The following is a 57671-nucleotide window of genomic DNA, read 5'->3' on the forward strand; positions in this document are numbered from 1 at the left end:
TGATCAGCACTCCAAACTTCAGAAATATTAAAGTATTTACGAAGTTTTTCTTTAGATTCAAGCTCACTCAAGATGAATGGAATATCTAAACCAAATAACATGCTGATAAATATAATTTTAAAAGTAAATACTTGTTTATTCAAGTTTTTAAAGCCAAATGAAGCTAAAATTTCAGAAGTTTCTGGGACTGTCAATTTGTTAGGTCTTAAGTGATTATTTTGTGTTTATTTTTTATTTTTTCTATTTTTTGATGGTTTTTTTGTTTTTTTTTGGCGATATATTTAAATATTTTGTGGGATTTCATTTTTTTATTTTTTGTTTTTTGGGAGTTTTTGGATTGTTTATTTTTTGTTAATTCTTTTTGATTCTTATTTTAATAACTGTATGTTATTTAATTATTCAATATTAATTTATTCTTTTTTTATTTTAAATTTTAAGGATAATAAACTATAAATAGGGTGGGAGACAAATTATTAATTATGTACAAGCAAAATAATTGTCTCCCATTTCTTATATTGGAAGATAAGACATATAATTTTGTCGGTGATTTTGTTGATCCGATTCGACATGAAAATAAATGTGAAATTTTAGATAATTCTGTTCAGATTATCCTGCCAATTCAAAGTATTCTCGATAATAACTTCTTTGTTAACTCAGATGGTGTTATTGAATACCGTGAACGCCATTGTTGTAAATGTGGATCATGAAATGTTATTAAAAAAGATTTTAATTGGAGAACATTATGTTTTAGAAGAAGGATTTCCAATTAGAGTAAAAATTAAACGATATTTTTGCCACGATTGCGGAAAAAAAATCTCAAGCAGAGTTTACAGGATTCTTTGATAAATTCTATAATTTATCCAATGATTTCAAAAATAAAATAATTAATGCCCGTGAAAACAGTTGGGTATCTCTAATAAATATTAAAAGACTCATTAAAGACTGGTTTGGAATTAAAGTGTCTCATGAAACCATAAGAAAAGTTTTATTGGTCGAAGGTGAATTTTATTATTTCAACGATGAGTTGAAATTGTCTGGATATTACGGATATGACGAACAGTGGGAGAGAGTTAACGGAAACTGGGTTTACTACATTGTCCTCTCTGATTTAGTCAATAACGTACCGGTGGCATCGATGTTAACAGAAATATTAAATGAGAATGTAATTGAAAATTTTATTGATATGAGCATTCCTTTTAAAGACCGTGTTGCAATTGTTACGGATTTAAAACCGGAATATGATAAAATAATGAGCAAATTAGGATTTGTTCACCAACATTGTACTTTTCACTTGGAAAAAAACATTAAAAGTAATATGGAAAAGAAAATAAACAAAAAAATGACTAATTATCGCTTTGAATTAAAAAATACTCATCCTCAATACTCTGATGACAATCTTGATGAAATTATAAAAAAGAAAAAAGAAGAAGTAAAAAAAGAAATATGGGAATATATTGCTGAATTTATGGAATTATTTAAACAATCAACCTTTGATGAAGCAGTTGAGTATATAGAATTTTTAAAAGATGAAATAAAATATTATTCAGAACATTTGGCCAAGTATCTAAAAAAGAATTTTTTCCCAGAATACAGAAAATTCCTAAGATTCCTTGAAGATGATTATAAAAGACATTTAGAACCAATAAATAATAAATTAGAAAATTTCAATGGCAATACAATGCCAAAATACGAAAAAAGAAGTTATAGAACTATGCAAGGATTATGGAGTGCATTAATGCATAAAAAAGATGGTTGGATAAAAAGAAGAAATGAAGACCTAACAAATTGACAGTCCCAAGTTTCTCGGGAATCCATAATTTTAAATATTTCTTTCAACAAAATGTAATTTGGGTCTTTAATATCTAAATTTAATCTGTGTTTCATTTTTATCACTAAATAAACTTATGTAACACATAATATTTAAATTTATCGATATTAAGACCCTTTTTATTAAAATTAACGCTAACAAAAATGTATTTTTACAAACCATACGAAATAAATGAAAAAAATACGAAAAATAGAACAAATTAAGCCGAATTTTAATCAAAAAAATTCAGGCTCCTAAATTTATTTTATAGAAAAGCAGTTAAGAAATTTCCTAATGATTCTAATTTAAAAACAATAAATGAATCTGGATAAGGGTTTAGAGGATATTTGGCACATGGTGATAATGTTTAATTTAGTTGATTGATGCAGATGAAAGGGATTAATATTTAAAAGAGTGATATAAAATTGTTTATTAAACATAATAACTACTTGAAGATTATATATTTCTTTTAAACGTGTTACTATATTAGATTTCACCCATATATTATCTTGATTACTTTTGAATTAAAAATAAGGAAAAATAAGAAAAGAAAAAAGTCAAATCAAATCACTTAAGTTTTTAAAAGTGCCTTTTAGATATTATCAAAAAGTGCAGTACGATTAAAATTCACCACTATTGAAGTATAGGTTTTTGCCTTTGATGCAATGTTGATTGTCTGTTAAAACTCAAGATAGGTCATGAATTTTTTTTAAAAAGACAATAACCACTTCACCTTTAAAATCTGGAATTTTACAAAATGGAATCTATGTTTATCACTTTTTACAACTGTTATTATATTTATCATTATTTAATTAATAATTGTTTTGACGACTTTAATTGGTATTGGTCTAATATAATGTTTCTTTTTTCTTGTTTTCTATAAACGAAAAATAAAAAATCACACAATTTTTTGAAAATGTCCTTTTAAACATTCATATTTATTAATGTGAAAAAGTATAGTTAATAATATAATATTTTTTTTAAAATTATTTTTAAAAATCTTAGGATAATAAATTTACATGGTTGTTATAAATTATAAGTTATAGGGGTGAAATTGTTGTATTCAATAAAATCAGTAAAAGAAATTCAAGATTTAAATCCATTCATAGTAGTAGGTTGTGGTGGAGGAGGTGAAAAATTCTCCAATCTTGAAGGGGTAGAAACTGTTGGATTCATAGATGATAATGTTAAAAAACAAGGAAAAGAATTCTGTGGCTATATTGTAGCAGGTAGCTTGGATGAAAGTCTTAAACATGCAAAAAACGCAAAGTCATTAGTTATTATGCTTCCTATTGGTGCAGAGGGTTCAGCTTTAAAATATGCAGTTCAGGCTATTGATGCAGGATTAAATGTTATCACTTCATTTAGATCATTATCCATAACTGAAAACATTTCTTTAAAAAAATTTGCTGATGCAAAAGGTGTTGTAATCAAAGACATTGGTCCTAGATTGGACGTTGTTAAAACAATTGCAGGTGTTGCTCCTAAAAAGTCTTGTGAGGTATTACCAAAAATTTCATATGAATCAAAAGCACCAGTAATCTTCGTTGGAGGGACTTCCCAGGAATGCGGGAAAAGAACCACTACAAAAAAATTAGGTATTGCAAGCATGAAAAGAGGATTGACTCCTGCCATTATATCTACTGATGAGATGGGATTGGAAGAACCTACTGATTTTAACTTTAGGGCTGGAAGTTTATCTGCAATGGATGTTCCAGCAGCAGTATTATCTGCAATTAAATACGCAGAAGAAACAAAACAACCGGATATTATTTTCATTGAAGGTCAATCCAGTTTGACTGAAAAAGGAAATCCTCACCCAAGAGGATTGTCTGCAGCCATATTAATTGGTGCAGCTCCTGATGCCGTTATTGTTGGACACAGACCAAACCACCCATACAGAGAACCTAGAGGTATTGAAGAAGAAATCAGAGCTATTGAAGCTGTTGAACCTACTAAGGTTGTTGGTTTGTCCATCAACCTTAAAAATGCTGACCTGGATTTATGTCCTGAATTCTTCGAATCCAAATACAATTTACCTGCTGAGGATGTTTATAACAATGGTGCTGATAAATTATTAGATGCGATATTCGAATATTTAGGGGAGTAATTTAAATGAGCTTTATGGATAATTTAAAAAGAAGTTTAGGCTATGAAGAAACAGAAGATAGTGAAAAAAAAGAAGGTGGAAGTTTTAACTTTTCTGAATTTGTAAATGATTTTACTAAATCTGTTAAAAATTCAAGAGAACAGTATAAACAATCAAAACAACAGGAAACTGCACAACAACAATACAGGCCGGCTCCTGAACCACAACAAGCTCATAGAACAGCTCCAGTTTACGATGATTTTGATGATGATTTTGTGATTACTCCAGAACAATCTTTTTATGAAATCGTACTGATTAGGCCAAAAACTCTTGATGACATCAATTATATGGTTGACCAAATCCTCGAAGAGAAAAATCCCATCATTGTTGATTTATCCTTTTTGGAAAAAGAAAGTGAAGCCAACTTTAAATTAGCAGGAGATAAAATTAGACAAATGAGAACAAAATATGGTGCTCAGGCATTATTACTTACACGCTCTGAAGATAAGAATTTAATTATTCTTTCTCCTAGAAAAGTAAAATTGGTCAATAAAGGATGAGTAGATTAATTTCTACTTTTTTTGCTATTTTTTAAAAATTCGCAGTATTCAAATAATACATAGAATACTACAATTACTGCTATCAATGTTTCAACTGTTTGTACTGAAGATAATAGTGTATTTGAACCTACTATTTTTACGATGTCTTTTGTTGCAAGTGCACTTATTACAAACGGAAATGTAAATGCTGCAAAACTCGGATAAAACTTTAAAGTTCTGTATTCAACTAATTTGTAGAATGAAAATATGTAGAATAAGCATGCAATACAATATAAGCAGATTATAAATGCCGTTGAAATTGCCGGTGCTGAATTTATATATCCAACAAGCAGTATGCTCATAAGTGCTGTGAAAATACATGTTGTTGGTTTATTGGCATCAGGCATTTCTGAATATTTGACATATCTATAAATCATTAAAGGCAATGTTATTAGCATTGAAATAAAACTTATGACTAAAAATATGAATCCTATTTCTTTATGGCCATGAAGTGGTGCGGTAATTGCAGCCATTGAGACTCCAACATAAACAATCCAGTAACTTGGATAAACATCAGTTATATTAAAATTTCGTATGATGAAATGATATGTAAAGTAAATCATTAACAAAATATGTAAGCTGATTCCAATAATCCATACAATATATGAAATATTTGGCATAAATTCCAGAGCATATGTAGATGAAAGCATTAAACTCATTGAAAAAGTCCCGGAACTGCTTGCAATTACAGGATTTTTAAAATCATCTTTAACATCTTCCGGATAAAAAATAGCTTTAAGAATTGTTAAAACAATGATAATTGCACCCATAGCTCCAAATAAATACTTGACATTAGGATTCATGTCTTGCAATAGATTGCCTAATGATAATAAAGCAAGGGCTAAACCTGCAATTGGAATTGGTATCTTTTTAATGAGCATGTTATCTAAATTTTAAAATAATCTGAAGCATTTCTGTGGGATATTTTATCTATGCTGCTTTTTTTATAGCCAAGTCTGGATAACTCACGAATAGTTTTAGCAACAGAAAGGTGGTCTGATGGTTTGTTGCTCATATCACTATTTAAAAGAAAATTATCAAATCCGAAATTATCCAAAATATCGATAGCTCCATCAACATCAAGTTTTTGGGGTTGTACTGTTATTCCAAGCATATAATTTCTATCAATAACTTCTCCGATAACTTCTTGATTGACATGATCAATTACTGCTTGTGATTCATCTAAATGCTGCGGCACAATATCCAAGATTACTTTTAGAACTTCTAATTTTTTTTTCCTTGGTGTATGGATGATGACCTTTGAATTTGTCTCATCAGCAATATCTAACTGTTTTTTGAATATGTCTATTTCTGTTTCAGTTAAATCTTCAAGACCAATTTCTCCAATAGCTACAATCTGTTTATTTTCAATCCAATTATACATTTCATCAAAAATCATCTGAGGATTCTCAATACTGTTTGTCGGATGAATCCCTAAAGCTACTTTTAAATCTAAACCGTATTGTGATGCTCTTAGAGTATCATATTCTAAAATTCTATTTAAATGATTCAATAAGATGTTTTCAGCATCAATTTTGTACGGATAATAGCTGCAAGTTATTGCACAATCAATTCCGGATAAATACATTTCTTTAAAGTCTTCACTGCTTCTTGCATCAGCATGAATATGCGTATCAATCATTATATCACTTTAAATATCAGTTGATTATACTGATTCTCCCATAACTTTTCTATAATATTCTTTTTACGGGATGCTTAATTAAATTTGGGATGGGGTTCCAGATTCATGAAATTAAAAGTTGGTTAAACATTAATTATAAACTATTGTGTGTTGTAAAAAAATTTAATGATTTCTAAATATTAACTTTCATATTTATTATTTTCAGAATTTTTATTTAGATAATGTTCGACAAGAATCATATTTATTTTTTCATCAACAAATTTAGGGTTCTTTCAAAAACCTGTGTGATTTTTTTGTTTTGATCTTTTATCTTCCAATAGTTTAGTTTTAGCATGAATCGGCTTAAAAGACCTGATTTTATTTTTATTGTTTTTCATGTGTTTTAGGAATACTTTTTGGAGGGTGTTTTATCTAAAAAAGAAATATATTCAGTTTTTAAATTTTATGGATGTTAGTTTTTTTTAAAATCCTCTTCAGGGTTTTGTGGATGGGTGTTATATTGAATGAATGAGTTTTCCATAGTTTAAATTTAATTTTTGTCTTGTAATGGCCCAAACTTGTTTTTCACTATATGTTATTCCGTATTTTTCTTCAATTAGTTTGCCTACATCTTTTAAATTATATTTTTCTTAATTTCCTGTAATGATTTCTTTTAATTCTTCTAGTTGTTGGTCAGTTAGGTATGATTTTCGGCCGCAATTTGAATAATCTAAAAAGAATCCATCAACACCATTTTCATTATATTGTTTGACCCATCGTTCGCCAGTTTTTCTGGATATGTTAATGTTTTTTGAGGCTTTATTAATACTTTCACCGTTTGCAACCATGTGAATTACTAAAAGATGTTTATAAACATTGTAATATTTCTTGTACTCTTTCAACATATCTGCAATTTCAGAAAGCTCCAAATGTTTCTCAATTTTATTATTGAATTTTTCCATGAACATATATCATTAGGTATAAACTTTTGGTAAGAAACTATAATTCAACATTGAGGTTTTGTTTCTGATTGTAGGTAGTTTATATGCAGTTTCACTTTTTCACATTTTCTCACTTCAAGAGATTTTATATTTTTTAGTAATAAAAAATAATGATGTAAGTAATACTCGATTGGTGATTAATTTGGAAAATAATGAAAACTATTTAAAAAGCTATGATTTGATTTCAGAAGAAGTAAAATATCTTACTAATTCAATAATTAGATTAAAAATATTGGCAACATTATTTAAGTGTCCTTTAAATATGAAAGATATAAACGGCATCACTTCCCTAAGTTACAGTTCAATATCCAGCAATCTGCATAATTTAGAGTTGAAAGGTCATGTTTACAGAGAACACAATAAGTATTTTTTATCAAACTCTACTAAATTGGAAGTGGAGCAAGTTTTAAAGTTAGGTAACTTAATAAATCTATTAAATGATTTCTTTAATATTTTGGATAAACATCTTGTTGACATGATTCCTAATCAGTCAGTTGCTGAATTATACTTGCTTGGCAATGCATGTCTTATGGAATCCGATGGTGTTGATGTATATAGGATTTATAAATATATTGAAGATGCACTAAATGCTGCAGAAGAAGTTAAATGTGTTTTGCCTTTTTACTATGAAACATTCAATGATAAACTAAATGATTTGGTTAAAAATGACAAAAAAGTTGAGGCAATGGTTCCACTTAGTCTTTTTGAGGTCTTTGATGAAAAATCGGAAATTGGAAAGTTATCTTTTTTCAGTAATGATAAAACCTTTTTGTTGATTATTACTCATGAATTAATGATTTTAGGTCTTTTTAAAGAAGATGGTTATTTTGATCAAAATAGATTATTGACTTCTAAAAATAGTGATTCAATAAAATGGGCTAACAATCTGTATGAAAATTTTAAAATTAAAAATAAATGAGCTTTAAACTCATTTATAATATTTTTCCACGTAATCTGCTAATTCTGCTATTGGGATTCTTTCTTGAGCTTCGCTGTCCCTGTCTCTGACAGTTACCTGATTATCATCTAATGTATCAAAGTCAACAGTAACTGCAATAGGAATACCAATTTCGTCAGCTCTGGCATATCTTTTACCAATAGTTCCGGTAGCATCATATTCTACTTTAAATCCGTTCATTCTGAATTGTTCAGTTAATTCTTGGGCAATTTCACGAGGTCCTTCTTTGTTAACAAGAGGAAAAATTCCAAGTTGAACTGGAGCAACACTTTTGTCAAATCTGAAGTAATCTTTTCCTTCAGTTTCTGTAAATGAATGTAATAAGACGGAATATGTAATACGATCAATACCAAATGATGGTTCAATAACGTGAGGAATGATTTTTTCACCGGTTATCTCTTCTTCAACATCTTCAAAGATGAGTAAGTCTTCTGGCACTTCATATACTTTATCTAATTCTACTGTAAATTTACCTTCAGATTTAATTGCTGATTTAATATCTTCAACATTTGCATCTTCAATAGCCTGTTTTACTTTAGGTGAATCCCCTTTAAATATAGGTCCGAATTTAGATAAATTTGGCTTAACAATGGTTTTTTGAACTTTTTTAGGTTTATCGTATTCAATAAACACGTTTAGTTCATCATTACTGTATTTGGAGTGTGAACTTAAGTCATAATCCCCTCTATCAGCTATTCCTATAATTTCAACCCAACCATATTTGTCGGTTTTAACTTCAACGTCCCAACAGTCAAGTGCATAGTGGGCCATTTCCCCTTTTAAGTGTTGTCTGAATCTTAAAACATCTTCAGGAATTCCAATTTCAGTTAAAAATTTACGAGCTAAGTATAACTGGTAGATTAACATTTCGTTAGCTACAATTCCTTTGTCAAGTGCTTCACGAGCAGTGATTTCCAATGGTTCTAAATTTTTTTCCTGAACTTCTTGTGAGTTTAGGCGCAATATGACATTTTCTATTTGTGAGAATTTTGGATGTGTCTTTTCTTTAGGGTTTAAAAAGATTTCTGCTTCTGCTTGTGTGAATTCTCTAAGTCTAATAACTCCTTGTCTTGGGGAAATTTCATTTCTGTATGCTTTACCAAGTTGAACCGCTCCAAATGGGAGTTTTCCTCTGAAAAATCTTTCCAAACGTTTGAATAAAATGAAGATTCCTTGTGCAGTTTCAGGTCTCATGTAACCTATTTTATCTCCTTTAGCTCCAATTTCTGTTTTAAACATTAAATTGTAATTCCAAATGTTTGATAAGTTACCGCCGCATTCCGGACATTTAATGTTATTGTCAATAACTATCTGGTCAAGTTCTTCATTCTCAAGGCTTTCCACATCTTCACCAATAACTTCTTCAATAATGTGATCCGCTCTGAATACTTCTCCACAGTCTTCACATTTACACATCGGATCGGTAAAGTTATCAACATGCCCTGATGCTTTTAAAACTTCTTTTGGCATTACGGTCGGACCTTCAATTTCGTAAAATCCTTCACCGGATACATATTGCTTTCTCCATTTCTGCATGATATTATTTTTTAGACTAGCTCCAAGAGGTCCATAATCTGTAAAACCAGACACACCAGAGTAAATTTCAAATGAAGGCCATAAGAATCCTCTTTTTGAACTTATATTTGACATTTTATCATGATTCATAAATATTATCTCCAATTTATTTTTTTAATTCGTAATCTAATTTAACTCTACTACTTTCAGGACTAGTTTGCCCCATATATTTGCTTTGCCTATCTGGATGTCCGTAAGGAACTTCTGAAGGTGTGGTCATGGTTTCAAATACAATTTGACATACTCTCTGGCCGGGGTATAAAGCAACCGGCATCGCACCAATATTTGATATTTCTAATGTGATTTTACCTTCAAAACCGGGATCAATAAAACCTGCTGTAACATGCATTGTAACACCAAGCCTTCCCATACTTGAACGGCCTTCAACTCTTGCAACTAAATCATCAGGTACTTTAACATATTCTAATGTAGTGGCAAGGGCAAATTCATTAGGATGAATAATAAATGCTTCACCTTCATTAACAGTAGTTGATTCCATATACGATGCAATGTCTTCTTCATCTTTTGGATCAATGTAGGGTTTTCTAATAACTTTAAATACTTTAAATTCATCTCCTAATCTCATATCAACTGAAGATGGTTGTATCTGTTTTTCATCTAAAAGAGGTTCAATACCGATTTTACCTTCTTCTAAATATTTTTTTATGTCTTTATCACTTAAAATAGCCATTTTCTCACACAAACAAGTTTTTTATAATTCTTTAATTTCAATTAAATCATCAATTCTATTAACTATGTTGTCAATAGTTTTAGCAGTATAATCTATTGTAATTGCATCAAATTTACAAGCATTAACACAAAGGCCACAGCCTTTACAAGTATCATAATCAATAGTTATTTTATTATTCTCTAAACTGATGGAGCCATACATGCAAATGTCATCTAAACATTTCATACAATGTTTGCAGTTATCTTCATGAAGCTTTATTTCAACACCATTAAGTTTTTCTATTTTATCACTTATATCCTCATCTAAATTCGGATAAACTTTCCATAAACAACAACAAGGACAGCAATGGCATATTGTTAAAAGTCCTTTTCCAGGTCGTATATTCATCCAAATAGTATCAATTTTATTTCTTCCAATAATATGGGTTAATCCCGCCTCATCAGCTTTGTCAATTTGAGCTAACGCTTCGTCAACAGTAGCTTTCTTACCAATATGATTCGGAATCTTTCTAGTGGTTGGACCAAGAAATATACATCCGATATCGTGAGGATAATCCTGACAGTCATTTGATTCTCTACAAAGGCATGTGTTCATAATTACAATGTCTTCGCTGCGTTTAACAACTTCTTTAATAATGTCTGTTGGTAAAAATTCAGAGCCTTCAGACTCAATTTTTTTATTTATATTAACAGTATTGGGCACAACAACAATTTCATCTTCTTCAAAAAGCATTTTATCGATGAATTTTTTGTATATTTTAGATTTTTTGGTAATCTCCGCAATCCAAAATCTCCAGTTAAAAATATATTTAAGGACGAATATGCTGATGTCTACAAATCTTATTCTTCTCATTGTTCACCAAATTTATTTTTCATTCGCCTTAATATGCCTTTAAAAGTATGTGCTTCTCTTGATGTAATGAAAGCTCTTGAAATTATGTTGTTAAAAGTTTTAAGACCATTTCTTTTTTTATGGTCTGGAATATCCAAACTGTTGATTATCTCTTTCATATCCATTAATAAAAATTCTTTTTCCAAATCACTACTTTCATCAAGTCCTTCAGCACCATAGTCATGTTTATTTCTAAATAATTCATAAAATATGATTGCCGCTGCATGGGAAATATTCATAATAGGATAAGTTGGATCGGTCGGAATTGAAACACAAATGTCACAATCCTCAATTTCTTTATTTGTAAGTCCATTTCCTTCTCTTCCAAATAATATTGCTATTTTATTTGAAACATTCATTGACCTGCCAAGTTCTTCGGGTCTAATTGGAATTCTTGATAAATTATAACTTCCACCGGCCATCCCTGTTGAAGCAACTTTAAAATCAATTCTTTGGGATTGATAAAAATCATCCAGGGTAGGGTATATTTTTGCATTCTCAACAATATATTTGCCATGGGTCGCCTGATAATATGCTTCATTTGTTAATGTGGGTGGATTAATTAATACTAAATTCTTCAATCCGAAATTTGCCATAGTTCTTGCAAGAAAACCAATATTTCCGGGAGTTTCACATTCAACAAAAACAATGTAAATATTTTCTTTAAAAAGACTAATTTCTTTTTTTTCCTGCTTTTTTATTAATTTTGCTCTTGCAGTTCCTCTAGACTGGCTTGTAGACTTAGCTTTTTTAGTTGAAGTTGATTTTTTCTCATCATCTGATTTTTCTTTTTCTTTAGGTGAGTTTAGAGAGGTAGTTTCAACTACTTTTTCCTCACTAACTGCAGTATCTCCTATTTTAATCAACTCCTAACAAGATTATTCATAAGCTTTATCTAATAACTCTAAAATATGTATACATTTGATGTTGTCATATCCTATTTCATTTAAACCGTCTTGAATATTCAATTCGCAAAAAGGACATATTGTAACAACTGCATCAGCACCGGTATCTTTAACCATTTCTGCTTTTGATTTTGCCAATTCCATTGCAATTTCCGGTTTTCCGGATTTGATTCCTCCACCTGCACCACAACATTGACAAGGATATAACATTTCTTTAAATTCAACACCGGGTATTTTCTCAATAATCTCTCTAGGCGCATCTTTAATGCCTTGACTTCTGGCTAAGTGGCATGGATCATGATATGTAACAGTCATATTAACGTCTTTAAGTTTACTTTCATCGAGTTTATCTACTAAAAATTCACTAATGTCCATCACATTTAATTTTGAACCGAATTCTGGATGATTATTTTTTAAAGTAGCTCCACATCCAGAACAAACGGTAATAATGGTATCATAATCTTTGAATACTTCTTTATTTTTATCAACAAGATCCTGTACAATGTCTGTCTGACCAGTTCTTAAAAGTGGAGAACCACAACACACTTGGCCTTCTGGAACATCAATGTCAATTCCATTTTCTTTTAAGATTTTAACTAATTTATGACCAACTTCCGGAAATTTGTAATCAACCATACACCCAGTAAAAAATGCTATTTTTGAACCTGTTTTGTTTTTTGTTTCTTCAATAAATGTTGGTTTGTCAGTTTTTACAGATCTTCCGGTTTTTAAAATATTTTCTTTAAATGCAACATGCTTTGGGAGAGGACCTGAACCGTTTGCAACTGCAATAGCTCTCATTTTTTCTATCGCATCACCAAATGTGTTAATATTTTTCGGACAAACAGATAAACATTTGCCGCAACTGGTACAATTATATAATCCTTCATCTAAGGCCTCTTTAAGCCTATCAAAGTTGTCTCTTGGATCAGTGTCAAATTTATTGATATATCTCATTAAATAAGGTCCACCAAATTCTTCTGTTGCAATATTGACAACAGGACAAGTTGAATAGCAAGAATAACACTCAATGCAATTTCTTACTTTTTTAGTATCTGCAGTATCTTTTTTTGTTATGCTGGAATCTAATTCGCTACATTCATGACTGCACTGAAGAGATAATTCTAAATCTTTTACTTTTGCTTCAATGCTTGAAGTATCGACAATTAAATCTTTAATGACTGGGAATTTAAGTGGTTCAATTATTGCTCCATCTTTAATTTCTTTTTGACATGCAAGTGCTCCATTTCCGTTAAATAAAATTCCACAGGAACCGCATTGTCCTGCTCTACATGAGCTTCTAAAACTAATGTCTGCATCATATTTTTCATTAATGGCTTGAAGTGCATCAAGAACCTTCATATTAGGTGTTTCATTAATGTCATAACACTCCAGATGTGGTTCTGTGTCAATCCCTCTATTAAATCTTGAAACATAAACTTTAATCATCATTTCTCTCCCAAATAATTAAGAAATTATAAATTATTCTAATATATTATTTGTGTCTTAACAAATATATTATGTTTACTATTAATATTTAATATTAATTTGAGCTATTTTTTCCAAATAATTCTTTCAATCAAATATAAAAAGTATTTGTTTATTTTTTCCTTCTGAATAATTTAAATACTTATTTTTTATAAACTATTAATTATCTCTTAACAAGGTTAAGTTTAATTTTGGATTAAATCATGTTAAATTAGCATTGTTATTTTTGAAAACAATAATGGAGATCTGTTATAATGAAAATTAAAGCTGTTAAATTATTTGAAAATGGATTTATGACTCAGCCTTTTGCTTTTGGTGGTGAAAAAGGTGCAGAAAATTTTGATGCATCAGTTAAATATAGGTCAAGTCTTCAAAATTATGTAATCGATACAGGTGATGAAGTGATTCTTGTTGACACGGGACTGCCTTCAGAACTTCCAGAACAGCCTCGTGATGATAATGCACCTATATGGAGTGGGGATAAGATTAAAGATTATGTTCCTGCATTAAAAGAGGCAGGTTATGATATTGAAGATATTACAAAAATACTCGTAACTCACAAACATTTGGACCATACGGGGGAATTAAAAAAATTCCCAAATGCTGAAATATTCATGTCAAAAACAGAAGCTGGTGAAGTTGATTTGGAATCTGATAATATAATTGGTGTTGATTTTGATGATGGGGAATATTATAATTTTAAGAAATCACAAAAAATTGCTAATGGAGTATATTTAATTGAAGCGAAAGGACATACATTAGGTAATAGTATGGTTATTGTAGAATGTGATGATGTATTTTACATGTTGCATGGTGATATTACATATACTGATGAAGCATTATATGAAAATAAGTTATCTATTGTTTTTGAGGATATTGGTGCTGCAAGAGAAACTCTTGACAATGTCCGTGAATTCATTAAGAATAATAAAACCGTATATCTTTCAACACACACTCCATTAGGTTATGAAAATCTTGAAAATAATAAAATAATTGATTTGGAAAATCCTCCTGAATCTATTTATCCAAATTAAATTTTATTTTTTCTTTTTTAATTCTTATTTTAACAATAAGTTTTTTCACTATTTTTTTAATTTTTAGATAAGGATTATATAATTTTAAGATGAAAATATAGTATTGTATTAATGATTATTTGAGGAAAATATAATGAATTTAAAAGAATTAGTCACAGGAGATTCTGGTGAAAAACGATTTTTACTAGGTAATGAAGCTGCTGTAAGAGGTCTTATCGAAGCAGGCATTTCTATTGCGGCTACTTATCCTGGAACTCCTTCATCTGAAATTGGAAATGTGTTATCAGTATTGGCTAAGGATGCTAATATTTATTTTGAGTTTTCTACTAATGAAAAAGTCGCAATGGAGGTTGCAGCAACTGCAGCTGTATCCGGTCTTAGATCATTTACATTCATGAAACATGTTGGTATGAATGTTGCGGCTGATTCATTCATGACAACTGCTTATTCAGGGGTCAATGGTGGAATGGTTATTTTATCTGCTGATGATCCGTCTCTTTTCTCATCTCAAAATGAGCAAGACACACGTAATTATGCAAAATTGGCAAATGTACCTATTTTAGAGCCATCTAACTGTCAGGAAGTTAAAGACATGGTAAAATATGCATTTGATTTATCAGAACAATTTAAATTGCCTGTCATCGTTAGAACAACTACTCGCGTATCTCACATGAGGGGTGTTGTTGAATTTGGTGATGTGAGAGATAACTCATCAAATAATGATAATCATTGGAAGAGAGGTCATTTTAACAAAGACCCATCAAAATATGTTCCTGTACCTGCTTTTGCAGGGGATATGCATGTAAGACTTTGGGACAAAATCCGCAAAATCGAGGAAGTAAGCAATAAAAGCAAATTTAACTGTGAATGGGGTACTGGTAAAAAATACGGATTAATAGCTTCAAGCAGTGCATTTAATTATGCTTGTGATGTTGTAAAATTCAATAATTTAGATATTAAGATCTTAAAATTAGGATTTTCATATCCGTTTCCACAGAATAAAGTCATTGAATTTTTAAGTGATTTGGATGAAGTATTTGTTGTAGAGGAAGTGGATCCAATCATTGAGAGAGATACTTTAGTTTGTATTGGTTCTAAAAACCTCAATGTTCAAGTTCACGGTAAATTGGATGGAACATTCCCGATTTATCATGAATTCAACTCTGATATTGTTGCTGAGGGATTAAACAAAGTATTGAACTTTAAAGAAAATAAATCAGTTCAATTCACTCAAAGTTTAGAAAAATTAAGTGAAGACATTCCATCTCGTGCTCCGGTTTTATGTGCAGGATGTCCTCACAGAGCAATGTATTATGGAATCAATATTGCAATTGAAGAATTGGGATTAAAACCCGAAGATGTAATCTTTGCATCAGATATCGGATGTTACACATTAGGTATTAACCCACCATACAATGCAGCTGATTATTTGCTGTCTATGGGTTCTAGTGTGGGAGACGGTTGCGGATTCTCTGTTTCAACAGATCAAAAAGTAGCTAGTTTCATTGGAGATTCTACATTTTTCCATAGCGGTATCTCTCCTTTGATAAATGCAGTACACAACAAACACAACTTTGTTCTAACTGTATTGGACAACAGGATTACCGCAATGACTGGTGGTCAACCAAACCCTGGAATTCCAGTTGATGGTATGGGTGATGATGCTCCAGAAGTATCTATTCGTAAACTGGCTTTAGCTTGTGGTTGTGATTTTGTACGTGTAATCAATCCATTTAACTTGGAGCAAGTTGTTAAGACTTACAGAGAAGCATTTGAAAGAAAAGATGCTGCAGTAATAATATCAAAAGCTCCATGTACTTTAATTAAAGGATTAACTAGAAAACCTCCTGTAAAATTCATTGAAAGTAACTGTAACAATTGTGATAAATGTGTAAAAGAATTAGCTTGTCCTGCTATTTCTAAAATTAATGGAAAAATTACTATTGATGAATCCCAATGTGATGGATGTACAGCATGTATTCAGGTATGTAAATATGGTGCCTTGGAAGATGGTAGGTGAGAAAATGGATAATCATTATAATATTTATATTTGTGGTGTTGGAGGTCAAGGAATTATTAAAACTTCAACAATTATTGGTGAAGCTGCAATGAATCAAGGTTTAGATGTAGTAATGAGTGAAATTCATGGAATGTCTCAAAGAGGAGGATCTGTTTCTACTGAATTAAAGATAGGGGGTTACAATTCGTCAATCATTCCAAAACAAGGTGCAGATATGTTACTTTCTTTTGAACCGGTTGAGACAATAAGAGGATTGGATAAGGTAAACAGTGAAACTAAAATTGTTTACAATACTCATCCAATCATCCCCTCTTCAACTGATAAGCAATATCCTAATGTAGATAGTATTACTAAAACTTTAAAAGAAAACTTTAAATATGTTCTTCCAATTGATGGAACTCAATTAGCGATGGATGCTGGAAGTGTTTTAGCGTTGAACATGGTTCTTTTAGGTGCGGTAACAGCTGATGACAAATTCCCATTAACAAAAGAATCTGTTATTGAAGCAATGAAAAACAATTTAAAACCTAAATTCCATGAAATGAATTTAAAAGCTATTGAAAGTGGATATAACTCCATTAAAAGTTAAAAATTTAAATACTATTTAAACTAAAGATAAAATTAAATATTGAAAGTGTGATATTATGGCTTATAAAATTGACAATGCAATCATAAAAAAAGATAGGAATGGGAAAGTAACTTTGATTGATCCAGAAAATGTTTTTGGTGATGAAGATGCATTTATTGCTGTTAAAAGTGATGATTTAATTACTATTCAACTTTTGATCAATGCTATTATGAAAAATGATTTTAAAAGTTGGAAAGAATTAGGTGCTATTCCTGAAACTGAACCAATTAAAAGCCTATTTGTCCGCTTAGGTTACTCAAGGGAAGATATAGCTAATATGCTGAAAGAGTTTTAGCTATTATTTTCATTCTTTTTTTTAAGATAAATTTATATTAATAAAGTTTAGAAAAGAATAAATCTTTTCTATAAATCTTTAATGTCTTCTGTTTTCAAGATTTTAACATTGCTATCTTGCAATGCTTCGATAGCTTTTTCCATATTTTCTAATCTCATAACAACAATAGCCGCATCAGTTTTACTACTTACAAATGCATACAAATATTCTAAATTAATTCCTTTTTCATCAAATATTGCTAATGTTGAATTTAATCCATTAGGTTTATCCGGAACTGCTAAAAGTATGACTTCGTTTTCCTTTACAATAAATCCATCTTTTTCAAGAGCAGCTATTGCTTTCTCATTATCTGAAACAATTAATCTTAAAATTCCGTATTTGGTTGTATCAGCTATTGAAAGAGCACGAATATTAATGTTTTCTTCTGCTAATGTATTAATAGCTTTTTTGATTCTGCCTTCTTTATTTTCCACGAAAACTGAAATTTGTTTTACTGCCATGTTACCACCTTAGTCCTCAAAATTTCTTTCATCAATTACACGCACCGCTTTACCTTCACTTCTTGGAAGGGATTCAGGTTCACAAATTGTTACATCCACTCTAAGTCCTGTTTCAGATCTGATAGATGCCTGAATTTGCTTTTCAACTTTTTCCATTTCTTTCATTTCATCAAAGAATAATTCTTTTGAAGCTTCTACTTTAACTTCTACTTCATCTAAAATATCCGGTCTTGTTACATGAATCATGTAATTATGGCTGATACCTTGGATTTTAAGTAATGCTTTTTCGATTTGTGATGGGAATACCATTACTCCTTTGATTTTTAGCATATCATCACTTCTGCCAGTGATTCTTGTCATTCTAACGGTTGTTCTTCCACAGTCACATGCTTCACCAATTAAAGAAGTTAAATCCTTTGTTCTGAATCTTAAAATAGGCATACCAGTTTTAGTCAAGGAAGTTAATACAAGTTCTCCTTTTTCACCGTATCCTAGTGTTTCACCAGTTTCAGGGTCAATGATTTCTGGATAAAAATGATCATCTTGAATGTGCATTCCATTTTGTTCACCACATTCCTGAGCAACACCAGGACCCATAACTTCTGTTAGACCGTAAATGTTATGGGTTTTAATTCCAAGTGATGTTTCGATTCTTTTTCTCATTTCATCAGTCCACATCTCTGCTCCATGGATTCCTGCTTTTAAATTAATCTCATCTAATGAAATTCCAGCTTTTTCACGAGATTCTCCGATATATGCTGCATAAGATGGAGTGCAAGTTAAAATATCACTTTGGAAATCCACCATAGTGTCGAGTTGTCTTTGAGTGTTTCCTGCTGAAATTGGGATTGTAATGGTTCCCATCATGTTTCCACCATGGTGAATTCCAAATCCTCCAGTGAATAATCCGTATCCGTATGCATTTTGGATAATGTAATCTTTTTTGGCACCTGCCATTTTGAGGCCACGTGCAATACATTCTCCCCAGATATCTAAATCATTTTGAGTATATGCAGTAACTGTTGGTTTTCCAGTAGTTCCAGATGATGCATGTACTTCTACAATGTCTTCACGTGGAACTGCAAGTAAGCCTAATGGATAAGCTTCTCTTAAATCGCTTTTAGTAGTAAATGGAATTTTTTCAATATCTTTTAAAGTTTTGATGTCTTCCGGTTTTAAACCAATTTCGTCAAATCTTTTTTTATAAAACTCTACATTTTCATATGCGAGTTTAACAGATTTTTGAAGTCTTTTGAGTTGTATTTTTTCTTTTTCTTCTTTACTCATACATTCGGCTTTTTCGTCCCAAAACATGTTATCCCTATTCTTTTCAATTTTTACATTGTTTAATTATTTTTGTTCATTATTATAAATGTTTAGTTTTGAGTATATTTTTTTATAATTGTCTCTTGAATGATTTGTAATGGTAAAATCATAAATTGATATCAATTTTTCATTTATTTTTTAAAAAAACTATTTATAGTTCTTTAATTCTAAATTTAATTGGTGATATTTTGAATTTTAAGTTTAAAGAGTGTAAAACAGAGTTCGATGGGGGAAATTTTGAAGAAGCATTGGATATTTTGGGTGAAATTGAAAATGATGATGAGGATTATAAATTTGCTTTGATGCTTAAATATAATTGTCTGATGGGTCTTGGTTGTTATGGTGATGCTTTAACTATTATAAATATGTTGATTCATGAAAATCCCTATATGTCTTTATTTTGGTTTGATAAGGTTAAATGTCATTATTTCCTTAAAGATTTAACAAATGCTGCTGGTGCGTTATATCATGTTGAACATATCATTGATTTAAAGGATGTTGTTGAAATTATTGACTTTGTGAAATTATGTAATATGATTGGAGAGCATGTAATTGCATTGAAATATTGTAATATTGTATTGGATACAGATGAAAACCAGATTGATGCATTACTTGAAAAATCATTGATTTCAAATATTATTGATGACAAGAACATGATGAATGAATGTGGTGATAAACTTTTTGAATTAAGTGGAGATAATTTATCTTTATTGATGGTTTCTTTTGCACTAAAATTATTTTCTGGGATGTATCGTGACAGTTTTAATATTATTCTGAATATAAATTGTATGGATTCAAAAATGGGGTTAATATTAAAGAAAATTATTTATAATCAGATGCTTTGTGATTTAAATATTCAAATTGTGATGGAAAGCAATGCTGAATTAACAATTGATGAGTTTATATTATTGTTATTTGATTATAGATATTATGGAGTTGAATCTGGTGAAGTTAAAAATGTTAGGTACATGATAGTGAAACAAGATTGATGTACGGATTTGTACTACAATGTATAATAGTAATCTTTATATAAATAATTGTGCTAATCTAATAATGTAAATATTATAATATTTATTTATATTTTTATTTTGAGGTAATTATTTATGAACGTAATGATTTTAGCAATCGTATTTATAATCTACATATTTTCACTTGTTTTTGTAGGTTATTATGCATACAAAAAAACTAATTCCTCTGAAGACTTTATGATTGCTGGTAAAGATACTCACCCATTCATCATGGCAATGAGTTATGGGGCTACATTTATTTCGACAGCGGCTATTGTTGGTTTTGGAGGTGTTGCTAGTGAATATGGTATGAGTGTTTTATGGTTAGCATTCTTGAACATTATCATTGGGGTATTTATCGCATTCGTATTTTTAGGAAAACGAACTCGTAGGATGGGCCATGCATTAAATTCATTAACTTTTCCCGAATTTTTAGGTAAACGTTTTAACAGTAACTTCATCCATTATTTCTCAGGATTAGTTATTTTCTGTGCAATGCCGCTTTATGCAGCAGTAGTATTAATTGGAGCTGCAAGATTCTTAGAGTCTTCACTATTAATTGATTTCAGCATTGCTTTGCTTATATTGTCAATTATTATTACATTCTATGTATTGTTCGGTGGTATTCGTGGTGTAATGTATACTGATGCTTTACAAGGAAGTATTATGGTTGTGGCTATGGTATTTTTGCTTGTATTTGTTTATTGGTTACTTGGAGGAATCGATATTGCAAACACTGCATTAACAAATATGGTCAATTTATATCCTGCCAATGCAATTGCAACAGGAGGTACTGGATGGACGGCATTTCCAGAATTTGGAACTCCATTTTGGTGGTCACTTGTATCTTCAACACTTATTGGTGTAGGTATTGGAGTACTTGCCCAACCTTCATTAATTGTAAGATTCATGACAGTTAAATCAGATAAAGAATTAAACAGATCTGTTTTAATTGGAGGTATTTTCATTGCAATCATGCCAACTACTGCATATATTGTAGGATCTCTTTCAAATGTGTATTTCTATGATAAGTTAGGTAAAATTGCAGTAGATGTTGTTGGAGGAAACATTGATAAGGTTATTCCAACATTTATTACAATGGCATTGCCTGAATGGTTTGTATACATTTTCTTATTGTCATTAATTGCAGCTGCTATGTCAACAATATCTTCTCAATTGCACACTCAAGGTACTGCATTTGGTGTAGATATCTATGGTACATTAAGAAACAAATCCAAACAAAAATTAGATCAAGTAAGTATTTCCAGAGTAGGTATTCTTATTGCTATTATTTCAGCATTAGTAATGGCATTTTCACTTCCGGGAAGTGTAGTTGCACTCGGAACAAGTTTATTCTTTGAAATCTGTGCAGCGGCATTTTTACCTGTATTTTTGGGAGCACTTTACTGGAAAGGAATCACAAGGCTCGGAGCCATTTCAGGAATTATATCTGGAACTTTAGTCAGTTTGTTCTGGTTAATGTTTGTATTCAAAAAGACTGCACTTGGACTTGGAATTTGTAAATTTGTCTTTGGTGTTGAAACATTGCTGCCTGTTGCACCATGGCCATTTATTGATGTAATGTTGATAGCTGTTCCAATTTCAGCAATATTCACAATCGTAGTAAGTTTACTTACAAAACCTTTGGAACAAGAGGTAATTGACAAGGCATTTGAAAACATAGATGAAAAAGGAAGTGATGCATAATGATGATTTTGGGAATTGAAGACCCAATGATTTGGGGAGTATATGTCGGAATTATCTTATCTACACTTTTATGTGTTGTTTATGGTATTGTAAACTGGAATAATGGAGATTAAACTCTCTATTTATTTTTTCTTTTTTTAATAAACTTTTTATATTTAATTTTAAATATTAGAATTCATGAAAGAATTATTTAGTAATTTTGGAAGAATTCAAAAAAATGATCCTGAATTTCATGAAATATTTGAAAAATTTGCTTATGGTGAAGTATTTGAATATTCTAATTTATCTGAAAAAGAATCTATTTTAGTGACATTAGCATCATTACTTGCATGCCAATCACCTAAAGCATTTAAAAAGATTTTACTGGCGGCTCTTGACATGGACTTAACTGCCGAGGAGATTAAAGAATTACTTTATCAATCAGTTCCATATGTGGGATTTGCACGTGCACACAACTTTTTTGGGATTGTTATTAAGGTGTTCAATAAAAAAGGCATAGAATTACCTTTGCCTAATAGATCAAATACTAATCCGGAAAATAGGCACAAAAAAGGTCGTGAACTTCAGGATAAGTACTTTGGTGCTGAAATAATTCAAATGATGAATGATAACACTCCAGCCGATCAACAGCATTTCAATAGATTTTTAGAAGGATTCTGTTTTGGTGATTTTTACACAAGGGACGGTTTAAATGATCAAGAAAGAGAATTAATCACTTTTGTATTTTTGGCATCCTTAGGAGGATGTGAAAGCCAACTAATGGGTCATATTCAAGGTAATTTGAATGCCGGTAATGATAAAGAAAAATTAATTTCGGCATTAACTGTTGTCATGCCCTATATTGGGTTTCCAAGAACCCTTAATGCATTAAGTATTGTTAATGAAAGTTGTGAATAAAAGAGAATATTAATGTTTTTTAACATTAATATTTAAATTCATAGGTCTCTTCAACATTCATCATGTTCCTTATTTCTGCGGTTGCATCATTAAGGTAGAAAACACCCATTTCCCATCCATTAGCTTCATACATTTCAGCTATTTCAGGCATAAGTTCGAATGCTTTTTCAACAATTGCATCATTTTTGGTTAAATCTGCTACTCCGTAGTATCTTAAAAAGTGTTCTCCATCCCATGCAGCTATTTCTACATTTTGATTTGATTCTATCTGTTTATAAACTTCTTTAAAAGTTCCTACACCAAAGTAAATTTTGCCATCAATTAATAAATGGAATCCTAAGGGCCTTACTTTTGGTTTTTCTCCATATACTGTTGCAAGATAAAATACTTCTGCTTTTGATAAAATTTCATCAACTTTCTCGATATTTGACATTTTTACACTTCTATTTGATATATTCATGTGTTTTATATTTAAACATTAGAGAAAGACTATTTGGTTTTTTTATCTCTTTATTAATTAAAATAATAACGTAATTTTTTATCTAATTTTATTTAAAAATGACTATTCAATGATTAATATTTTATTGAATGATTAATATTTACTTAAATAATAATTTTAAATCAAATATCTAATTATTTTATTTTTAAAATTTTTTAGAAAATTTATTAAATAACTTAGTGAAAATATATTACTATCGAATATTTTTTGATGGGGGATTTATAATAGAAAAAAAGATAAAATTAATCATTTTAATGTTAATTATTTTGATAGTGTTGGGTGTTGCCACTCACTTATTTTTGACTCCTTCTAGTGTGGAAACAGAAGGCTCTAAAAATATAACTGACATGTTAAATAGAACTGTTGAAGTTCCAAATGGGGTTAATAATGTTATAGCTACTTCTCCGCCAATGACTACTGTATTATATATGCTTTCACCTGAAAAGTTAAAAGCAGTTAACTTCCAATGGACTGAAGATGAATTGAAATATGTGCCATCTGAATATGCCAATTTACCAGTTGTTGGTGGTTGGTATGGTACACAAGATGGGAGCTATGAAGAATTTATTGCTGCTGAACCCGATATTGTGATTGAATCTATTGATGAAGGGGGGGATGGTGATGCATTCACTGTTCAGGAACGTCAAGATAAATTTGGCAAAATTCCAGTTCTTGCCGTTAAAGACACTACAAATGTTGAAAAAATAGGAGATTCCATTTCATTCATGGGTGAAGTTATAGGTACGGAAGACAAAGCTAATCAACTTAATGAGTTTAATACTAAATATTTGGATATTGTACATGATAAATCATCTAAATTAGTGGATAGTAATAAAAAAACAGTTTATTATGCAGCGAGTAGTGATGGTTTACAAACTTACCCGTCAGGTGCTTCTCATGGTCAATTGATTGATTTGATTGGGGGGAAAAATGTTGCTGATTCATTAAATCAAGGTAATACTACTTCAGGTGTACAAGTATCCATTGAACAGGTAATTAAGTTGGATCCGGATGTTATAATAACTAATGATATGCATTTCTATAATAAAGTGTATAATGATTCAAGTTGGGCTCATTTGAAAGCTGTTAAAAATAAAAAGGTTTATGTATCTCCACAATCTCCATTTAAATGGTTTGATAAACCTGTTGGTGCTAATATGATTATTGGTGTTCCATGGACTGCTAAAGTAATCTATCCTGAAGATTATAAAGATATTAATATGGTGGATGTAACTAAAGAGTTCTATAGTAATTTCTATCATTTTGATTTAAATGATAATCAGGCAAAAGAGATTTTACTTGATTCAGGACTTAAAGAATCAAATTTATAGGGTAATATTATGGATAATGATTCAAAGGATGTTATTAGTATCATACTTTTAATTTTTCTCCCTATTATTTTATTTTTCACCTCATTTTTATTGGGCAGATATCCTATTAGTCCAATAGATGTGATAAATACTATATTGTGCCCAATATTCCCACAATTGGAAGTTTCACCAACTATAACTACTATTGTCTTTGAAATTAGACTTCCAAGGATTATTGCAGCTATTGTAGTTGGGGCTGCACTTGCGATGGCAGGAGCTGCATTTCAGAGTATTTTTAAAAATCCTCTTGTCTCTCCGGATTTACTTGGTGTGTCTAATGGTGCAGGTTTTGGGGCGGCATTGGCAATTTTAATAAGTGGTGCAGGTGTTGTAACTCAAATATTTGCATTTGCTTTTGGAATTATTTCTGTTTCAGTCACTTATTTAATTTCAAGAGCATATAAAGCTGGTGGAATTTTAATATTGGTATTATCTGGAGTTGCAATCTCTGCATTTTTCAGTGCATTAATTTCAGCTATTAAATTTATAGCCGATCCAGATGATAAATTGCCCGAGATTGTTTACTGGTTAATGGGAAGTTTGGCTTCTATTACGATGGATCAATTAATAATGATTATTATTCCAATAATTGTTGGTATGATTATTCTTTTAACTCTTAGATGGCATATGAATTTACTTGCTATGGGTGATGAAGAAGCTCAATCTTTGGGTTTAAATCCAACAAGAGTAAGGCTATTGATTATTGCAGGTTGTACTTTATTAACTTCTGCAGCAGTTTCTGTAAGTGGAATAATTGGTTGGATTGGTCTTGTTATTCCACATATGGCTCGTATGATAGTTGGTCCTGATAATAAGATATTAATCCCCGCTTCATTAAGCTTTGGCGCAAGTTTCCTGTTATTGATTGATAATATTTCAAGAGCCATAATTTCAATTGAAATTCCGATTGGTATATTGACAGCTATTATAGGTGTTCCTATTTTTTTATACTTACTTAAAAGGGGGTATTCTGAATGGGCATAACTAATAATTTTTATGAGGTTAAAAATATTTCATTTTCGTATGATGGCAATGAAATATTCTCAGATATTAGTTTTTCAATTGAAAAAGGAGATGTATTGTGTATTTTAGGGCCGAACGGTACTGGAAAAACAACGTTAATAAAATGTCTTAATGGATTACATGAAATCGGTTCTGGTGAAATTTTAATTAAAGGGAAAAATATTAAAAAATTATCATTTAAAGAAATATCTAGAAATATTGGTTACATCCCTCAAAATCACGCACCTTCATTTCCATTTAAAGTAATTGATGTTGTGCTTATGGGAAGAGCACCATATTTAAATTTAATTGATGCTCCTAGAAAAAAAGACATGGGAATTGCATTAAATTCTTTAAAGACTTTGGGTATTGACAATCTCAAAGATAAAGAATACACTAACTTAAGTGGTGGTGAGATGCAATTAGTATTCTTGGCAAGAATATTATGTCAACAACCTGATATTTTGATATTGGATGAACCAACTTCTCATTTGGATTTTGGAAATCAAATTAAACTTTTGGAAATTATTGATAATTTGGCGGCATCCGGACTTTCAATTATCATGTCTTCTCATTTTCCTGATCATGCTTTTTTAAGTTCAAATAAAGTTGCTATTATGAAAGATGGTTGTTTTATAGATTTTGGAAGTCCTAATGATGTTGTAACTGAAGAAAATTTAAAAAAAGCATATTCAATTGATGTAAAGTTAATTGAATTGGAAAATAAAAGAAAAGTTTGTGTTCCTTTAAAAACAAACTTTGAATTAAGTTTATAAGGTGATTATATGAATGAACAAGATTATGATGAACAATTAGCAAAAGCAGCGAAGTTTCACGGTCATATATGTGGTGGAATTGCAATAGGAACTAAATTGGCAATGTATGGGCTTGAATTGCTTGGAATGGAGTTCAATCAAAAACATAAAAATTTAATTGTATTTTTAGAAATTGACAGGTGTATGTCTGATGCAGTTCAGTCTGTTACTGGTTGTTCTATGGGTAAAAGAACTCTTAAACAAATGTATTATGGTAAATTTGCAGCTACTTTTTATAATCAGGATACTGGTGAAGCTTTAAGGATTACTGATGCAGATGCTAATAAAAAATTCAAAGATGAAGAAACAAAAGAAGAAATGATTGATCGTTTTAGAAGAACTCTCCCTGAAGAGCTATTTAAAGTGAATAAAGTAAAAATCGAATTAAATCCTGGAGATATGCCTGGCAAACCTTATACAACAACATTTTGTTCTGTATGTGGTGAAAAAGTATCTGATGGTCGTCATATACTTAGGGGCGGTAAACCTATTTGCAGGTCTTGTGCTGAAGGATCATATTATGAATTAATTGAAGATTAATTTATAACATTATTCTATTTTATTCTTTAAAATTTTTATTTTTTATTTTAACTACTTATATTTTTTATATTATACTTTAAAATTAATTTTAAATTTATTTTAATTATTTTAACATCAATTATATGTTTAATTAATTTTTTAATAATTTCTTTCGATATGTTTATATATTCATGTTGGTTAAATATTAAATTATAATAATGGATCTATGGGTGGAATATTTGATTTAATTATCAATGAAAATATTGATATTTTTAAATGTTCCTATTTACCAATGGTTTTTATTATGTAATTAATGGATTAGGGAGGTGAAATATGAGGAAATGTTTCGTGATTATATTGGTTCTATGCTTGTTATTTTCATTAAACATTTGCTTTGCTCAGGATATATCTAATTCAACAGATTTTACTTTTCAAAATAGTAATTTTGATTATTTGGAAAAAACTGATAGTGTTAATTTGATTAGTACTTCAGATAAAATTAGCACACATATTGATGTGGTAAGTAATACTACATTTGATGGTACTGTGGACTATTTTAAAATTAAATTGTCTGATGAAAATAACAAATCAGTTCCAAATGCTAAAGTGATATTTACAGTTAATGGGGTTAGTTATGATAAAAATACTGATTCACAGGGTATCTCTTCACTTCAAATTAATTTGGCTGATGGTTCATATAAAGTCATTTCTAAATTCGTTGGAGACTCTAATTATAAATCTTCATCAAAATCAACAACAATTACTATTGATAATACTCGCATTGTAGAAGATGGATTAAACAATGCTGAAATTCAAAATATAATTGATGATGCTAAAGAAGGTAATGTGATATTATTTAAAGGAAATAGTTATTCAAATATCAATTTAGTGATTAATAAACGTCTTACACTAATTTCTACTGTTAATACAGTATTAAAATCAAGTTCATCATCTCCAACAATTACAATTAAAGGAAAAGAAGCTTCTTATTCAATTGTTAAAGGATTTAAAATTCAAGGAAATGGTGATGGTGTTGTAGTGGATGGATCGAATTACGTAAGAATTTTAAATAATGACATTACTGCTGATGGAGTAGGAATCACGGCATTTAATGTTAAATATATCAATATTACTGGTAATAATATTGTTAAAAATGGTAAATGTGGAATTATTCTTTATTCAACAGAGAAATCTTACATAATCAATAATGTAATTAACAATAATAATGCAAATGGAATTGTATTGACAAAATCTGATATTACATATATCGATAGTAACACTATTTCAAACAATGCTCGTTATGGTATTTTATTAACAAACAAATTCAATGGTAATTCTTATAAAAATGGTCCTGAAAATGTTTATATTACTAAAAACACTATCAATAATAATAAATGGGATGGTATTTCTGTAAATAATGCAGAAGATAATATTAACATTAAAGGAAATACAATTGTTGGAAATGATGAAAGTGGTATTTCTGTTAATGTTGTAGGTTCCTACAAAATTCAATCTAATATTATAACTAATAGTTATACTGGTGTTAGATTCGATGAGGATCATGTTCAAAAGAAAAACCAAGAAATTACTTATAATGCAATTTATGGAAATGCTCATGTTCAAATTGAAGCTAAATCATATAATGGTGTTAATCCTTTATCTGTAGGAGATAATTGGTATACTGATGATGGATTATTATGTCCTAAAATCAAAACAAATAATTTAAAATTTACTGTAACTCAAATTGGAAAAAATCAATTCCAAGCAACTTTTGTTGATTCTAATGGCAATATTGCAAGTTTACTCCCTGATAGGGAGTTAAAATATAAAACCAATGATGGTAAAATCGCAACTGTTATGATTAAAGGAGGAATAGGAACATTTACTGTCACGGCTTCTGATGCAGATATTATTAAGTCTACTGTGGATCGCACAAGCAGAAAAAATGTTTATGATTCGAATTCTCCAACTAAAACTCCACAAAATGGTCAATCTCCAACATATGATTATCCTAACATAGATTATGGTGGAGGACAAGGCAATGGAAATGGTCAAGGTGGAAATGCAAATAATGGTAATGGGTCTTCACAAAAATCTAGTGATGATTCTGGAAATAGCTCAAATAGTAAAAAAATGGAACCAAATAGTAATCCAGTAAATCAAGCAAACGATGTATCTCAAAGTTATGACACTTCGCAAAGCATGGCTCGAGCTGATGCATCTGAGATTAGTGGTGGAGCAAATTCAGGCTCACAATCTATTGCAAAACAAATTATAATTGAAGATGATGAATTTTTTATAGTTAAAGGTCTTTCATTAATAGTATTGTTAATATTATTAACAATAGGATTTTATTATCGTGATGATATAAATGAGATGAGATCTAAACTTTAAAATCATCTATTATTTTTTTTCACTGATTTTAAAATTCATTTAAAAATAGAAAAAGACAGATAAATAATTAAATAACTATTTATCCTTTGAATTTTCTTTTCCATATCCAATAAATAATGCTATTATTGTAATTACTAAACAAATAACTAAGTATAGTAATCTTGGAGATTGGGATTTGGAAACACTTTTTGTTTCATTTAATTCATATGCTTTTTCATCATCTCCTATGGGTGTGGTTGAATTAGAAGAAATTAAATAATTCTCTGTTTCTATATTTTCGGTTGTTTTATTGGATAATATTATTTTAGAATCATTTAAACTATTTTTGGTATTGTTTGAATCTTTAAGTCCATGTTCGTCTTTGTTATTTGGAGTATTGTTCTTATTGTTTTCTTTATTTTGATTAGCTTTTGATTCTGCTTGTTTTTTGATATTTTCTAAATAGTTTTCTGGGAAGTAATCTTTAATTAAATCATAGTATTTGTTTAATGCATTGAAATTCAATTCATCTAATAAATTGGACTTATCAGTTGTAGTTTTCACTTTACTTCTTGCAGTAACATTATCCGGGTCATTTATTTTGTAATCATTTGGATCTTCGCTTCCCCAATCATTATCATTAAAGTCAGGGTATAAGTTTTGTGAATGTCTCCATTTTACATAGATTTCTTGACCTTTAGGTGAAGAATTATTTGTAATTAAATTATTGTTAACATTAATATAGGTTTTTGCTTGATACATTGGTTCTTGAATGTAGAATGAACCTCCAGTTTTTCCACCACTATTGTTTACAATAATTGAATTTTCAAGGTCTAAATTGCCTGAAACCATTACTGCTCCACCATTTGTTCCTGCAGTATTGTTCATAAATATGCATCTATTGATTTTAGAAGTACCTGACCAACTGTAGTATGCTCCGCCCCACTCATCAGCATGATTGTACATAAAAATACAATCTTCTACATGGCCATACCCATAAACACTAACTCGCACTGCTCCACCATCTCTAACTGCAGTATTATTTATAAATACACAATTATACATGTCAGAATTAGCGTAACATGTTGTTACAGCCCCTCCATCATGGTCTGCATGATTATTCATGAATAAGGTGTTGTTTACAAGGAGGTATGCTTTGTTATCTTCATTTCCGTAATTGGATATGGCACCTGCATTGGTATTGTTGAGTGCTGTGTTGTTGATGAACTGGCAGTTATCTATATAAACACTACCTGTATTAATGCATATTGCACCACCAAAATTGTAGGATAAACCATTAATGAATGTTAAATTCTTAAATGTTACGCAGGTAGTAATATTGTTTATCAAAAAAATACTTGACTGTTTACCTCCATCAATTATAATATCACTTGGATTTCCAATTCCTTGGAGTGTGATAGTTTTATTGGTAATGGTTATATTGTGGATATTATATGTTCCAGGTTTTATCAATATTATATCTCCATTTTTTGAATTAATGATTTCATTTTCTAAATCTGATGATGCATCTCCTAGATTATCATTGATACTCACTTTTAAAGAGGATGTTTGTTTTTCATTAATTGGAGTATCATTCGTATCTGAAGTTTGATTATCTTGTGTTGCACTTGCTGTTGCAATTGAAATTAATACAATTAAAAATGTGATTACTGTTATTACTTTCTTGAATTTGATTTTTCCACCTCCTTTAAATTAATTATAGAAATGGTTTTTTGGTACTTTAATATTTGTTTTTCAATATATAATAATATTTATATCGTTTGTGTTAAAATTCGTTATGTAATAATTTTTAAATTTTATATTTTGAATTAAATATTAAAATTCTAATTATAATATATTTATTAAATAAAATAATTCATTATTATATTTTATATTTGAATTGAAATTAATATTTTGATTTAAATAATTATTAAAAATTATTTAACTATATTTAAAAAATCGATAAACGATAATATTTATATTATATATTGATACAAAATATTATTGTACTGATATGTAATTTCATGTTCATGTTTGGATTTAGTATAATTCTGAATAATTTAATTTACATATTTTCTTCTTAAATTAAATTATTTTGGAGGTGAGTAAAATAAATAAATTTAAGGTGATTTTTTTATTTACACTGTTTTTTTCAATATTCTTGATTGGTGTGGTCTGTGCTGAGGATAATAATGTAACAGAAAATGCAACGAATGAAGATTTTCAAGCTATTCAGATTTTAATTGATAATGCAAATCCTGGTGATTCGATATATTTAGAAAATAAAACTTATCAGGGTAGTGGATCTCCAATAATTGTTAATAAATCTGTTAATGTTTATGGGGTTGATTCTTCTAAGACTATTTTGGATGCAAGTAACAAATCAAGTATTTTTTTAATCTCTAAAGATGTTAAAGTTAATTTCAATGGTTTAACTCTTACTAATGGTTATAATGAAACTAAAGGTGGAGCGATATATAATTTAGGTATTTTAAATATTACCAACTCTAAAATTTCCAGTAACTATGCTGAAAGTGGTGCTATACGTAATGAGGGTACTGGTAAATTAACTATTTCAAATTCTTTATTTGATAAAAATTGCGGAAGTTTTGGTGCAGCTATTGATAATTATGTCGGGTATTTAAATATTGTTGATACAACATTCACAAATAATGATTGTCTTGAAGGTGGAGCAATCTATAACAGATTTGGTGAATTTTTAGTTTATAATTGCACATTTATTAATAACTCTGCAGCTCGTGGTGGTGGAGTTTATAATAATAGAGGTGGCATGTATATTTACAATTCCAGATTCATAGCAAATAATGTTTATGATTTAGGAGGAGGAATTAAAAGTTGGGGTTCTTGTGAAGTGTATAATACAGTATTAATAAATAATACTGCAAAACAAGGTGGAGGAATTTATGTATCTGAATTTACATTAATTGCTGAAAATTGTTTTGTTGAAAATAATTCTGCTCATTGGGGTGGTGGAATCGCTGTTGAAGCAAAAGCTACTGCAAAAATTAAAAATGCCACTATTATAAATAACTTGGCTGACCGTGGTGCAGGTATTGATATAAATATGGGATCTATTGATTTACAGGACTCCATTGTTAATAATAATGTTGCAAAATATGGTGCGGGTGGAATTTACTTTGCTTTGTTGTCTTCAACAGTAAAAAATACTTATATATGTAACAACATCGCTAATACATCAGGTGGAGGTTGTTATATTTATGGATTTAGGGGTGTTGTTGTAAATTTCACTAATGTGATTATTAATAATAATTCTGCTTCTAAAGGTGGAGCAATTTACAGTACTGGAACTGCAAATATTCAAAACAGTATTTTAAATTCAAATAATGCTTATAAAGGTGGAGCTATTTATAATGAACTTAATTTAACAGTTAAAGATTCTCAATTTTTTGAAAATACAGCTGATAGTTGGGGTGGAGCTATTTATAATAACTTAAATTCATTTATAGATAATGTTGTTTTAAATTCAAATGAAGTTAAACAATTTGGTGGAGCTATTTATAATGAAAAATTAGTCAATGCTAAAAATTCTCTTTTTGAATCAAATAAAGCATTACAAGCAGGAGCAATTTATTCTACAAATGACTTAATAATTGATAATTCTCAATTTATCAAAAATTATGTTAAACGTAACTATTGTGTTCTAATGCTTAGTAAAGGTGATGTGAATATTACAAATTCATTATTCAAATTCAACACAAATGCTGATGAAGGGGGTTGTATTTTTAATTATAATGCAAATTTATTAATTGATGCTTCTCAGTTTATTTCAAATGATGCAAGAAGTTATGGTGCAGCTATTGATAATTCTGGTAATTTAACTATAAAAAATTCATTGTTTTATAAAAATAAAGCATATGGTGCAGCAGCTATTGATAATTCAGGTAATTTAGTTATAATCAAATCTAATTTCACTGATAATGTTGCTACTAATAATGGTGGTGCTATTGACAGCAATGGTAAATTGATTATTATTGGTTCAATTTTTAAGAATAATCTCGCTGGAAATAATGGTGGAGCATTAATACTTAGAGGAGATACGACTGTAACCCATTCGATTATCTATAATAATCATGACAAAAATGGTTATGCAATTTTCAATAAAGGTGTTGAAAATATATCTCTTTCAAATAATTGGTGGGGCAGTAATAATCCTGATTTTGAAAAATTATTGAACATGGGAACTTCTGATGATTTTAATTGGATTATTATGAGTTTTTCAAGTAATAATCAATTAATTCAATATAAAAATTCTATTTTGAATATAAATTTCGATAACGTTAAAGATAAAATGGGTAATGTTTATAAAATTAACTCAACAGAATTGTTGCCTATTTTTAAAATAGCATTGTCAAATTACGGTGAGGTTACTATATCTAATGGATTTAAATCTATGAATAAAAATATTCCATTAATCACATCTATTTCAGCAAAAATTGATAATCAAAGTATTATTTTAAAAATTACTCCAACAAATAAAAGAATAATTGATAATAAGAACATTGTTGTTGATTATAATGGAAAAGTTACTTATAAAGTTCGTGTTGTTGGTGTTGATGGAAAAATCGTCGGCGCAAATGTAGCTGTGGTTATGAAAATTGCAGGTAAAAAATACACTGTTAAAACTAATAAAAATGGTTTTGTATCTAAATTATTCAGTTTAACTCCAGGTAAATATTCAATTATTACAACATATAAAGGATTTACAGTTAAAAATAGTATAACTGTTAAAAAAGTATTATATGCTAAAAGCATCACTAAGAAAAAATCTAAAAAGATTACATATTCTGTCTCATTAAAAATAAGCAATGGAAAACCAATTGCAGGTAAAAAAATTACTTTTAAAATTAAGAGTAAAACTTACACTGCTAAAACTAATAAAAAAGGGGTGGCAGTTGTTAGCTTTAAGAATTTAAAAGTGGGTAAATATTCAGTTATTGTTAACTATTTAAATTCAAAGGTTAAAACAACTCTAAAAATAAAATAATAAAATGAGAATTTACTCTCATTATTTTTTTAATTCAATATGAATATCTATTCAAATCTATTTTAAAAAATTTAATTTTATTACTTATTTTTTTAAATAAATCAAATATATTAAATATATCGATAGTTATAATATTATATATTGATATTAATTGTGGTAAAAACTATGAAAATTAATAAAATTTTAGTATTATTATCGTTTATATTGGTTGTTCTTATTTGTACTAATTCAGTTTCAGCTTTTTCAGATGATAGTAATTTAACAGATGATTTATCAAGTTTTGCAAGTGATTTTGATAAATCAAATTTAGGTCAGAATATCGAAGTGAATTTAGATAAGTTAAGTTTTAGTGAAGATTCTCCTTTATCGGATACTATAATTGTTGAAGAAGTTGAAAAAGATCACAATGAAATGGATGATTCAACAATACAAAAAGCAATCAATAATGCAAAGGCAGGAGATACAATAATTATCAATGGGACAAGTTATGTGCACTGTCACTTTATTATTGATAAAAAATTAACAATAATAAGTAATGTTGGAACAACTATGGAACCATGTGGTAGTGATGCTGTATCTGGACATAGGGGTATTTTTTATATTTCTCCTGAAGCTAGTGGGACTGTAATCAGTGGTTTTACTATACGAAATGATGTTGCTAAAGCTGATGATTATGGAATTCTTGTAAGAGGGGCGGATGATGTTAAAATTCAAAACTGTGTTATTTATAATAATGGATTGTCTTCTGATGCAATTAGAGTGGAAAATACAAAAAACACAGTAATTGAAAATGTCTCAATATCAAAAGCATTTAATGGGATTCGAATTCTAGATTCTGAAAATGTCAACATAAGTGATTCATTCATTGATAATGCAAAATATTGTATTAATGTTATTGACTCTAATAAAATTAACTTAGTTTCTAATAATATTACTAATAATAAAATTTCAGGAATTGCAATTTCAGGTTCAAGTAAAAATATTAATATTCTTTCTAATAACATTTCTAAAGGGCATGTTGGTATTAATTTAACCGTAGCTAATCATGTTTATATTATCAGTAATTATATCGGACTTTCGGATAAATATGGTGTTTATACAAATTGTAATATAACTAAAATGGAAATTAAAGGTAATTTCATAGATAGGAATGGTAACTACAATATTTTCAATGATCATCGTGTTAAAAATTTATTTGTAAACGGCGGGGAGAATAAACAAGTAATTAATAATAATTATATGATTGGTGGGGATAATCAAGATAGGCCAGTATGGCATCAAGTTTATGAATATCGTCCTGGAAAGGGTGATAATACATATAATCCTGAAACAGATACTTATACTTATGTTGGGGAGGATAATGGAGATTATTATGGTCATCAAAGTGGAACATTTATGGGTTATGTATTAGCTATTAATCAATTTTTGCAATGTCCAAACATATATTTCACTTTCCCCACTAATGGTGTAACTCCATGGACAAAAACTGGAAATTATAATTTATATTTAAGTGAAATTACTCAAGTTAAAAAAGGAGTATATTCAATTTCAATAGTTGATGTTGATGGAAATTTAGCTGAAGAGATTAGTTCTGTACCTGTTACTTTTTATTTAATGAAAAATAACACGGATAATAATGGTAAACAAAAAGCTCCTCAAGAAGATGATGTTTCTAAAGTTGTCATGATGAAAAATGGTACTGCAACTGTGAGATTTTACCCGGATGAGTTTAAGGAATCTGATAATATTTTACTTGCAAGTTTCCCAGGTATCGGCAATAACATATATTCTAATATGTATAGTCCATATAAATTATTCAGCATTGATGATAAATTCATCCCAGGAAATGTAACTGAAACAAAAGTCACTGTTTCTAATTTAAATACATATCCTAACTCAAATGCAATTTTTAAAGTAATTTTAATAGATTTAACTGGTAATGCTATTGCAAATGAGTTAGTAAACTTCAAAATTAATGGTAAATCTTATGGTGCTACAACAGATGTTAATGGTGTAGCTAAAATAAAGATTTCACAATCAAAAGAAGGAACTTATACAATAGCTGTCAATTATATTGGTGATGATATTGATTATACTTCCAGTAGTGCTCAAGCTAAAGTTGCCGTCAAAAAAATATCTACTAAAATTCTATCTTCAAATGTGTATATGATTCCAAATATTGCTGAATATTATTCTATCACTTTAAAAGATGCATCAGGTCATGGAATTTCATATCAAAAAGTGACTTTTAAACTTAATAAGAAAATATACACTGTAAAAACAAATAAAAATGGTGTTGCAAAACTTAAACTTAAATTTACTAAAAAAACAACTTATTATATTCATGTTAATTTTGAAGGAAATAGTAAATACAAAGCGGTTTCAAAAACAAATAAAATAATTGTTAAATATTCCTCTAAAATTGCTAAATTAACAGTTCCTAAAGTTACAATTCTTCCAAAAACATATAAATATTACACAATTTCTCTAAAAAATACTAATGGTAAAGGAATTGCAAAACAAAAAATCACTGTTAAATTAAATGGTAAAACTTATATTAAAACAACAAATGGTAAAGGTAATGTTGCAATTAAAGTTAAATTCTCAAAACTTGGAGCCTATAAAGTATCTGCAATTTACAAAGGAAGTAAAATTTATAAAAAAACTTCTTCAAATGGTAAAATTGTAGTTGCCAAGTCATCTACTAAATTTACAGCTCCTAAAGTTACAATTCTTCCATATGAGAAGAAAGTATACACTACAACTTTAAAAACAAGTGCTGGAAAAGCTTTAAGCAAACAAAAGATTACCATTGTTCTTAATGGCAAAACATATTCTAAGACAACTAATAGTAAAGGTCAAGCTAGTATTAATGTTAAATTTTCATCAGAAAATGTTTATTCTGTTATATTGAAATATTCTGGAAATGGATATTATAAATCTAGTAAAGCAACAGGCACCATAACAGTTTCAAAAATATCTACTCAGCTAATAAGTTATAATAAAACATTTGCTATTGATTCAACTAAAAACTTCACCATATCTCTTAAAGATAAATCTGGTAAAACATTATCAAATCAGAATATCACTTTTTTATTTAATAATCAAAATTTAACAAAAATAACAGATGAAAATGGTATTGCTTCTGTTAATTTAGATGCAAATGTAGGATCTTTTGAAATAATCTCAAAATATTGTGGAAATAATCAATATAAATCTATATCCAATACAAACATGATTACAATTTCTAATAAAACAAATGTTGTATTTGTTGATGCAAGTTTGCCAAATTCTGAAATTCAAAAAATTTTCGATGATTGTAAAAATGGAAGTAATGTTGAATTCTTAGGGAACAGTTATAATGATATTTCATTAAATATTAACAAACCATTAAATATTTACTCTGAAAATAGAATTACTTTAAATGCTAAATCAATGAGTCCAGTATTTAAAGTTTTAGCATCTGATGTGAAAATTTGTAATTTATCCATTGTTGGAAACTCTTATGATGGAATTGAGATTAACAATGCTGTTAATGTTGTAATATTTGAAAATAATATTTTAAATCGTTTGGATCAATCTAAAATAGGTGAATATATGTTGAGTACAATTTCTCTTCCAGGGTATGGGATAAATGTTATTGACTCAAAAAATGTTGAAATTTCTAATAATTCAATCAACACATTTGAAAGTGGAATTTTTGTTTCAAATTCTAATAATTTAAGTATTAACTCAAATGTGTTAAAAGAAAATAATTATGGGATTAAGTATGGATTTAATGTTTCAAATTCTAACATTACAAACAATATGATTTCTGAAAGTATTGGTTTATATACAAATTTAGTTCCTGAAGGTCCGCGCGGATATGGTGTATTTTTAAATAATTCTGCAGTAAATGTAACAATTGCTAAAAATAATATTTCTTGGAATCATTTAGGGATTTCCATTGATGCAAATTATTCAACAGGTATTTTAATAACTAGTAATTTAATTTCTGATAATGTACTTGAGGGAATTAGGTTTAATGAAGGTTATGATTTGGCTAAAAATGCTATTGAACCTGTTGTGACTGATAATGCAATATATAGAAATGGTAGAGGTCCAAGTATGATGATTTTAGGTGAATTAAGTGCAAACCCTGCAGGAATTTATGGTCCTGGTGCATTTAATGATTCTTTAAAATTAAAATTAGGTGCTAATTGGTATGGTAAAAATCTGATTGTTACATGGGATAATGATACTGGGGTTGTTGGTTATGGAACAATGTGTCCAAGAATTAATACAACAGGAATTGCATTTAAAGAGATAACTTGTGTGAATCCAGGTACTTATTCTATTACATTTTATAAAAATGATGAAGTTGCCTCAAAATTGCCAGTATTTAATATGTATGCTACGTTAAATGACAATGTTGAAATTGTGTTTGATGTTATAAATGGTGTTGGGGTGTTTACTTTTGATACTCAAAAATTCACTACTGGTGAAAATGTAATTAAAGTGTCTAGTGGTTCTTTAAATGATTCTGATAGGATTTTTAAAGTTGAAATGTCTAAGACATTAGATGATAGTGAAGTTCCAATTTAAATTTTAAGGTATTATTTTTAATACTTTTTTTATTTTATTAAACCGCTAGTTTGCGTGTCTTTTGCTTAGTTGTTTTAAAAACATGTTGATATTATAATATTGCATTTCTTTATTATTTTTTAATTTTAATAATGTCTATATTTCAGGATATTAAAACATGCAATGAAATAAAATGCTTTTTATTATTTGGAATATATGGTCTTGCAGTTATTTGTATTTAAAAAAATATTTTGGTGCATTTAAATTAGTTTTCATTGTTTCATAATATTTAATCAGTTTTATTAAATTTAAAACAACTTTTTTGATGATTATCAATAATTCCAATAGATTCAAGATATGAATAGACTATTGTTGGACCTACAAATTTCATTCCACGTTTTTTTAAATCTTTTGAAATGGTTTTTGATAATTCAGATTCAGTTTTAAATTCAGCTTTAATTATTTTCCCATTGCTAAATCCCCAAATATATGAATCAAAGCTTTCAAATTCATTTTGAATTTCCATAAATATTTTAGCATTATTGATTGCAGCATTAATCTTTCCTTTGTGGCGAATAATTCCTTTATTTTCTTTTAATTCATTAACTTTATCTTCTTTATACTCAGAAATTTTCATGTAATCAAAGTTATCAAATGCTTTTCTGAAATTTTCTCTTTTTTTAAGTATTGTAATCCAAGAAAGGCCTGCTTGGAATGATTCTAGAACAAGCATTTCAAATAATTCTTGGTCGTCATGTGTTGGGACTCCCCATTCTTCATCATGATATTTAATATAGATTTCTTCATCAGTTACCCAACTACACCTTTTAATTGTCATAGAAATTATTATTAAAAACTTTATTTAAATATATTTTCATTGAACAATTAATTGAAAGGTTTGCAAATGAATAACGCTTTAAAATTGAAATTGAGCATGTTTTTTCTCATGATGTTTGTCATGATTTTTTATATGTTGGTATTTGGAAAAGTTAATATTGTAATTGGTTTAATGGTTGTTGTTGCAGCGTTATTAAATTTAGGTAATGATTTATCATACAATCCTAAATTATCCTTTATTAAAGTATTTTCTCTTTTAATGATTTTAGGATTTGCATCTTATCTTAATAATCCTATAACTGCTTTTGGTTGTATTTTAACATTTTTCATAGTATTTGGAACAACATTTACATCTTATCATTTGTTCGGAACTCATGTTTATTTGCCATTTTTAATGATTTATTTTATGATGGTAGTCATTCCAGTACCTCTTGAAGCTTTGCCGATGAGGTTATTATCTTTGGCAATCGGAGCTATTTTCATTGTGGGCTTAAATCTAAAGGTTAATGGTAAAAAATATTCTAAATTATCTAAATTTACAATTTCTTCACTGATTAATGAACTTCTTGAAGCAATTGATTTGAAATTAGATGGAAAGGAAGTTTCAATGGATAGTTTTAATGTAGCTAATGGATTTTATAGGAGTATTTTTTCTAAATTTGAATATAAATATTTCCCAAATCAAAAGCATGAATGTATCTTAAATATTCTAAAATCTTTTCAATATATCGGTTGGAGTTTATCTAATTATGAATTGTCTGTAAATGAATTAACCCATATTAAACGAATTTTAAATGATATCAAAAATTTTAAATTTTCAGAAATTGAAGAAATTACAGGTGAAACTAAAGAAATGAATTTAATTCTTTTAAACTTAAAAATAATTGTAAACGAAGCAAGTAAAAAAAATATAGAAAAAGAGAAGAAAATTCCAAATAAATATGTTGTATTCAATGTATTAAAACATTTAATTAAAAGACAATTTTCATTTAAATCAGCTAAATTCACTTTTGCATTTAAAATGGCTGTTGTTTTAACATTATGGGAAGTTATAACATTAATATTTAATTTTCCATATACAAAATGGTTATATTTTGCATCAATTCCATTAATGCTTCCATATATTGATGATGTTGCACATACTGCTAAAAGTCGTATGGGAGGAACATTAATTGGAGTTTCTGCATTTGCAGTAATCATGATTGCTTTACAGTATATTCCCATTTCTTCTTATATTGCAATGATTATTGTATTGATAGCCTCACTATTTGGTATGGTTTTTTCACTTCAAAATAAATTGAAATTATCCTCATTCACAACATTAATGTCAGTTACAGTATCTCTGATGTATATCACACCACCTAAGGCTATTAAAAATACTGTGGGTTATTGTTGCAATGATTGTTGTAACCTTTATTAATTATGGATTTTTGCCATTTTCTGTTGAAAAAGAGACCAAGAATAATTTAAAAACATCTTATGTGTTAAATAGATGTTTTGTAAATTTAATTAAATTAAAATGTGAGGGTAAAAATATTAACAAAACATCATTGCTTGCTGTAAGTAGTATGGTTCATGAAAATATTGAATTAACTAACAATAATAAAGAATTGTATCAAATGCAAACTAAAACAACGAATATTTCTAATTCAATTTTAAATTATATTGAAATTTATGGAATATCTTCAGAAATGAAAGTTAAAATTATTAAAGTAATCGAAAATAAAGGTAATTTTGACAATCATGAAAATATTATTCTATATTCTATAAATTATGTAGTGAATTTATTGAATGAAGAAAAAAATTTAATAGAATCTATATGAACATATGATAAGTTTATATAGTAAATTATCAAAATAAATGTATGTTTAACTAATTTTTTTTATTCTATTTCAATGAGGGATTACAATGGTAGAGTTAGGGTTAGGGATGATGAGACTCCCGGTTTTAGATGAAAATGATTTTTCAAGTGTAGATTATGATCAAATTACAAAAATGATTGATGCATTAATGGATGCTGGTTTCAACTGTTTTGATACTGCTTATCCATATCATGAAGGTTTAAGTGAAGTTGCTTTAAGAAAATGTCTGGTTGAAAGATATCCTAGGGATTCTTTTAAGGTCTTCGATAAATTGCCCACTTTTGCAATTACCGAAGAATCACAACTTGAACCAATTTTTAAAGAGCAGCTTGAACGATGCGGTGTTGAATATTTCGATTATTATTTGATGCATAATGTAAGCGGATATTCTGAAAAAGGATGGTTGGATGTTGATTCATTTTCATTTGCAAATAAGAAAAAAGAAGAAGGATACATCAAACATTTAGGATTATCTACTCATGCTAATGCAGAATTTTTAGATAATATGTTAACAATCCATCCAGAAATGGAATTCGTTTTACTCCAAATTAATTATCTTGATTGGGAAGATGAAGGAATTGAATCTAGGAAATGTTGGGAAGTTGCAAGAAAACACAATAAACCAATAATGGTGATGGAAGCATTTAAAGGCGGTTTTTTATCTGATGTTCCTAAAGAAGCAGAAAAACTCATGAAAGAGTATGCTCCAGACAAATCTGTTGTATCTTGGGCAATGAGATTTGTAGCTAATTTGGATGGTGTATTTCTAGTTTTAACTGGTGCAAGCAGTCTTGAACAAGTTGAAGAAAATATTGTTGAGTTTAATAATGCAACTCCTCTTAATGATGAAGAATTAAATGTTATTAGTGAAGTTTCAGAGATTATTAATGCTAATATTACTGTAGATTGTACAAAATGCAGATATTGTGTTGATTCTTGCAGTGAGGAGATTGATATTGCAAAACTTTTTGATTTATACAATAAAGAGAAGATTCTTGGTGAAAATGACTGGTCTCCTATAGGTAATGCTTATGTGAATTATTCTAAAATTCCTGGTGTTGGAATTGCTTCAGATTGTACTGAATGTGAATTATGTATTGAGGAATGCCCTCAAGAAATCAATATTCCTGAAGTTTTAAAAGATGTTGCAAAAACATTTGAAACTGAAGGTTATGGTTTTACAAACTGATTCTTTTCTTTTTTTAAAATTTTATTTTTTTTATTATATCTAAAGCAACTTTTAATTATAATAAATAATATAATTATAAATATCTAATTTTTATGAGGATTCTATTATGATACCTGGTATGAACAAAAGACAAATGAAACAAATGGAAAAGCAAATGAAAAAAATGGGTATGAAAATGGAGGAACTTGAAGGAGTTCGTGAAGTTGTTATTCGTTTTGATGAAAAAGAGTTAATTATTGACAATCCTAGTGTGAGTTTAATGAATGTGATGGGTCAAGAAACTTATCAAGTTGAAGGCAAAGCTCATGAAGTAGAACTTGATTATGAAATTGAAATTCCAGAAGAAGATATTGAGATGGTAGCTAATAGTGCAGGAGTTTCTGCAAATAAAGCAAAAGAAGCACTTGAAGAATGTAGAGGTGATCTTGCAGAAGCTATCATGAAATTAAATCAATAGATAAAATGACTCTTATTGTGCATATTTCAGATTTGCATGTTTGTGAAAATGAATTTGATGAAGATATTTTTATGCAAGCTGTTTCTGAAATTAATAATTTAAAACCTGACATGATTATATTAACTGGGGATATAACTAATAGCGGGTATTACTATGAGTTTCAACAAGCAACTAAATATTTGGAGATGTTTGAAGCTCCGTTATTTGCTGTTCCAGGAAACCATGATGCTCGTAATTTGGGTTATCAAACTTTTGAAGAATTAATTGGGGAGCGTAGTTGGAAATTAACTATGGGCGGTAATTTGACTGTAATTGGTCTTGACAGCAGCTCTCCGGATGAAAATAGAGGACACATTGGTAATCCTCAACATATGTGGTTAGAACATCAATTAGATGAATGTACAATTAATGAGAACTTTTCTATCGTAGCTTTACATCATCATGTAATTTCTATTCCTCAAACAGGACGTGAACGTAATGTTTTATCTGATGCAGGGGATGTATTAAAAACATTAACTAATCATGAAGTTGATTTGGTATTGTCAGGACATAAACATGTTCCCAATATATGGAAACTAAACAATACTATTGTCGTTAATGCAGGTTCTCTTTGTTCTAAAAAGCTTAGAGGTAAAATAAAGAATTCTTATATGATATATAATGTTACAGAAGATGAAATAGAAATTTTTCTCAATAATATTAATGGGGAAAAATTTTTATTTGGAAAATACGCGAGAAATGTGTTATAAAGTAAATTTAAATAATGGAATGCAAAAATATATAATGTAGAATTATTTATTTTGATTAATTAGTTTTAGGTGATATTATGAAAGTGGTTGTAGATGCTTCTAATGTAGCTTTTAGTGTTAAAAATGAAATGGGACAACCTCAAATGTCTAATATTCTTGCAGCTGTTAAGGCATTAGAAGAAGGTGAAGATGAATTTGTAATAATTGCCGATGCATCACTTCGTCATGATATTGATGATAAAGAAACATTTTTGAAATTATTGGAAAGTGAGAACGTAGAAGAAGTCCCTGCAGGTAATGATGCAGATCATTTTATTTTGGATATTGCTTCACGTGAAAAAGCAAAAGTATTGTCAAATGATAAATTTAGGGATTATGCTGCTGAATTTAGGAATATTTCTTCTATTAGGATTCCATTCATAATTGAGAATAATAGACTAACATTTGGTAAACCTAAGAAAGCTAAAAAAGATAAAAACATCCTTCAACACATATGTGATGAAATTATAAAAGAATTGAACTTTAAAAAATGGGAAATTTACACAGGTAAAGAGGGTTTAGAAATTTCACCATTAAATATTGCTAAGCAAGCGATTATTCGCATTGATAATGAGAATAATACGGAATCCAAACTTGAAAACATCTTTTCTAAAATCCCAATGTTTAATAAAATTGTAGAGATGGTTGATGATGTTGAAATAGCTGCACCATATGTGATTTTTGTATTGGTGCATCCTAAAGATTATAAACTTGCTGTTAAAAATGCAGGTAACATATCCGTTACTGTTGCAGATAGATTAGGCCTTGAGAAAAAACCTCTAATTGCAGTTAGAAATGATTTATTCACCAAACAAGGTAATTTTGAATTAAATATTATGTTGGCTGATGAAGTAACTGAATATGCTCCATATAACATTTCAGTTCGTGTATGTGATAGTGATGAAATATTTATTAAAAGAAATTCAAGGAATATTGCAAGCACAATTGCTGGAAGGCTCGGATCATGGAAATTCCCATTTGTTTCTGTAAAACCAGATATGCTTTTAGAAAAACCTGGTGATTTTGAAATAGAACTGGAAAAAGGAGGAGGATTAGATGGTTAATCCATTAACTAAATCTTTAATTAAGGTAACTACTAACTTAACTCCAATTTCTGTTGGAACTAAATTTTTTCCAACAAATTCACTAGAAACAGAATATGTTGAATTATTTAATTATACTCAAACTATTCTTTTTGAACTTGATAAAGCAGAAATAACCTCCGATTCCATTTTAGAAAACTTAATTCGGGATGTTGGTGTGGAAAACCTTCCAAAAGATTATAATTTTTATGAATTAAAACCAGCTGAAAACCGGATTGAAGAATATGCATTAGTAAGTAATATTATCATGGGCAATGATCGTTATTTTTACATCGAACTTCAAAATCCTTCTCATTTAATTAATATTTTTGTAAAAATCATTGAAAATGAAAAAGGGGAAGTTGTAGAAAAAACTGCAACAGAATTAGTTGCTAAAATGCTAAGTAAAAATGATGCGATTCGTGTAGCTATTGAATTAATTGGTATTGGTTTGTCTGAAGGAATTCAAGTAATTTCTGCTGTTGGAATGACTGGTGCGGCATCTATTGAAAGAGCAATACATTATACTCAAAACGTAGGCAGTTTTCCAGGTATTGCATTTACTAAGTTAGGTGGGGAATATGCGCTTGTTTTTGATTCTCCATTTTTACTTCAAGAATCAAGGCCTGTTGACTTGGAAAATTATTTATTCATTGATTTAATCGATTCGACTAAATTCATTGATAAAAATGGTCGTAATCAACTTGTTGATTTGATGACAGGTATTAAAAATTTCATTGAAACGGAATGTAATGGTGAGTTAGAAGGGTATCGTGAAGGTGGGGATGATTTTATTGCAAGGTTTCCATCTAAAGACTTAGCAATACGCGCTGGACTTGATGCAGCATGGTTCGCACTTGATAATGGTGCGAAAATAAGGGCAGGTGTTGGTAGAAGTAGAAGGGAAGCAGGTGAGAGAGCCCAACTTGTTGATGATTTAAAATCAACTGCACCATTGTCTTTGGTTGTATTTGAATTAGCAAATGGTTTGTATGCATATAATATTCCGTCTGAATTTACAAGAACTTTAATTAATTTAATAGAAAATGAAAAAGCAAAATTAATTGGTGTTTTTGTTTTTGTGTTTATATTTGCATTTATAATGTCCATTTTAGGGCTTGGAGTATTTAGTTTCATAGGTGTTATAATAGCATTAGTTTATGCATTTGTAGCTTAATAAATAAAGAAGTGAAGTAATATGAGAAGAAAAAAAGATGATAAGAGGGTTTTATTTTCTCCAAATAGTAATCGTCCAAAGCATTCTAATAAAAGAAAATTAAATTTACCTAATTTTCAACGTCAACCTCAACGTTCACGCAAACAAAGTAAATGGGGCAATGTTACTGTATTTCTTATTATTTTAGCTTTAGTTGCATTTGTTGTTGGTGCAGGAATGGGGGTATCATTAAGTTTTGATAATGATGATGGTCCTCATTGGAAGAATGTTACTGAAGAGATGACTACTAATTTAAATGAGACTGATAATTTTACTTATGATGAAGAAGTAGATGGTGTTGATTTTAATAGTAATGAAACATTAACTGAACTAAATGTTACTGTTAAACCATCATATTAATTAATTTTTTGTGAGTTTTATGGAGTTTATTAAAGATTTATCTGGTGGATTTTCTGTTATAGAAAATCTTATGGTATCTGGAGCTCGTGAAGGTAAATTTGGCGTTGCAATTATCTATTCACCAAATAGTACAGCATCTGCAGTTTTCACTTCTAATAAAGTAGTTGCAGCTCCAGTTAACTATACTAAAAATGTACTTAAAAAAGGAATTATTTCAGCCGTTCTTGTAAATAGCGGCAATGCTAATTGTTTTACAGGCAAAAAAGGATTTAAAGATTGTGAAACCTTAGCTGAATTAGTGTCTAATGATTTAAATCTACCTAAGGATGAAATTGCTATTTCTTCAACAGGAGTCATTGGCCGGGAAATGCCGATTGATATTATTTCTAAAGTTGCTTATGAATCACTTTCAAAATTAGGAAACGGCCCTGAAAATTCCCTGGCCGCTGCAAAAGCTATAATGACAACTGATACTTTCCCAAAAGAATGTGCAATTGAAGTTACATTAACCACTGGTGAAACTGTTAAAATTGCAGGCATTACTAAAGGAAGTGGAATGATTGCTCCAAATATGGGAACCATGCTTTCATTTATTGTAACTGATGCTGTAATTCCATCTGATGAAATTAATAAAGCATTAAAGAAATCTGCAGATATCAGTTTTAACATGATTGTTGTTGATGGGGATGAAAGCACTAATGATACCTGTCTGATGATGGCTAATGGTACATCTAATGTTGAAGTTGTAAATGAAGGTAAATTGGATTCTAATTTCCAAGAAGCTCTAAATTATATTTGCATTGATTTAGCTAAAAAAATGGCTCGTGACGGTGAAGGCGCTACTAAATTCATTGAAGCTAATGTTTACGGTGCAAAAAATGAAACAGATGCAAAATTGGCTGCAAAATCAATCATATCCTCAAATTTATTTAAATCTGCAGTATTTGGTGGTGACCCAAATTGGGGGAGAATTGTATCTGCAATTGGTTATTCAGGTTGTGATTTGAATCCTGATATTGTAACAATAGCTATTGCAGATGATTCAGATGATGTGGATCTTGTTTGTAATGGTAAAATTTTAGCATTTGAAAATACTCCAAATCTTAAAAGAGCTGAAAAAATAATGCAATCAAAAAATGTTAAAGTAAATATTGACATGCATCTAGGTGATGGTGAAGCAACTGCTTGGGGTTGTGATTTAACATATGATTATGTTAAAATCAATGCAGAATATACTACATAAAGAAAACTTTTAAATATATTAAAAACAAATATTTTTATGTTATAGATATAATTTTAATATTATTATTATCAATTGGAAGGAGGGGAAAATATGGCTAAAGTTAAAGGAACTAACAGAAGAACTAGACAAAAAAGAAGTTACACTAAACCTGGTAGTAAAAGAGGAAGGGGAGTTAAACAAACTTGGAAAAAATAATCCTCTTAAATCTTTTTTTATTTATTTTAACTATTTTTGAATTGTTATGAAAATATCATCATATTGAAACTATTAAATACTACTTCTTAAAGATAATCATTTGGTGATATATTTATGAATGGACATAGAGCTCATGGATTTTCAAGTGTACATTTTTTAGATTCTGATGAAATTTTAAATGAGTTGAATCTTAAAGGTGATGAAACTTTCATGGATGCTGGGTGTGGTGATGGCCACATTGCAATAAAAGTAATTGAGGACTATCTTCCAAAAGGCACTGTTTATGCAGTTGATGTTTATGGAGCGTCTATTGAAGATATGGAAACATATAAAAATGAAAACAATGTTGAAAATTTAATTAATATTGAAGCAGATATTCCTAAAGGAATTCCGGGTGTTGAAGATGAGTCTGTCGATGTTGTTTTGATGGTTAATGTTTTTCACGGATTTAAAGCTTCAAGAACTATTGATGATGCAATTGAGGAACTTAAAAGAATTATTAAAAAAGATGGTAAAATTGCAATTATGGATTATAAAGCATGGGATGTTCCAAAGGGACCACCAACTGCATTTAGAAGTTCTCCTGAAGAATTAGAAGAAATTTTTAATAAGCATGGTCTTAAAATGACTTATCTAAATGAAGAAATTGGTGAAGATATTCCTGAGGGTAAATCTCATAACTTTATTGTATTCCAAAAAGAGTAATTCTGGTTTAAATAGTATTATTATTAGTTTTATTTATTTTTTCAGGATATATTTTGATGCTTCGAATATGTCTTTTACAATATATACTTATGAAACTATCGTTGATTTAATTTTATAAAAAGTTATGCTATATTCTCATATATTTATTGAAAAATTGTAATATATAGTTAAAATAGTAATTATTTCAAAAATACAATATTATTTACATATTATTGTCGATATCTAAAGTTTATTTTGATATGAAATAATTTATTTCGATATGAAAATATTTATATATCATTATGTTCTTAAATTATAATTACTAATCATGATAATTAATTTTAATTTAAGATTATTAATGGATGAATGGTAAAATATTATAATTGATAAAAAGTTATTATTGATACTGCTTTGATGTGTAAGTTTATTATATTTTAGTTTTGGCAATAAATAGGAATTCGGATTAATATTAATGTATATTTATGTATACATATGGAATTTGTTCTTATTTGTCATTTCATCAAATCTTAAATTACTATATTTGATATATGATTTGTATTTGAGGTGAATAACTATGAAATCTATGAAAACTGTAGCTGTTGCGATTATAGCAATAGTAGTTATTGTTGCTGTAGGGTTATATCTTACTGGTTCAGTAGGTACTTCAAATGGAGACCTAAATGGCCAAGATGTTCAATTAGCTGCTGCAGCTAGTTTGAAAAATGTTTATGATGAAAAATTAATCCCTATGTTTGAAGAAAAATATCCTGGTGTAAAAGTTACTCCTACTTATGCTTCAAGTGGGGATTTACAAAAACAAATTGAAAATGGTTTAAAAGCTGATGTGTTCATGTCTGCTGGCAATAAACAGATGGATGCTTTAATCAATGAAAGTTATGTTGATAATGATTCCAATGTTAAATTTTTAGAAAACAAGCTTGTTTTAATCGTATCTGCTGATTCAAATGTGAATGTCTCTTCATTTGAAGATTTAAAAAATGTAAATGGCACTATTGCTATTGGTGATCCTGAATCTGTACCTGCCGGACAATATGCTAATGAATCATTACATAATCTTGGTATTTGGGATGATGTTGAATCTAAATTATCTTTGGGAACTGATGTAACAGCAGTATTAAATCAAGTAGCTCAAGGATCTGCTGATTGTGGTCTTGTATACACTACTGATGCTAAATCTAGTGATGAGGTTAAAGTAATTTGTGAAGCTCCTGAAGATTCTTTAAAAGATATTGTTTATCCTGTAGCTCCAATTAAAGATTCTGAACATGCTGATGCTGCAAACAAATTTATGGAGTTCTTACAAACTCCTGAAGCTCAAAGTGTATTTGAAGACTACGGATTTACAATTCATGAATAGATTCTATTAACTCTATTCATGTAAATAATTAATAATGTTAAAGGAGATATATATTTACATGATGGATTGGACACCTATTTTAATTTCTATGAAAACTGCAAGTTTATCAATTTTTATAACTTTTTTTTTAGGTTTAATTGTTGCTTGGGGCATTGTTAAAATTAAAAAGGACTCAATAAAAATAGTACTTGATGGTATTTTTACACTCCCAATTGTACTTCCTCCTACTGTTGTGGGGTTTTTTTTATTGTATATTTTTGGTGTTAGGGGTCCTATTGGTAGTTTTCTTATAGACTTTTTTGCTGTGAAAATAGCTTTTTCATGGTCCGCAACGGTTATTGCCGCAGTTGTCATGTCTTTTCCTTTAATGTATCGTTCTGCCAGAGGAGCATTTGAACAAGTCGATTCTAATTTATTGGATGCTGGTCGTACATTAGGCATGTCGGAGTGGAAAATTTTCTGGAAAGTTTTATTTGCAAATGCATTACCTGGAATTATCAGTGGTGGAATTCTTGCTTATGCTCGTGGTCTAGGTGAATTTGGTGCTACAGCTATGATTGCTGGTAATATTGCAGGACAAACCAGAACTCTCCCTATGGCGGTTTACTCCGAAGTGGCTGCTGGCAATATGGGGGATGCTTTTAATTATGTAATATTCATTATTATTATTGCATTTATCGCTATTTTCATTATGGATTTTGTTTCTATACGTAAAGAAAAACAATGGAAATAGATTAGTATCTGTAAATAGATATATATTTTTTTATTATTTTACTTTTTTAATATTGTGGAGAATAGATTATGAGTAATAGATTGCTGAAAGTAAATATCCAAAAGAAACTTAAAGAATTCGACTTGGATGTTGATTTTGAATTGAAAAAAGGTTGTTTGGGTATTCTTGGTCCTTCTGGCTGTGGTAAAAGTATGACATTAAAATCTGTTGCGGGTATTGTAAATCCTGACAGTGGTGTTGTAAGTTTAATTATGGATGAGGAAACTATTTATTATGATTCTAACAAAAAAATTAACTTAAAACCTTAAAAGAGAAATGTGGGCTATTTATTTCAGAATTATGCTTTATTCCCCAATATGACTGTTGAGGAAAATGTTGCTATTGGTTTACCTAAAGATTATGATGAAAAAATTGTATCTCAAATGATTAAACGTTTTCATTTAGAAGGATTAGAAAAAAGGTATCCTCGACAATTATCCGGTGGTCAACAGCAAAGAGTAGCTTTAGCTCGTATTTTGGCCTATGGTCCTGATGTTATATTGTTGGATGAACCGTTTAGTGCTATGGACACTGTCTTAAAAGAAAGATTACGTATTGAACTTATTAATTTGCTAAATGATTTTGATGGATTTTCTATTTTGGTTACCCATGATCGTGATGAAGCATTCCAGTTTTGTGATGAACTTATAATATTGGATGAAGGTAAAATTATTGCAAAAGGTGATACTCATGAAGTATTTGAGGATCCAAAGAAAGTTCAAGTTGCTAAACTTACAGGTTGTAAAAATATTTCTAAAATTGAAGTTATTGATGATTTTCATCTTAAAGCTTTAGAGTGGGGAGTTACATTTAAGGTATCTAAAAAAATTTCATCTAATATTTCCCATATTGGGATAAGGGCGCATGATTTTCATCCTGCTGAAGAAAATGATGTTAATGTAATTGATGCTTTAAATTCATCAAAATTAGAAAGGCCTTTTGAATGGGAAATAACCTTATCAAATGGTTTGTGGTGGAAAGTTGACAAACAGATTTATGATCATGAATTTGATGTTCCAAAGTATCTAAAAGTAGATCCTAAAAATATTATTCTATTGGAAGAGTAGTCCAATTTTGACAGCATTTTCAAAGTAAAATTCCTATCAGATCTTTTTAGTTAATAAATTCGAAAATAATAAAAACTTCTTTTCAAGTTGTAATTTTAAGTAAATGTCTATAAAATGAAAAGGGGGGATTTAGAAATTCAGTCATTTGCTAGATTGTCAAAGTATCCTTGGATAAATATGACTGGTGTTCCCTTATCTCCAGAACCGCTTGTTAAATCACATAGTGAACCGATTAAATCAGTTAATCTTCTTGGTGTGGTTCCTTGTGTAATCATTTGTCCAGTCAAATCTTTGTCTTTGTTTTTAATTTCTTCTTTAATAGCATCTTTTAATTCTTCACCTCTAAGATTTGCGAATTTGTTATCTGAAACATACTTTAATTTAATTTCATTCGGAGTTCCTATTAATCCACTTGTATGTGCTGGTGAAACAACTGGATCTGCTAATTCCCAAATATGTCCTACAGGATCTTTAAATGCTCCATCACCATAAACCATAACTTCAATTTGCTTACCAGTAATGTTATTTAATCTTTTTTGAATTTCATTGACTAATTTATTTCCTGTTTTTGGGAATAATTTTAATTTTTCTTCAGTTGCTTTGTTTGAACCGAGCACTCCGTAATCAGGATTAAAACCGGAGTCTCCAATCGGTTCACTTAAAACATTGTGCAATCCATAAACATTAGCTCCCTCGGATTTAAGTAATTTTGTTGTTTTTTCTCTTGTATGTATGTCACAAGTTAAAATGTCTTTATTATAATCAAGTATTGTTTTTACATCATTGGAAAAAACAAATTCAACTTCACAGTCTTCACTTTCAATTAATTCCCTGTAAAGATCAATCATATTAATTCCAGTAAATGGGTGTTTCCAGGATCCGAATGTTTTTTTGTATTCTTCTTCAGAAATAACACTTGCTAAATTATATTCACTAGCATCTAAAACTTCTTCGTCTAAAATTCCATTTCCCACTTCATCTGCAGGAAAAGAAGTTAAAAGGGTAATTTTGTCCATTCCTCGTGCAATACCTTTTAGAATAATCGAAAATCTATTTCTACTTAAAATAGGATTTGTTACTCCTATATTTTTAGAGGGGAATTTGTTTTGCAAATCTTGTGCAACGTCGTCAACAGTTACATAATTTCCTTCTGAAATACCCACTACTGCTTCGGTAATTGCAACAATATCCTTATTTTTAAATTCAAATCCTTCACTTTCTTTTGCAGCCATAACTGAATCTACAACTATATTTGCCAAATCATCATTTTCTTTAATAATTGGTGTTCTTATTCCACGCACAACAGTACCAACACATCTCATATTTGATTACTCCGAATTATCATAAACAGTTAATTGGAATATAAATTCCAATAATCCATTTATTTATATGTTTTTTAGTTATATATACATTAAGATTAATTTTACATCTGTTTAATAAGATTCTTTTACAAAATTATTTGAAAATTATTAAATACTATTTTTTAAAGAGTATTATCTAGAAAAATTTAATGTGATAATTATGGAGCATAAACATCATGGAAAATCAAGTGCAAAGTTTCTAGATTCTGATGAGATTTTAAGTGAGTTAAATCTTAAAGGTGATGAAGTTTTTATGGATGCTGGATGTGGTGATGGATACATTACCAAAAAAGCAATCAAAGATTATCTTCCTAACGGTTTTGTTTATGCAGTAGACAGTTACGATAAGGCTATTGAATTGATGGAAATATATAAAAAAGATAATGCAATTGAAAACTTGATTAATATTGAAGCAGATATTTCAAAAGGGATTCCTGATGTTGAGGAAGATTCTGTTGATGTTTTATTAATGGTTAATGTATTTCATGGATTTATTGAAAGTTCCCATCGTGATGCAGTTATTGAGGAGTTATCTCGTATAATTAGAAATGATGGTAGAATTGCTATCATGGATTTTAGACCTGTTGAATTGTCGTTCGGACCTCCAATTGAAATTAAATGTGGTCCGGATGAGTTGGAGAAACTTTTTAATGAATATCACTTTAAAAAAATTCATCTGAATGAAAAAATGGGTCCAAAAGGTCCTAATGGGAATTCTCATTATATTATAATATTTGGAAAGGAGCAATTTTAAATGATTTTTGCTGCAATTCTGGCTGGTGGAATAGGATCAAGAATGGGTGGAACTGACACTCCTAAACAATTTTTAACATTAGGAAATAAACCTGTTATTATTCATACTATTGAAAAATTTGTTATAAATGAAAAAATTGATAAAATAATTGTTTTAACACCTAAAAATTTTATTAATCATACAAATCATTTAATTGAGGAATATATTTTGTATAAGGATGACATTATTGTCATTGAAGGTGGCAGAACAAGAAATGATACATTGATGAATGGTATTGATTATATTAATGAACATTATGGAATAGATGAAGATTCAATTATCCTCACTCACGATTCGGTACGTCCATTTGTGACTCATAGGATTATTGAAGATAATATTGATGCTGCAAAAAAATATGGTGCATGTGATACTGTAATTCCTGCTACTGATACTATTGTTGAGAGCATCAATGGTAAGACTATTGAAAGCATTCCTGTAAGGGATTATTATTACCAGGGTCAGACACCACAGAGCTTCAATATAAAGAAACTTTTTAATTTAATCAATAGTTTAACGGAAGAAGAATCTAATATTCTTACAGATGCGTGTAAAATATTCGCACTTAAAGATGAAGATGTATATCTAGTTGAAGGGGAATTGACAAATATTAAAATCACATACCCCTATGATTTAAAACTAGCAAATACGATACTTGAGGATATTCATGATTAATATTGTTTATAGATTAAAATCTCCAAAATTTTTTGAAGAAGCAATTGATGAAATTGAATTAGAAGGGGTTATTGTTAGACCTACTTATCTTTCAATATGTCAGGCAGATCAAAGATACTATCAGGGATCACGTCCAGCGGAAATACTTGAAAAAAAATTACCTATGGCATTAATTCATGAAGGAATTGGTGAAGTTGTATTTGATGAGTCAGGTAAACTTAAATCTGGAGATAAAGTTGTTATGATTCCAAACACTCCTGAGGGAAAAGATGTTTATAGGGCTAATTACTCTTATGATTCCAAATTCAGGGGTAGTGGTTTTGATGGGTTTACTTCTGATTTAATTAAATTACAATCTGATAGGGTTGTTAAAATACCTAATGAGTTTAATCCTCATGTTGCTGCATTTATCGAGTTAATGACAGTATCATATCAAGGAATTTCCAGATTTAGTGAAATAGCTATCACTCCAAAAGATGTTTTGGGAGTTTGGGGAGATGGAAATTTAGGATTCATTACAGCACTTTTCCTAAAAGAGAAATTCCCCGAATCTAAAGTGTATGTATTTGGGAAACATTTGGAAAATCTTAATTTGTTCTCATTTGCTGATGGTATTTATCAGATACATAATGTTCCAAAAGATTTGCTAATTGATCATGCTTTTGAATGTGTAGGTTCAAGCGCATCTCAATCGGCAATTGAACAGATCATAGATTTAATCAATCCGCAAGGATCAATAAACTTATTTGGAGTAAGTGAATACCCTATACCTCTGAATACTCGTATGGTTTTAGAAAAAGGATTGACTATTCAGGGAAATAGCCGTTCTGAAAGAGAAGATTTTGTTGGAGTTGTAGAAACCCTAAAACAAAACCCTAAACTTTTTGAATATTTGGGAAAATTAGTTACAAATATATGTGAAATAAATTCATTGAATGATTTAAAAGAATCTTTTGATAAAGACTATATCTCTAATTTTGGTAAAACAATTTTAAAATGGGACAAATAATTAATTGAGATTATTAATTATTTTGAAATATTCTTTTCTAAAATAATTTCTCTCTTCTTTTTTACATATTAATGGCATCATTGATAATGCATATAAATCTTCATTATCAAGTATTTCGCCTTTGATGATTTTATTTTTTATTATATTGAGTAAAATTTCTGCAGGATTCTCTTCAACAGCTGCTAATTTTATGCTAAATTCCGCTTCAGATTTAATTTCACATTCTTTAACACAAATATTAACTGTATTTGGGCAGATTATGTATATTGAAACATATTTGTTGTTTGTTTCATACAATGCTTCTGCAAGTTCAACATATTTTACAAGTTCATCTTCAGTAAAGTTTGTTAGCTGTAGTTCTAAATCAATAATCTCATCATTTTCAGTAATAAAAATGCTGCCCTCTTGATGGATATGGTTTTCTAATTTTAAATTCTGTATAGGAATCTGGCACTTAATTTTCCTTTTATCATTAAAAGTTTCTTGTATAAGTTTTGTTTTCATTAGAAAATCTTGTTTTTTCATTGTTTAACCTCAATAAATTTTAATTTGCATTGATTATATATAATTTTAAGATTAATAAATCAGTAAGTTATTTTTTAAGATAATTTTATGAGGTTAAATCAATTTTTAAGAAAAAATTCAATTTAATTTTATGGTGTAAATTTTAAAAATAGAATAAACTAAGAGTGCATTAACTCTTAATTTCCAAATTTTGATCTAATTCTTCTGACTTCATATCTTGCAAATATGTAATTCAATGTGCTTGCAATTGCCCTTCCTATACATAATCCTAACCAGATTCCTAAAATATCTAAATGGAATATGTACACAAATAAAAAGATTAAAGGAACTACAAATATGATTTCTCTAAGTATGGTAAACATTAAACTATAAATTCCTTTTCCAATCCCTTGATAAAAAAAGCTTGATGGAATTCCTATGCCTGTTAATATTAATGTTGGACATACTACTTGAAGATATAATGCAATTCCCGGAACTAAATTGGTGGTTTCCGGTGTATATGCAAATAATGTAGATAAGGGTGTTGCAAAAATTACTAAAATTAAAGTAATTATAGTTCCTAATATCAAACCAAATTTTGAACCATAAATATGGGTCCGTGATAAATAATCACCATTCTTAGCACCAAATGCACTTCCAGACACTGCAATAACTGCAGATCCAATAGCTGTAAGTGGCATTATTGCAAATAAATATAATCTTTGACCAGATGTAAATGTTGCTATTCCATAATCTCCTCCAACTTGAGATATTACGATTAGATAAATGGACATTGCAATCGCCATGATTAGCATATCAAGTGATGAGGGGATTCCAACTTTTAAAATATCTTTTGTTAAATTCATGTCTAACTTGAATTTTTTAATAGTAACATTAACATAAGTGTCCTTTTTAACTAAAATCCAGTATAACATAACTAATGCCGCAATTGATGAACTGGCTATTGTTGCAAGGGATGCTCCTGCTGAACCTAAT

Annotated in this window: 51 protein-coding genes and 2 pseudogenes (1 of these 53 running past the window's edge); 36 read left to right on the top strand and 17 right to left on the bottom strand. The window is 29.2% G+C overall.

Features of this window, described 5'->3' with window-relative positions:
* Positions 1-173 (bottom strand): annotated as a pseudogene (locus EDC42_RS08960) (IS5/IS1182 family transposase); the annotation flags it as partial.
* A gap of 306 nt (positions 174-479) precedes the next feature.
* Between EDC42_RS08960 and EDC42_RS08965 the strand changes: the two are divergent.
* From EDC42_RS08965 to EDC42_RS08985, 4 genes are all read left to right on the top strand, one after another.
* Positions 480-707: a hypothetical protein gene (locus tag EDC42_RS08965; protein WP_148083240.1), complete on the top strand. Its 228-nt coding sequence runs from the start codon at positions 480-482 to the stop codon at positions 705-707.
* Between the two features lie 251 nt (positions 708-958).
* The gene (locus EDC42_RS08970; protein WP_123833460.1) at positions 959-1789 is read left to right on the top strand and encodes a hypothetical protein; all 831 of its coding nucleotides are present in this window, start codon (positions 959-961) and stop codon (positions 1787-1789) included.
* A gap of 1075 nt (positions 1790-2864) precedes the next feature.
* On the top strand, positions 2865-3917 hold the full coding sequence (locus EDC42_RS08980) for a DUF1611 domain-containing protein (RefSeq protein WP_069575470.1): 1053 nt from the start codon (positions 2865-2867) through the stop codon (positions 3915-3917).
* A gap of 5 nt (positions 3918-3922) precedes the next feature.
* Positions 3923-4456 (top strand): cell division protein SepF, encoded by a 534-nt coding sequence (locus EDC42_RS08985; RefSeq protein WP_083234897.1) that lies wholly within the window; start codon positions 3923-3925, stop codon positions 4454-4456.
* Positions 4457-4461: 5 nt separating this feature from the next.
* On the opposite strand, the gene EDC42_RS08990 is transcribed toward EDC42_RS08985, so the two are convergent.
* The 3 genes from EDC42_RS08990 to EDC42_RS09000 all read right to left on the bottom strand — a co-directional run bounded on the left by EDC42_RS08990 (position 4462) and on the right by EDC42_RS09000 (position 7078).
* Entirely contained in the window at positions 4462-5376 is a 915-nt protein-coding gene (locus EDC42_RS08990; protein ID WP_069575469.1) for a TDT family transporter, read from the bottom strand.
* Positions 5377-5381: 5 nt separating this feature from the next.
* Positions 5382-6137, bottom strand: coding sequence for a TatD family hydrolase (locus tag EDC42_RS08995; protein WP_069575468.1), 756 nt, complete (start codon positions 6135-6137; stop codon positions 5382-5384).
* A gap of 629 nt (positions 6138-6766) precedes the next feature.
* The gene (locus tag EDC42_RS09000; RefSeq protein ID WP_069575467.1) at positions 6767-7078 is read right to left on the bottom strand and encodes a helix-turn-helix domain-containing protein; all 312 of its coding nucleotides are present in this window, start codon (positions 7076-7078) and stop codon (positions 6767-6769) included.
* 172 nt (positions 7079-7250) lie between these two features.
* Between EDC42_RS09000 and EDC42_RS09005 the strand changes: the two genes are divergently transcribed.
* Positions 7251-8036 (top strand): transcriptional regulator FilR1 domain-containing protein, encoded by a 786-nt coding sequence (locus EDC42_RS09005; RefSeq protein ID WP_069575472.1) that lies wholly within the window; start codon positions 7251-7253, stop codon positions 8034-8036.
* A 9-nt stretch (positions 8037-8045) separates the two neighbouring features.
* Here EDC42_RS09005 and glyS read toward each other — a convergent pair whose 3' ends face one another.
* Genes glyS through tfrB form a run of 5 tightly spaced genes read right to left on the bottom strand, consistent with a single transcriptional unit; the run spans position 8046 to position 13586 of the window.
* Positions 8046-9740, bottom strand: a complete 1695-nt coding sequence (glyS, locus tag EDC42_RS09010) for a glycine--tRNA ligase (protein WP_069575466.1) — start codon at positions 9738-9740, stop codon at positions 8046-8048.
* Between the two features lie 16 nt (positions 9741-9756).
* The gene (dcd, locus tag EDC42_RS09015) at positions 9757-10341 is read right to left on the bottom strand and encodes a dCTP deaminase (RefSeq protein WP_069575465.1); all 585 of its coding nucleotides are present in this window, start codon (positions 10339-10341) and stop codon (positions 9757-9759) included.
* Positions 10342-10362: 21 nt separating this feature from the next.
* Positions 10363-11193 carry a 4Fe-4S binding protein gene (locus EDC42_RS09020; RefSeq protein ID WP_069575464.1) on the bottom strand — a complete coding sequence of 277 codons (831 nt, stop codon included), beginning with the start codon at positions 11191-11193 and terminating at the stop codon, positions 10363-10365.
* Positions 11190-12098: a TrmJ/YjtD family RNA methyltransferase gene (locus EDC42_RS09025; protein ID WP_069575463.1), complete on the bottom strand. Its 909-nt coding sequence runs from the start codon at positions 12096-12098 to the stop codon at positions 11190-11192. The genes EDC42_RS09020 and EDC42_RS09025 overlap by 4 nt, the downstream gene beginning before the upstream one ends.
* A gap of 12 nt (positions 12099-12110) precedes the next feature.
* Positions 12111-13586: a fumarate reductase (CoM/CoB) subunit TfrB gene (gene tfrB, locus EDC42_RS09030; RefSeq protein WP_069575462.1), complete on the bottom strand. Its 1476-nt coding sequence runs from the start codon at positions 13584-13586 to the stop codon at positions 12111-12113.
* A gap of 293 nt (positions 13587-13879) precedes the next feature.
* Here tfrB and EDC42_RS09035 point away from each other — a divergent pair, with 293 nt between their 5' ends.
* The 4 genes from EDC42_RS09035 to EDC42_RS09050 all read left to right on the top strand — a co-directional run bounded on the left by EDC42_RS09035 (position 13880) and on the right by EDC42_RS09050 (position 17602).
* On the top strand, positions 13880-14659 hold the full coding sequence (locus EDC42_RS09035) for an MBL fold metallo-hydrolase (protein ID WP_069575461.1): 780 nt from the start codon (positions 13880-13882) through the stop codon (positions 14657-14659).
* 133 nt (positions 14660-14792) lie between these two features.
* Entirely contained in the window at positions 14793-16679 is a 1887-nt protein-coding gene (gene iorA, locus EDC42_RS09040; RefSeq protein WP_069575460.1) for an indolepyruvate ferredoxin oxidoreductase subunit alpha, read from the top strand.
* 4 nt (positions 16680-16683) lie between these two features.
* Positions 16684-17268: an indolepyruvate oxidoreductase subunit beta gene (locus EDC42_RS09045; RefSeq protein ID WP_069575459.1), complete on the top strand. Its 585-nt coding sequence runs from the start codon at positions 16684-16686 to the stop codon at positions 17266-17268.
* Between the two features lie 55 nt (positions 17269-17323).
* Positions 17324-17602, top strand: a complete 279-nt coding sequence (locus EDC42_RS09050; protein WP_069575458.1) for a hypothetical protein — start codon at positions 17324-17326, stop codon at positions 17600-17602.
* Positions 17603-17670: 68 nt separating this feature from the next.
* On the opposite strand, the gene EDC42_RS09055 is transcribed toward EDC42_RS09050, so the two are convergent.
* Positions 17671-18102 carry an amino acid-binding protein gene (locus tag EDC42_RS09055; RefSeq protein WP_069575457.1) on the bottom strand — a complete coding sequence of 144 codons (432 nt, stop codon included), beginning with the start codon at positions 18100-18102 and terminating at the stop codon, positions 17671-17673.
* Between the two features lie 9 nt (positions 18103-18111).
* The gene (locus tag EDC42_RS09060; RefSeq protein WP_069575456.1) at positions 18112-19416 is read right to left on the bottom strand and encodes a phenylacetate--CoA ligase family protein; all 1305 of its coding nucleotides are present in this window, start codon (positions 19414-19416) and stop codon (positions 18112-18114) included.
* A gap of 200 nt (positions 19417-19616) precedes the next feature.
* Between EDC42_RS09060 and EDC42_RS09065 the strand changes: the two genes are divergently transcribed.
* The 4 genes from EDC42_RS09065 to EDC42_RS09075 all read left to right on the top strand — a co-directional run bounded on the left by EDC42_RS09065 (position 19617) and on the right by EDC42_RS09075 (position 23039).
* Positions 19617-20417 (top strand): hypothetical protein, encoded by an 801-nt coding sequence (locus EDC42_RS09065; protein ID WP_069575455.1) that lies wholly within the window; start codon positions 19617-19619, stop codon positions 20415-20417.
* A gap of 114 nt (positions 20418-20531) precedes the next feature.
* Positions 20532-22142, top strand: a complete 1611-nt coding sequence (locus tag EDC42_RS09070; RefSeq protein WP_069575454.1) for a sodium:solute symporter family protein — start codon at positions 20532-20534, stop codon at positions 22140-22142.
* Entirely contained in the window at positions 22142-22255 is a 114-nt protein-coding gene (locus tag EDC42_RS09770; protein WP_342773158.1) for a symporter small accessory protein, read from the top strand. Before EDC42_RS09070 ends, EDC42_RS09770 begins: the two co-directional genes overlap by 1 nt.
* Before the next feature lie 64 nt (positions 22256-22319).
* The gene (locus EDC42_RS09075) at positions 22320-23039 is read left to right on the top strand and encodes a carboxymuconolactone decarboxylase family protein (protein WP_069575453.1); all 720 of its coding nucleotides are present in this window, start codon (positions 22320-22322) and stop codon (positions 23037-23039) included.
* Positions 23040-23064: 25 nt separating this feature from the next.
* Here the strand turns inward: EDC42_RS09075 and EDC42_RS09080 are convergent, their stop codons facing one another.
* Positions 23065-23472, bottom strand: coding sequence for a pyridoxamine 5'-phosphate oxidase family protein (locus tag EDC42_RS09080; RefSeq protein ID WP_069575452.1), 408 nt, complete (start codon positions 23470-23472; stop codon positions 23065-23067).
* 290 nt (positions 23473-23762) lie between these two features.
* Between EDC42_RS09080 and EDC42_RS09085 the strand changes: the two genes are divergently transcribed.
* The 5 genes from EDC42_RS09085 (at position 23763) to EDC42_RS09105 (ending at position 29638) form a co-directional block, all read left to right on the top strand.
* Entirely contained in the window at positions 23763-24869 is a 1107-nt protein-coding gene (locus EDC42_RS09085) for an ABC transporter substrate-binding protein (RefSeq protein ID WP_069575471.1), read from the top strand.
* A 9-nt stretch (positions 24870-24878) separates the two neighbouring features.
* Positions 24879-25892, top strand: coding sequence for a FecCD family ABC transporter permease (locus EDC42_RS09090; protein ID WP_069575451.1), 1014 nt, complete (start codon positions 24879-24881; stop codon positions 25890-25892).
* Entirely contained in the window at positions 25883-26686 is an 804-nt protein-coding gene (locus EDC42_RS09095; protein WP_069575450.1) for an ABC transporter ATP-binding protein, read from the top strand. The genes EDC42_RS09090 and EDC42_RS09095 overlap by 10 nt, the downstream gene beginning before the upstream one ends.
* Before the next feature lie 9 nt (positions 26687-26695).
* Positions 26696-27265: an FmdE family protein gene (locus EDC42_RS09100; RefSeq protein WP_069575449.1), complete on the top strand. Its 570-nt coding sequence runs from the start codon at positions 26696-26698 to the stop codon at positions 27263-27265.
* A gap of 312 nt (positions 27266-27577) precedes the next feature.
* Positions 27578-29638 (top strand): right-handed parallel beta-helix repeat-containing protein, encoded by a 2061-nt coding sequence (locus tag EDC42_RS09105; protein ID WP_083234895.1) that lies wholly within the window; start codon positions 27578-27580, stop codon positions 29636-29638.
* Positions 29639-29713: 75 nt separating this feature from the next.
* On the opposite strand, the gene EDC42_RS09110 is transcribed toward EDC42_RS09105, so the two are convergent.
* Positions 29714-31171, bottom strand: coding sequence for a right-handed parallel beta-helix repeat-containing protein (locus EDC42_RS09110; RefSeq protein ID WP_170151660.1), 1458 nt, complete (start codon positions 31169-31171; stop codon positions 29714-29716).
* A 616-nt stretch (positions 31172-31787) separates the two neighbouring features.
* On the opposite strand from EDC42_RS09110, the gene EDC42_RS09115 reads away from it, so the two are divergent.
* Entirely contained in the window at positions 31788-34643 is a 2856-nt protein-coding gene (locus EDC42_RS09115) for a right-handed parallel beta-helix repeat-containing protein (protein WP_123833462.1), read from the top strand.
* Between the two features lie 165 nt (positions 34644-34808).
* On the top strand, positions 34809-39227 hold the full coding sequence (locus EDC42_RS09120) for a right-handed parallel beta-helix repeat-containing protein (protein ID WP_069572882.1): 4419 nt from the start codon (positions 34809-34811) through the stop codon (positions 39225-39227).
* A gap of 268 nt (positions 39228-39495) precedes the next feature.
* Here EDC42_RS09120 and EDC42_RS09125 read toward each other — a convergent pair whose 3' ends face one another.
* Positions 39496-40044: a DNA-3-methyladenine glycosylase I gene (locus EDC42_RS09125; RefSeq protein WP_069572884.1), complete on the bottom strand. Its 549-nt coding sequence runs from the start codon at positions 40042-40044 to the stop codon at positions 39496-39498.
* A gap of 120 nt (positions 40045-40164) precedes the next feature.
* On the opposite strand from EDC42_RS09125, the gene EDC42_RS09130 reads away from it, so the two are divergent.
* The 13 genes and pseudogenes from EDC42_RS09130 (at position 40165) to EDC42_RS09190 (ending at position 52336) form a co-directional block, all read left to right on the top strand.
* The gene (locus tag EDC42_RS09130; RefSeq protein ID WP_158005570.1) at positions 40165-41463 is read left to right on the top strand and encodes an FUSC family protein; all 1299 of its coding nucleotides are present in this window, start codon (positions 40165-40167) and stop codon (positions 41461-41463) included.
* Positions 41441-41866 carry a hypothetical protein gene (locus EDC42_RS09135; protein ID WP_069572888.1) on the top strand — a complete coding sequence of 142 codons (426 nt, stop codon included), beginning with the start codon at positions 41441-41443 and terminating at the stop codon, positions 41864-41866. Before EDC42_RS09130 ends, EDC42_RS09135 begins: the two co-directional genes overlap by 23 nt.
* 85 nt (positions 41867-41951) lie before the next feature.
* A complete protein-coding gene (locus EDC42_RS09140) occupies positions 41952-43094 on the top strand; it encodes an aldo/keto reductase (RefSeq protein WP_069572890.1) in 1143 nt (380 codons plus the stop codon).
* Between the two features lie 106 nt (positions 43095-43200).
* Positions 43201-43551, top strand: a complete 351-nt coding sequence (locus EDC42_RS09145; protein WP_069572892.1) for a nascent polypeptide-associated complex protein — start codon at positions 43201-43203, stop codon at positions 43549-43551.
* A gap of 5 nt (positions 43552-43556) precedes the next feature.
* On the top strand, positions 43557-44300 hold the full coding sequence (locus EDC42_RS09150; protein ID WP_069572894.1) for a metallophosphoesterase family protein: 744 nt from the start codon (positions 43557-43559) through the stop codon (positions 44298-44300).
* Positions 44301-44377: 77 nt separating this feature from the next.
* A complete protein-coding gene (locus tag EDC42_RS09155; RefSeq protein WP_069572896.1) occupies positions 44378-45403 on the top strand; it encodes an NYN domain-containing protein in 1026 nt (341 codons plus the stop codon).
* Positions 45396-46598: a hypothetical protein gene (locus EDC42_RS09160; protein WP_069572899.1), complete on the top strand. Its 1203-nt coding sequence runs from the start codon at positions 45396-45398 to the stop codon at positions 46596-46598. The genes EDC42_RS09155 and EDC42_RS09160 overlap by 8 nt, the downstream gene beginning before the upstream one ends.
* 21 nt (positions 46599-46619) lie before the next feature.
* Entirely contained in the window at positions 46620-46997 is a 378-nt protein-coding gene (locus EDC42_RS09685) for a hypothetical protein (RefSeq protein ID WP_233144851.1), read from the top strand.
* 19 nt (positions 46998-47016) lie between these two features.
* Positions 47017-48240 carry a bifunctional ornithine acetyltransferase/N-acetylglutamate synthase gene (gene argJ / locus EDC42_RS09170; RefSeq protein WP_083234811.1) on the top strand — a complete coding sequence of 408 codons (1224 nt, stop codon included), beginning with the start codon at positions 47017-47019 and terminating at the stop codon, positions 48238-48240.
* A gap of 309 nt (positions 48241-48549) precedes the next feature.
* A complete protein-coding gene (locus EDC42_RS09175; RefSeq protein ID WP_069572901.1) occupies positions 48550-49140 on the top strand; it encodes a class I SAM-dependent methyltransferase in 591 nt (196 codons plus the stop codon).
* A gap of 553 nt (positions 49141-49693) precedes the next feature.
* Positions 49694-50497, top strand: a complete 804-nt coding sequence (gene modA, locus EDC42_RS09180) for a molybdate ABC transporter substrate-binding protein (protein ID WP_069572903.1) — start codon at positions 49694-49696, stop codon at positions 50495-50497.
* 58 nt (positions 50498-50555) lie between these two features.
* Positions 50556-51230 (top strand): molybdate ABC transporter permease subunit, encoded by a 675-nt coding sequence (gene modB, locus EDC42_RS09185; RefSeq protein WP_083234812.1) that lies wholly within the window; start codon positions 50556-50558, stop codon positions 51228-51230.
* Positions 51231-51298: 68 nt separating this feature from the next.
* A pseudogene (locus EDC42_RS09190) lies at positions 51299-52336 on the top strand (sulfate/molybdate ABC transporter ATP-binding protein).
* Between the two features lie 137 nt (positions 52337-52473).
* On the opposite strand, the gene EDC42_RS09195 reads toward EDC42_RS09190, so the two are convergent.
* Entirely contained in the window at positions 52474-53658 is a 1185-nt protein-coding gene (locus EDC42_RS09195) for a coenzyme F420-0:L-glutamate ligase (RefSeq protein ID WP_069572906.1), read from the bottom strand.
* 199 nt (positions 53659-53857) lie between these two features.
* On the opposite strand from EDC42_RS09195, the gene EDC42_RS09200 reads away from it, so the two are divergent.
* From EDC42_RS09200 to EDC42_RS09210, 3 genes are read left to right on the top strand one after another with little or no spacing between them, the layout of a single operon-like run.
* Complete coding sequence (locus EDC42_RS09200; protein ID WP_069572908.1) at positions 53858-54451, top strand: class I SAM-dependent methyltransferase; 594 nt, start codon at positions 53858-53860, stop codon at positions 54449-54451.
* Positions 54452-55162 (top strand): IspD/TarI family cytidylyltransferase, encoded by a 711-nt coding sequence (locus tag EDC42_RS09205; protein ID WP_069572911.1) that lies wholly within the window; start codon positions 54452-54454, stop codon positions 55160-55162. It begins immediately after the preceding gene.
* Entirely contained in the window at positions 55155-56171 is a 1017-nt protein-coding gene (locus EDC42_RS09210) for an alcohol dehydrogenase catalytic domain-containing protein (RefSeq protein WP_069572913.1), read from the top strand. The genes EDC42_RS09205 and EDC42_RS09210 overlap by 8 nt, the downstream gene beginning before the upstream one ends.
* On the opposite strand, the gene EDC42_RS09215 is transcribed toward EDC42_RS09210, so the two are convergent.
* Positions 56172-56696, bottom strand: a complete 525-nt coding sequence (locus tag EDC42_RS09215; RefSeq protein WP_069572915.1) for a hypothetical protein — start codon at positions 56694-56696, stop codon at positions 56172-56174.
* Positions 56697-56872: 176 nt separating this feature from the next.
* Positions 56873-57671, bottom strand: the 3' portion of a protein-coding gene (locus EDC42_RS09220; protein WP_069572917.1) for an MATE family efflux transporter. It continues 566 nt past the right edge of the window; 799 of the gene's 1365 nt are visible here — the last part of the coding sequence; its start codon lies beyond the right edge, outside the window; its stop codon occupies positions 56873-56875.

Origin of the sequence: Methanobrevibacter gottschalkii DSM 11977 (assembly GCF_003814835.1) — an archaeon.
Classification (GTDB): Archaea; Methanobacteriota; Methanobacteria; order Methanobacteriales; family Methanobacteriaceae; genus Methanocatella; species Methanocatella gottschalkii.

Excerpts from the sequence above, each read along its gene's own strand:
- EDC42_RS09080 (WP_069575452.1), bottom strand. The coding sequence starts at position 23,472 with ATGTCAAATATCGAGAAAGTTGATGAAATTTTATCAAAAGCAGAAGTA.
- EDC42_RS08965 (WP_148083240.1), top strand. The coding sequence starts at position 480 with ATGTACAAGCAAAATAATTGTCTCCCATTTCTTATATTGGAAGATAAG.
- EDC42_RS09160 (WP_069572899.1), top strand. The coding sequence starts at position 45,396 with ATGGTTAATCCATTAACTAAATCTTTAATTAAGGTAACTACTAACTTA.
- EDC42_RS09045 (WP_069575459.1), top strand. The coding sequence starts at position 16,684 with ATGGATAATCATTATAATATTTATATTTGTGGTGTTGGAGGTCAAGGA.
- glyS (WP_069575466.1), bottom strand. The coding sequence starts at position 9,740 with ATGAATCATGATAAAATGTCAAATATAAGTTCAAAAAGAGGATTCTTA.
- EDC42_RS09195 (WP_069572906.1), bottom strand. The coding sequence starts at position 53,658 with ATGAGATGTGTTGGTACTGTTGTGCGTGGAATAAGAACACCAATTATT.
- EDC42_RS09140 (WP_069572890.1), top strand. The coding sequence starts at position 41,952 with ATGGTAGAGTTAGGGTTAGGGATGATGAGACTCCCGGTTTTAGATGAA.
- modA (WP_069572903.1), top strand. The coding sequence starts at position 49,694 with ATGAAATCTATGAAAACTGTAGCTGTTGCGATTATAGCAATAGTAGTT.
- EDC42_RS09125 (WP_069572884.1), bottom strand. The coding sequence starts at position 40,044 with ATGACAATTAAAAGGTGTAGTTGGGTAACTGATGAAGAAATCTATATT.
- EDC42_RS09175 (WP_069572901.1), top strand. The coding sequence starts at position 48,550 with ATGAATGGACATAGAGCTCATGGATTTTCAAGTGTACATTTTTTAGAT.
- argJ (WP_083234811.1), top strand. The coding sequence starts at position 47,017 with ATGGAGTTTATTAAAGATTTATCTGGTGGATTTTCTGTTATAGAAAAT.
- EDC42_RS09210 (WP_069572913.1), top strand. The coding sequence starts at position 55,155 with ATGATTAATATTGTTTATAGATTAAAATCTCCAAAATTTTTTGAAGAA.
- EDC42_RS09200 (WP_069572908.1), top strand. The coding sequence starts at position 53,858 with ATGGAGCATAAACATCATGGAAAATCAAGTGCAAAGTTTCTAGATTCT.
- EDC42_RS09135 (WP_069572888.1), top strand. The coding sequence starts at position 41,441 with ATGATTGTTGTAACCTTTATTAATTATGGATTTTTGCCATTTTCTGTT.
- EDC42_RS09070 (WP_069575454.1), top strand. The coding sequence starts at position 20,532 with ATGAACGTAATGATTTTAGCAATCGTATTTATAATCTACATATTTTCA.
- EDC42_RS09035 (WP_069575461.1), top strand. The coding sequence starts at position 13,880 with ATGAAAATTAAAGCTGTTAAATTATTTGAAAATGGATTTATGACTCAG.
- EDC42_RS09100 (WP_069575449.1), top strand. The coding sequence starts at position 26,696 with ATGAATGAACAAGATTATGATGAACAATTAGCAAAAGCAGCGAAGTTT.
- EDC42_RS09090 (WP_069575451.1), top strand. The coding sequence starts at position 24,879 with ATGGATAATGATTCAAAGGATGTTATTAGTATCATACTTTTAATTTTT.
- EDC42_RS09020 (WP_069575464.1), bottom strand. The coding sequence starts at position 11,193 with ATGAGAAGAATAAGATTTGTAGACATCAGCATATTCGTCCTTAAATAT.
- modB (WP_083234812.1), top strand. The coding sequence starts at position 50,556 with ATGATGGATTGGACACCTATTTTAATTTCTATGAAAACTGCAAGTTTA.
- iorA (WP_069575460.1), top strand. The coding sequence starts at position 14,793 with ATGAATTTAAAAGAATTAGTCACAGGAGATTCTGGTGAAAAACGATTT.
- EDC42_RS08985 (WP_083234897.1), top strand. The coding sequence starts at position 3,923 with ATGAGCTTTATGGATAATTTAAAAAGAAGTTTAGGCTATGAAGAAACA.
- EDC42_RS09050 (WP_069575458.1), top strand. The coding sequence starts at position 17,324 with ATGGCTTATAAAATTGACAATGCAATCATAAAAAAAGATAGGAATGGG.
- EDC42_RS09150 (WP_069572894.1), top strand. The coding sequence starts at position 43,557 with ATGACTCTTATTGTGCATATTTCAGATTTGCATGTTTGTGAAAATGAA.
- EDC42_RS09155 (WP_069572896.1), top strand. The coding sequence starts at position 44,378 with ATGAAAGTGGTTGTAGATGCTTCTAATGTAGCTTTTAGTGTTAAAAAT.
- EDC42_RS09215 (WP_069572915.1), bottom strand. The coding sequence starts at position 56,696 with ATGAAAAAACAAGATTTTCTAATGAAAACAAAACTTATACAAGAAACT.
- EDC42_RS09055 (WP_069575457.1), bottom strand. The coding sequence starts at position 18,102 with ATGGCAGTAAAACAAATTTCAGTTTTCGTGGAAAATAAAGAAGGCAGA.
- EDC42_RS09120 (WP_069572882.1), top strand. The coding sequence starts at position 34,809 with ATGAAAATTAATAAAATTTTAGTATTATTATCGTTTATATTGGTTGTT.
- EDC42_RS09130 (WP_158005570.1), top strand. The coding sequence starts at position 40,165 with ATGATTTTTTATATGTTGGTATTTGGAAAAGTTAATATTGTAATTGGT.
- EDC42_RS09105 (WP_083234895.1), top strand. The coding sequence starts at position 27,578 with ATGAGGAAATGTTTCGTGATTATATTGGTTCTATGCTTGTTATTTTCA.
- EDC42_RS09205 (WP_069572911.1), top strand. The coding sequence starts at position 54,452 with ATGATTTTTGCTGCAATTCTGGCTGGTGGAATAGGATCAAGAATGGGT.
- EDC42_RS09685 (WP_233144851.1), top strand. The coding sequence starts at position 46,620 with ATGAGAAGAAAAAAAGATGATAAGAGGGTTTTATTTTCTCCAAATAGT.
- dcd (WP_069575465.1), bottom strand. The coding sequence starts at position 10,341 with ATGGCTATTTTAAGTGATAAAGACATAAAAAAATATTTAGAAGAAGGT.
- EDC42_RS09060 (WP_069575456.1), bottom strand. The coding sequence starts at position 19,416 with ATGTTTTGGGACGAAAAAGCCGAATGTATGAGTAAAGAAGAAAAAGAA.
- EDC42_RS09095 (WP_069575450.1), top strand. The coding sequence starts at position 25,883 with ATGGGCATAACTAATAATTTTTATGAGGTTAAAAATATTTCATTTTCG.
- EDC42_RS09770 (WP_342773158.1), top strand. The coding sequence starts at position 22,142 with ATGATGATTTTGGGAATTGAAGACCCAATGATTTGGGGAGTATATGTC.
- EDC42_RS08990 (WP_069575469.1), bottom strand. The coding sequence starts at position 5,376 with ATGCTCATTAAAAAGATACCAATTCCAATTGCAGGTTTAGCCCTTGCT.
- EDC42_RS08995 (WP_069575468.1), bottom strand. The coding sequence starts at position 6,137 with ATGATTGATACGCATATTCATGCTGATGCAAGAAGCAGTGAAGACTTT.
- EDC42_RS09075 (WP_069575453.1), top strand. The coding sequence starts at position 22,320 with ATGAAAGAATTATTTAGTAATTTTGGAAGAATTCAAAAAAATGATCCT.
- EDC42_RS09000 (WP_069575467.1), bottom strand. The coding sequence starts at position 7,078 with ATGGAAAAATTCAATAATAAAATTGAGAAACATTTGGAGCTTTCTGAA.
- tfrB (WP_069575462.1), bottom strand. The coding sequence starts at position 13,586 with ATGATTAAAGTTTATGTTTCAAGATTTAATAGAGGGATTGACACAGAA.
- EDC42_RS09145 (WP_069572892.1), top strand. The coding sequence starts at position 43,201 with ATGATACCTGGTATGAACAAAAGACAAATGAAACAAATGGAAAAGCAA.